We start from the raw sequence: 57,671 nt of genomic DNA, 5'->3' as shown, positions 1-57,671 counted from the left end.
TATGAAAGCTTACTTTGCTTTCGTAGAACCCCTTATACTTTGGAGTGCAAGCCTTAATATAGTTAAGCTTTAGTTGCACTTATGCAGTTAAGAAAGTATTTATACTTTCTTACTGCTAACAAAGTCAATAATAAGTTATTCTAAATGGGTAACGATTGAATGTAAACAATTTTAATTCGAGAGCTTGCGATATTACAATTCAAATTATACAAATTAGGTTTCACAGAAATGTAAGAACTCACTCATATAAAACATTGACAGTGGTTATCTACCTTGTTAGAATTATTTTGCTTTAAACTATTTTTCGAATTTTTCACCACAATATTTTTTTGATTATTACGTAATTTAATAGTTTTTTTGCATCCATTACCAACAAGATCATAGCAGAAAGGAACGAAAAATATGAATAAAGACACTTTTATCATAGGATTTATGTTATTTGCATTATTTTTTGGAGCTGGAAATCTAATATACCCACCAACACTAGGGATTGAATCTGGTACATCCTATTGGGCGGCCATTGCCGGATTTGTTATAACTGGAGTTGGCTTACCGATACTTGCTGTAACCGCTATTTCGTTTGTAAATAATGATGCAAGAGAACTAGCTGATCGCGTCCACCCTATGTTTGGACTTATTTTCATATCTGTTGTTTATTTAGCAATTGGACCATTCTTCGGAATTCCACGTGCTTCAACCGTAGCATATGAAATGAGTGTCGAACCCTTCACTAACGCTTCAACGCTGTCTTTATTTCTATTTACTACTATTTTCTTTGTATTAGTATATATTGTTAGCCGGAATCCATCCAAAATGGTTGACCGAATTGGACAGTATTTAACACCTATTTTATTAATTGCTATTATAGCTTTATGTGTCGGCGGGTTCTTATTATTAGACAGCACATTTGCTGGACCTACAGAAAAATATGCAGCATCACCCTTCTTTGCCGGCTTTGTTGAAGGTTATCTGACGATGGATGCAATTGGTGCCTTAGCATTTGGTATTATCGTTGTTAATGCATTCAAGGAGCGCGGTATTTCATCACAGAAAGAACTTGTGAAATCTACGTTAAAAGCAGGAATTGTCACTGGAATTGGACTTGTAACCGTATATGGTTCTATTGGCTGGATTGGTGCCAAGATGGCAGCTGATGGAAACTATACTAACGGCGGTGATATTTTATCAAGTGCAGCGAATGTTATGTTTGGCAGCTTTGGTGCTTTACTGCTTGGAATTATCGTATCCTTAGCATGTTTCACTACATCGGTGGGGCTTGTTGTCGCATGTGGTCAATTTTTCACAAAAATAACTCGCTTTTCCTACAATTGGATCATTCTGCTCGTAACGGTAGTCAGTTTCTTGACCGCAAACCAGGGATTGAACACTATCATCAGTATCTCTGTTCCAGTACTTGTGTTTATTTATCCAATTGCTATCGTTCTTATTTTACTCACCTATACACAAAAATTATTTAATCAATCTAAAGCGGTATATCGTGGATCGATCCTATTAACAGGGATTATCTCATTGTACGATGGCCTGGCTGCGTTTGGAGTACAAATGCCAGCTATTACAACTGCTATGGAATTTCTTCCATTTTTCGAACTTGGACTAGGATGGCTCGTTCCAGCAATAATCGGTGGGATAATCGGATACCTTTTCAAAGGCACCCTAGCACCCTCCTACTCAAGCTAAGAGCTAACAAAATGTTAGCTCTTTTTTGGTGCCTTTTTTTTGGTGCCTGTCACTTCCCGTTTTTTGTCAATCTTTGTCGGTTTGTTAGCTCTTTTTTACAACGAAAAATATGTTAATATAAATTAAGCAAAGGGGAATAAACATGATGATTGAAGAAGAAAAAGTCCTGCAAACATATTTTGGCTATGAAACATTCCGGCCTGGACAAAAACAAACAATTGATAAGATTACTTCAAAACAAAATACATTAGCTGTTATGCCAACTGGTGGTGGTAAGTCGTTATGCTACCAGATTCCTGGTCTAACACTGGATGGAACAGCTATTATTATTTCACCACTAATTTCACTCATGAAGGATCAGGTGGATGCACTTCAGTCACTGGGAATTGCTGCAACTTACATAAATAGTTCACTTTCTGCGAGTGAACAACAGACTCGTCTGAAAGATACCGAAGCAGGTCGTTATAAATTCGTTTATGTTGCACCAGAGCGCTTCGAATCTTCTTTTTTCGTATCTGTTATAAAACGAATTGAGTTAGCGTTAATTGCTTTTGATGAGGCACATTGTATTTCGCAATGGGGACATGACTTCAGACCAAGTTATCGCTCGATCGTTTCCAATTTAAAACGATTATCTAATATACCGGTAATGATTGGTTTAACCGCAACTGCGACTGAAGAGGTTATTTCAGATATTCAGTCGTTATTAAATATAGAAAGTGAACATGTTGTTAACACGGGGTTTGAACGGGAAAATTTGTCGTTCCATATCGTTAAAGGTAAGGATAAACCGACTTATATTCGATCTTTTTTGGACGAACATCAAAATGAATCTGGAATCATTTATGCAGCTACACGAAAACAGACAGATGCATTATATGATCAATTAACCAAAAGAGGTATTTCAGTGGCTAAATATCATGCTGGATTATCTGAAACCGAGCGCAAAGAGGCACAAGCCGCATTTATCCATGATGAAAAAACAATCATGATTGCCACAAATGCGTTTGGGATGGGTATCGACAAATCCAATGTGCGCTTTGTAATCCATTACGCGATGCCGATGACAATAGAATCGTACTACCAGGAAGCAGGAAGAGCTGGTCGTGACGGAGAGCATAGTGATTGTATTCTGCTATTCTCTCCGCAAGATATTCAGCTGCAAAAATTCCTCATCGAACAATCACTCATGGATGATGATGCAAAACAGAGTGAATACCGCAAGCTACAGGCAATGATTAACTATTGCCATACACATAGCTGTTTAACATCTTTTATTCTTGATTATTTTAATGACAATCCCTCGAACCAAACTTGTGGTCGCTGCAGTAATTGTCTTCACCGACAGGAACGGACTGATATAACGGAAGAAGCACAAATGATTCTGTCCTGTGTAAAGCGAATGGGTGAACGTTTTGGCGTCGGAATGACTGCCAAAGTTTTAAAAGGATCGAAGGATAAAAAAATAAATGACTTTCAGTTGAATAAGATTTCAACCTATGGAATATTATCTGCCTACACAGAAAAAGAATTAACCGAATGGATTCATTTTTTAATTGCTGAACAATTACTCGCAACCGAAGAAGGTAAATTCCCAACAATAAAATTAAATCAGAACTCGGTTGATGTCTTAAAAGGAAGTCGAACTGTATGGATGTACACAGCGCCGATTCCAGCTGGTGAAGAAGCAGATTATCAGGAAGAATTGTTTACTTTGCTGCGAGAATTACGTAAAAAAATGGCTGACGAGAGAGGCGTTCCACCGTACGTACTGTTTTCAGATGCAACATTAAAAGAACTAAGCCGTTATTTTCCGGAAACAAAGGAAGATATGCTTTCCATTAAAGGTGTCGGTGAAAAGAAATATGACCAATTTGGTGCTGACTTTCTTGCTGTTGTTCAGGAATGGCGCCGTGACAATCCAAACGTGACAAAAGCTGTGCCAATATCCGGGGGCGGGTCTACTGCTCCCAAAAAGACTAAACAGGCTGATGACCGTCCAAGTCACATTATTAGTTATACCATGTTTCAAGCTGGTAAACTGATAAAGGATATCGCTGTTATCCGGGAATTATCCAAGCAAACGATTGAAGGCCACGTTTTTAAAGCATTTAAAGATGGATATCCAATCGCATGGGAAATATTTTTTAACAGTGATGAAGAAGAAACAGTCATGCAGGCCCATAATGAAATGGATGAGCCCAAACTTAAGGCCCTAAAAGAATCGTTGCCAGAAGGATATGATTATACGAAAATTAAGGCAGTACTAGTGAAAAATAACCTTGCTTGAGTAGCGCTGTCTCCCGACTATGATTCACTACTACAATCGAACCTAAAGTACAAAAAGTAGCATATAAATTTTATATTTTACATGCCACTTTTAATGCTCGGGAAACGATTGTGTTGATAGAAACTGCTACGTAATGTAAAAAAATACTTGAGTGCGGGGACACCACTCCGGAAATACACTCCTCTTTCCGCGGGCAACGCTTCAGCTTCCTCGGAAGCAAAAAATCGCTTCCTGCGGGATCTTCAGCTGTTGCTATTCCCGGAAGGAGTCTCCGTGAATTTCCTGGTTGGATTGTGCTCACTTTGTCCTAAATATTAACAAATGTTGTATTGTGATAATTAAAAACAGGATTTTAAACTTTAAAACCAGCAGTTGGAATATGCGAGACTCCTGTGAGACAGCGAGCTTTTTTGCGAGCGAGGCAGACTAAACACGCCACTTCCTGTGGCAACGTCTGCAATAGCACGTCCTACGCGTCGGATGCTCGTGGTGAGCTCACGGCTAAGAAAAAACTGCGAAAGCTTAAGCTTGGGCAGATGTCTCCTTTGTATCCGGAGCGGTGAAAGCCAGTATAGTCCAGCTGCGAGGGTCAGGGAGCCAAACTAAATACTACGAATCGATTACTCTTAATCTGTATCGCATTTAAGATTTTTGTCAATAAAAAGAGGAGAAATTGGCACAACAGCCAACTCCTCCTAATCTACTTATCAACCTTTAATATTCAATGCCCATGTTCCGTTGCGGAACACAGGTTCTGTTGTGCCATCTTCCAACACGCCATCAATATCAAGCTCTTCTGAACCAATCATGAAATCAACGTGTGTTAAACTATCATTTACACCATGTTTATCAAGCTGCTCGTCGTTCATTTCAGCTCCACCCTTAAGATTTGTAGGGTATGCTTTTCCTAAAGCGATGTGACAAGATGCATTCTCATCAAACAGCGTGTTGTAAAAGATCAGGCCTGATTGTGAAACTGGTGACTCATGTGGCACAAGTGCAACTTCACCCAATCGACGCGCACCCTCATCTGTATCCAACAAATGTTTAAGTGTGTCTTCACCTTGTTCTGCTTTGTAATCAACAACTTTTCCGTCTTTAAACGTCAGACTGAAATTATCAATCAAGCTTCCACCATGATTCAATGGTTTAGTACTTGAAACTGTTCCATTTACACCATATTTATGTGGCAGGGAGAACACTTCTTCTGTTGGCATGTTTGGGTTAAAAGTAGTGCCCTGTTCAGACACTGCAGATCCGCCTTTCCAGATATGCCCTTCTGGAAGTTCCAGTTCCAAATCAGTCCCCGGAGCTTTATAAATAAGTTTTTTATATGATTTCTTATTTAATATTTCACGTGCTGTTTTCAGTGTTTCGTTATGTGCATCCCATGCAGCTATTGGATTATCCTGGTCAACGCGAACGATTTTAACTATCGCTTCCCAAAGACTCTCAATTGCTTTATCCTTTGATTTATCAGGGAAGATTTTTTGAGCCCAGTCACCTGTTGGTATCGATATAATTGACCATGTGATTCGATCATTCATCGTATATTTACGGAAGTTTGTCATTGCTTGTGCTGCTGCCTTGTTTGCCTTAGCGACACGTGATGAGTCAATATCCTTCAGTAAGTCAGGATTTGTTGAGCGAATTGACAATACCGCTGCCCCATCCTCAGCAAACGTATCATGTAATTTGACACGCCACTCAGGGAAATCGGCAATCACTTCATCTGGTGCATTTTCGTATTTTAATAGGGTTAATTCATCATCAACCCAATTAATATGTACATTCTTTGCGCCCATTTCATACGCTTTTCGAGCAACAATTTTTGTGAAATCGGCTCCTTCAATTGGCGCATTTATCATCAACGCCTGATTTTCCTGCAAATTAACCCCTGTACGTAAAGCTAATTCAGCATACTTTTCCTTTGTTTGTTGATCTACCATACTTTTACCTCCAAAAAAATAGTATTTCGTGTATCGTTATTATTTCACAAATCTAAATAATTACCAAATGATAAAGACAGGTATTTCGAATCATGTCCGATTTACGCAACCCCAGTTATATGTTACTATATAAATAGGTTACTATTTGTAATCAAATTATTTCGTCAGAGAGGTGATCTGCATGAGTGATTTATGTCCGCGTTTTGAAAATGCAATGGAAATTATCAGTAAACGCTGGGTTGGTCTAATATTGTTTGAATTGCTAGAAGGCACAAAACGTTTTTCCGAAATGGAAGCTGATTTGCCAATTAGTGGAAGATTACTCTCTGATCGCCTGAAGTTGCTGGAACAAAAAGACATAATTGAGCGCAATATATACTCGGAATTTCCAGTTCGAATAGAATATTCATTATCTGAAAAAGGCAAAGCCTTAGAACCGGTTATTCAAGAAATTCAGCACTGGGCTGATGACTGGGTGTCTATAGAAGATATCGGCGAAAGCAAAGTATAATATGATTGAGGAGCCTAATACACAGGCTCCTTTTTATATTATATCTGCTTCCCTTTCATAAAACTCAACATGACATATGCTGCAACTCGGCTTGTCATATTACGAAAGTCGATTGTTGGGTCAATTTCGACGATATCCATTGTGTTGACTTTTTTATTTTCAGACGCAAATAACACCCCCTCCAGTAGTGTTTTACTGTCCATGCCACCCGGGCCAATTGCCGGGCATCCCGGCGCAAATGCCTGATCCAAAACATCGATATCAACTGACATATAAATTTCATCCACTTTTCCGGCAAGCCTTTCTAATTCTTCTTCCAAAATAGCTTTTATTCCATTTTGATGCACATCGTTCATTGTATAAACTGTTACCCCGTTCGCATCAGCATATTCCTGGTATGCTTTGGCATTGGTAAAGTCGCGAATTCCAATTTGGACAAGATTTTCACCGTTTATAATGCTGTCATCAAGTAAGCGGCGAAATGGTGTTCCGTTTGTTGGGCCACCGTCTTTAGTATTGCGCAAGTCATGGTGTGCATCAAACTGAATAACGCCGACTGTCCTGTTTTTGGCATGTGCCTTGATTGATGAATAACTGATGGAATGATCCCCACCGAGTATCATCCAGTGATTTGCCGCATTAGTTGCATAGACATCTGACAATCCCTCATATATACGGTGCTGGTTGCCCTTGATATCCGTCGGGTCCATATAAATATCACCAAAATCAATTATCGGATCAGTTAATTCAACTCCAGACTCAGCGGAATAGGTTGTGTAGCTTTGTAATGCTGACCGGATCGCGCCTGGTGCCTGGGATGCTCCTGAATGACTTATCGATGGTTTGGATAATGGGACACCTACAACTGAAAAATCATAAATTAGCCCCTTTTGCCATGGCGTTAATAATTCTTTAGCTTTTGTTGTATATCGATCCTTAAAAATTGCTTCACCAGCTGGTTTCACATGACGTAAACTCATCGTATTTCCCCTCTTTTATATAAAATCTCACCGTTTTTAAGTACCGTATTTGCATGATTGACCCCGTAGTGATACGGAATGTACTTATAATTAGGGGCATCCCATATGACAATATCGCCCCTGCGACCGGTAGCGATTGTTCCGGCTTCATAACCCCGACCAATTGCATGTGCTGCATTTACGGTAACGGCATGCCATATTTCAGCCGGTGTTAGCTTTAATTTTAACGCTGCAATTGACATAATTAACTGCAGATTTTCTGTTACCGAGCTTCCCGGGTTAAAGTCCGTAGAAACAGTGATAGCCGCTCCCTCATCAATCATTTTTCTTGCACGCGGATACGTATCTTTTCCTAAATAAAAAACAGTTCCGGGAAGGATAACACCAATTGTATTCGATGATGCTAACTGTTTTATTCCATTGTCAGACGCAACTGCCAAATGCTCACCGCTAATTGCTCCAACTTCAACAGCAAGCTCAGTACCGCCTAATTGATCAATTTCATCAGCATGTATTTTTAAGCCAAAACCCTTTTCTTTAGCCTTTTTCAAATAGCGGAGCGACTGCTCAACAGAAAAGACGCCTGTCTCGGTAAAAATATCTATAAATTCTGCCAGGTTCTTTTCTTTTATTTCGTCAAAAAGTTCACTCATCAGACTTAAAAACGCTTCAGGATCTTCTTTGTGTTCGGGTGGGATTGCATGAGCTCCCAGGAATGTCGAAACAATGTCGAGCGGATGTTTTACATTTGCCTCCTTAGTTACTTGCAATTGCTTAAGTTCTGTCTGTTTATCAAGTCCATAGCCGCTTTTCGCCTCAACCGTAGTTATTCCATGCATAGCCATTCGATCCAAATGAAATAGCGCCTTTTCCAGCAGCTCATTATATGAGGCATCCCGCGTTGCATTTACCGTTGATAAAATGCCTCCTCCCTGCTTTAAAATTTCCAGATAAGGAACACCTTGCTGTTTTAATGCCATTTCTTCTTCACGGGACCCGCCGAAAACCAGATGGGTATGAGGCTCGACAAGTCCTGGGGTAACAAGTTTTCCGTCTGCATCAATAGTTTTATCTGCTTGAATGTTCACCGCTTTTTCTGCTGACCCAATCCATTTAATTCTCCCATCTTTAACCGCAACGGCAGCCCCTTCCATTACCGTTAAGTCATTCATGTCACTACCTTTAACAGGTCCTTTTTTATCCATCGTTAATAGCTGACCGATGTTAGTAATAAGTGTATCTACTTTCATAATAAATAGCGCCCCCTACTTTTTAATCGGAATTGTAATATCGTGATCTTCTGCAAATCTCTGCGCTTTTTCATAGCCTGCATCAGCGTGGCGGATAATGCCCATCCCTGGATCAGTTGTTAGCACCCGCTCCAGACGTTCTTTTGCCAAGTCAGTCCCGTCTGCTACCGCGACCATACCTGCGTGGAGCGAATAGCCCATACCTACACCACCACCGTGATGAAATGATATCCATGAACCGCCAGCAGCCGTATTAATTAAGGCGTTCAAAACAGCCCAATCGGCAACAGCGTCACTGCCATCCTTCATGCCTTCTGTTTCACGGTTTGGTGATGCAACCGACCCGCAGTCCAAATGATCACGACCAATCACTACTGGTGCTTTCAATTCACCGCTTCTGACCAATTCATTAATTGCGAGTCCCATTTTCGCCCTCTCTCCATAGCCTAACCAGCAAATACGTGAAGGAAGTCCCTGAAAGGCAACTTGCTCCTGTGCCATATCAATCCAGCGAATAAGTCCCTCGTTCTCCGGAAACAGTTCTTTAATTAATTCGTCGGTACGATAAATATCTTCCGGGTCCCCCGATAGAGCTGCCCACCTAAATGGACCCTTACCTTCACTAAATAGTGGGCGGATATATGCTGGTACAAAGCCTGGAAAATTAAATGCATTTGAAATCCCTTCATCTTTAGCTACCTGGCGAATGTTATTTCCGTAATCAAATACAGTCGACCCATTTTGCTGATAGGTAAGCATTGCTTCCACGTGTTTAGCCATACTCTGTTTTGCTAGTTTAGTATAGTTGGCAGGGTCATTTTTGCGTAACACAGCCGCTTCATCAACATTATATCCAATTGGTATATACCCGTTTAGAGGGTCATGTGCAGATGTCTGGTCAGTTACGACGTCAATCTGTATATCCTTTGTCAAAAGTTCATGATGAACCTCTGCAGCATTTCCCAATAGTCCGATTGATAATGGCTTTCCTTGCTGTTTAGCGTTATTTGCCAGTTTAATCGCTTCATCCAGACTATCAGCCATCACATCACAATATTTTGTCTTAATCCGTTTTTCAATATGGCTCTTATCCACTTCTACAGCGATAACAACCCCTTCATTCATCGTGACAGCAAGAGGCTGTGCACCGCCCATTCCTCCAAGTCCTGCCGTTAATGTGATCGTATGTTTCAATGAACCATTAAAATGTTTTTTAGCAAGTGCTGCAAATGTTTCATAGGTTCCTTGCAAAATCCCTTGTGTACCAATGTAGATCCAACTTCCTGCTGTCATTTGCCCATACATCATTAACCCTTGTTTATCGAGCTCATGAAAATGGTCCCATGTTGCCCATTTTGGAACTAATACTGAATTAGAAAGAAGCACACGTGGTGCATGTTTGTGTGTTTTAAAAACCCCAACAGGCTTACCGGACTGAACCAGCATTGTTTCATCATTTTCCAGATTGCGAAGTGTGTTAACTATTGCATCAAACGCTTCCCAATTACGTGCAGCCTTACCAATACCGCCATAGACCACAAGCTCAGCCGGGTTTTCTGCCACTTCCGGATCAAGATTGTTGTACAGCATCCGTAATGCAGCTTCTTGCTCCCAGCCTTTACATTCCAGTTCTAAGCCCTTTTTAGCCGTCACTTTACTCATGTAAAACCCCTCCTTTATAATTTACTTCACTTTCCTTATCAGTTTTTAGCCAGTTTGCTAGACTTTCAATATCCGTTGCGAATACTCGGTCTTTCGTAATACTAGGAACTAGATTACGTGCTTTTTTATAAAATTCACGCGTTTGCGATGCCATACTTTCAATACCTCGAAACTCAACTGCCTGCATGGCACAAATAAGTTCAATCGCAACAACATGACGGGTATTTTGCAGCATCTGAAGCGCATGACGTGCCGCAATCGTTCCCATACTCACATGGTCCTCCTGGTTAGCTGATGACGGAATTGAATCGACGCTTGCTGGATGTGCGAGCGTTTTATTTTCCGAAACAAGTGACGCAGCACTATACTGCATAATCATTGCTCCTGATTCCAAGCCTGGATTCGGGCTTAAAAATGGTGGCAAATCATTCAGCTGTGGATTCACCAGCCGTTCAATTCGGCGCTCTGCGATATTAGCAGTTTCAGCAATTCCAAGTTTTAGAAAGTCCATTGCAAAGGCTATAGGCTGGCCGTGAAAATTCCCGCCCGAAATCACTTTATTTTCATCTGAAAAAATCAACGGATTATCGGTTACGGCATTCACTTCAATTTCCAGCTTTTCCTTTACATAATTAACTGTTTGCCATGATGCTCCAAGTACTTGTGGAATGCACCTTAATGAATACGCGTCCTGAACCCGAATTTCACCTTGCTTTGTTGTAAGCTTGCTATCGCAGAGAATTGAGCGAATTCGTGCTGCTACATCAATCTGTTCCTGATGGCCACGTACCTGTTGTAAATCATGGTCAAATGCATCCATTATTCCGTTTAAACCTTCCATCGTCATTGCTGCGGTCTGTTCACTTTGATGGAGTAATTTTTCCATTTCCAAAAAAGCTACCACACCAACGGCCGTCATGGCTTGTGTTCCGTTAATAAGCGCAAGCCCTTCTTTTGCTTTAAGTGTTATCGATGGGATACCTGCATCTGCTAAAGCATTCACCGTGTTCATCTGTTTTCCGTTATAAAGAACTTCCCCCTCACCAAGTAAAGCCAATGCTAGGTGTGACAGTGGCGCCAAATCACCACTAGCTCCAAGTGAACCCTGCTGGGGAATAACCGGATGAATCCCAGCATTAATCAGCTCTATAAATTGATTTATCAGTTGCGTTCGTACCCCCGAGTATCCTTTAACAAGCGCATTGGCTCGCAACAGCAGCATTGTCCGGCTAATTGGTTCTGGGAATGGATCACCAATACCACATGCATGCGAATGAATCAGATTTAACTGCAGTTCATCCAAGTCCTCCTCGGCAATTAAGACATCACTGAACTTGCCAAAGCCAGTATTAATGCCATACATGGTCTTCTTTTCATTGAGCATATTTTCGACGGTTTTTCGGTTGGCATCAATTTTTACTTCAGTATCTTGTGATAGAGCTACCTGCTCATAGTCAAAAACAACCCGTTTCACCTCATCCAGTGACAACGTTTCATCTGTTAAAATAATCATTTTGCACCTCCGTATCATCGCTTTACTATAATAAAGCACGCAAAGTAAAAGGAGGCTATGGTCGTTAAACCATGCCTCCTGAATATTTATTATTACCGGTGAGTAAATGTTGTTGTTTCCAATGTGAAAACATAATCGCACCTCAATATTGAAATTTTCTTACTTTATATTGTAAACGTTTTCCTGCGAGGATGCAAATTTACTTTTGTCGTGGTGGTGGAATTGTGAACTTGAGCGGGAAATTTGTGAACTTGAGCCGAATTTGTGACAGCTTGAGCCGAATCATTGTGATCTTCAGCCGATTCTGTGACAACTTCAGCGAATTCACCTAATTCAGCTGCAAAACGATAAAAACTGCCTGCTCCCCATCAGGAAGCAGACAGCACCTTAAGCTTATTCTTCTTTTTCCGATGTTTGATCACGGCCCCAGAACTCAATACCTGTCTGGTCATCCAGTGTATCACGATAAAACACGGGATCTTTACCGGCCTTCCGCTGTTCGCGGTAATCCTGTAACACGCGATTGGCAATTTTAAACAGCTTGGTAATGGCATAGAGGTTAATCAGCGCCATAATCCCCATTGTCAGATCGGCCATTGCCCATACTAGATCGAATGTAGCGATTGCACCAAATACTACCATTGCCAATACGGCGATACGATAAATAAATAGACCTGTCTTGCTATCTTTAATAAAACCAATATTATTTTCCCCATAGTAATAGTTTCCAAGGATAGAGCTATAAGCAAAGAAGAAAATTGCGATGGCTATAAAGACCGCTGCCCAGTCGCCGATATGGAATTCGAATGCATTTTGTGTCAATTGAATTCCATCCGCTTCACTTCCGTAAATCCCCCCTGCAGAAATCAGGATAAACCCTGTCGCACTGCATATAAGGATCGTATCAAAAAATACACCTAATGCCTGAATCAACCCCTGTTTGGCTGGGTGGGAAACTTCCGCAGTAGCAGCAGCATTCGGCGCACTACCCATACCAGCTTCATTGGAAAATAATCCACGCTTAATTCCCATTAGAATGGCAGCACCAAATCCGCCGCCAGCAATTTCACGAATACCAAATGCATTTGCAAAAATTAATGAAATCATGTCAGGAACAGCAGCTATATTAATAATAAGGATATAAATAGCTATGATAATATATAGAATCGCCATCACCGGAACGATAATTTGTGTTACATTTGCGATGGTTTTTAGTCCGCCAAATATAACGATTGCCGTTAACAGAACCAAAATAACAGCCATTATGTTTCTATTTATATCAAATTCACCATTGAAGGCAAGACTTATTGTGTTGGATTGAACAGAATTAAATACAAGACCATATGTAAATGTAATGGTGATTGCAAACACTATCCCAAGCCAGCGCTTATTAAGCCCTTTCTCCATATAATATGCGGGTCCACCGCGATACTGATCAGCCTCTGGAACTTTATAAACTTGTGCAAGTGTACTTTCTACAAATGCTGTAGCTGAACCCAACAGCGCAATCAGCCACATCCAGAAAATAGCACCTGGGCCTCCAACTGCAACCGCTGACGCAACCCCGGCAAGATTTCCGGTACCAACGCGTGATGCAGCACTTATTGCAAATGCCTGAAACGATGATGTACCTTTTTTTCCTGAAGCATTAATTGTTCGTTTATCAAATAATACGCGGAACATTTCTGGCAAATAACGAAATTGAACAAATTTCGTTTTAATAGTGAACCAAAGTCCCACTCCGATTAAGGCCGCTATTAAAATATATGTCCACATCGTTTCGTTTGCTATTCCAAGTAGTTTCTCGAATAATTCCATGATGTTTGTTCCCCTTTCAAACCATATATTTATAGGGTTATTCCCCATTCTTTAGGTCTGTAATCTTTCATTAGAAAATTGATATTCGTTAAAGGGATTCTTATGAGATCTTATTTTTCCTAGAGCCCCTTATACTCTGGAGAGCATGCCTTAATATAGATGACCTTAGTTGCACTTATGCACTAAGAACGTATTTATAATAACTGAATAAAAATAATAGAAGCCAGTAAAAATGGCTCCTGTTAAATAATTATTATATCTTAAATTCAGATTTAAACTCAATGGGAAAAAATTCCTAAATCCCTTGATTCCAAGGGAAATCTGTACCAAAAGTAGATGCAACCTCTTTTGAATGCTTTCTCCGTTCTTTCCGCCTTTCTGCACGAACAGGTGCAGATTCGTGTAAATTCTCTTGCTGACTTGTTACAGGATAAACGGAAGGTATTGGTGTTGGTCTCCCATCATCATCAACTGCCACAAATGTCATAAAAGCTGTTGTGCAAACTTTTCTATCACCTGTCAGCAGATCTTCTGTAACAGCCTTCACAAACACCTCCATTGATGTATTGTGAGTCCATGTTACAAACGCTTCAACACAGATGGTATCACCCTCTTTCACTGGAGCTAAAAAGTCTACTGAATCGGTTGATGCAGTAACAACCGGTTTTCTGGCATGCCGCCCTGCAGCAATCGCACCCACATCATCTATATGGGCCATTAATTTCCCACCAAATAATGTACCATGTGAATTCGTATCTGGCGGCAAAACGTGTGATGTTTTTACTGCTAATGAATATGAGCATGCTTTACTTTCCATTTAAATCTCTCCTAAATAATATTATCTTAATATATCTTACCCGATATAACCCCATCTACTCCTTACAATATGGGTGAAAGTAATCTGGATACCGATTCTTTAAACCGGACTCCTAATGAGCGTTTGGCGTATAGTTTCCTCGTCATTATCGTTGAGTGTGCAACATCATCGTTAAATGCTTCTACTAACCTTTCCGCTAAACCTTTATCATATAAAAATGCATTGACTTCAAAATTTAATCGAAAACTCCTCACATCAATATTTGCGGTCCCGACAGAGGCTATCTTTCCATCAACAACGATCGTTTTTGCATGAAGAAATCCATGCTGATAAATATAAACATCTGCACCCGCATTAAGTAAATCACCAATGTAAGAGAGTGTTGCCCAGTAGACAAATGGATGATCCGGTTTATTCGGGATCATTATCTTTACATCAACACCTGATAATACGGCAATTCGTAATGCATCCCGAAGGCTCTCATCTGGAATAAAATATGGCGTTTGTATGTAAACATATTCTTTTGCTGTCATAATCATTTTGATATAACCGTTTTTAATTTGTTCCCAATCAGAATCCGGTCCACTTGAGACGATTTGCACCCCGACATCCCCGTCACTTTCTGCTGCAAAGTAACGGTCTTCATACATAATATCGTTACGTGACGCCTGATTCCAATCCAAAATAAAGCGTGTCTGCATGTTTGGCACAGCATCACCGCTGATACGTAAATGCGTGTCACGCCAGTAACCAAACTTTTTGTTGTGACCAAGATATTCATCACCAATGTTAAACCCGCCGATATAACCTACTGTACCATCAATAATAGCTAGTTTCCGGTGATTCCGATAATTGATTTTCAAATTAACTTTGGGTATCTTTGGCGGAAAAAATGATTCAACCTGAACCCCTGCTTTACGCATACGATTGAGAAACTTTTTACTGATTCCTCTTGAACCCATATCATCATACAATGCACGTACTTCAACACCTTCACTCGCCTTTCTAATCAGGACATCGGCAATTTTCATTCCTAATTTATCATGACGAATAATATAGTAAAGCAAATGTATATGATCCTCCGCCTTCTCCAGGTCCTCAAGCAATGCAGCAAATTTCTTTTCACCATCCGTATATATTTCCACACTATTATCTTGTGTGAAAAGGGCATCGTTATTACGTAGATGTAAATAATATAAATCCTTATATTCAATTAACTCTTTATGCTTAAAGTTAAAATTATTTTCTTCTATTGCACGCAACTGCTTCTGTACAGCCCTTTTCACACCCAATTTACTCTTTGTATCCCATGTGAATATCCGCTGGGAACTTAGTCTCCTGCCGAAAATTAAATACAAAATAAACCCGACAATTGGGATGAAAAGCAATACCATTAACCATGCCCATGTTGAGCTTGGATCTTTTCGTTCCAGAAAGATAATCGTTAATGCCAGCGCAATATTAAAGAAAAGTATAAAACCAAAGAAAACAGACAAAAAACTCACGTGTATATCTCTCCTTACCAAGCAGTTACGTTATCCTTTAATATAGCATAGTTTTCGTTAATACGTTAGCCTAGTATTATATATATAAAGGGTGTGGAAAAATGAAAAATCACTACGCACTAGTTGTTGGAGGTACTGGCATGCTGAAAAATGTATGTCATTGGCTGATTGAACAAGATTATCATGTATATGTTATTGGACGGAACCAATCTAAACTTAATAAGCTGAAACAAGAGACTATTCAGCCAGAAAACCTTCACGGAGTTGCTGTTGATTATCAAAACAGTACTTGTTTATCAAACGAATTATCCAACTTGTTTGAAACAAATGGTATACCTGACATTGTGGTCAGTTGGATTCATTCGTCAGCTCCGCAAGCCCTTCCTTTAATTAAGGATATGATAAGCAAGCAGGATTTAAGCACTGATTGGCGATTAATCCACATACAGGGTAGTGCCCGTTTTTTGGAAAAAGAAAACACGCCTGTACCAAAAAATTGCTTGTACAGACGTGTCTATTTAGGATTCATTTTAGAAAACAACGATTCCCGCTGGCTTACTCATAATGAAATTTCAAGCGGTGTGATTCATGCTATCACTACCGATAGTAATGAGACCATCGTTGGGACGTTAGAACCATGGGACATGCGACCACAATAATTAAAGGTTATTCAAAGCTTGTTCCAGATCCTCCCAGATATCTTCCCACGCTTCAAGACCTGCGGATAACCGGATAAGCTGATCTGTTATTCCCATTTCAAGACGAGATTCCTCTGGTACAACGGCATGTGTCATAGTTGACGGATGCTGAATTAATGTCTCCGCATCACCAAGACTGACAGCAATTTTTAGGAACTTCAGGTTATTCAGCATTCGTTGTGCATCCTGTTTTGTTCCGTCTATTTCAAATGAAATTAAACCACCACCGCGTTTCATTTGTTTTTGACGAATTGGAAAATCAGGATGACTTTCATCATTTGGATAAAAAACACGTGCAACTTTAGGATGGTTACGCAACTTCCCAAATATTTTTTCCGCGTTATCACAATGGCGGTCAATCCGAATTGGAAGTGTTTTAAGCCCTCTTAGTAATAACCATGCATCCAGTGGTGACATAATTCCGCCGATATCCTTTAGGGTTGTCATCGCAACCTTATCCAAAAAGTCTTTTTTTCCAACAGCAAGCCCTGCTACTACATCTCCATGGCCGCCAATATATTTTGTTGCACTATGGAGTACAACATCACACCCTAACTCAAGTGGTCGTTGTAAATATGGTGATGAAAATGTATTATCGACAACCACCGGAATCCCCTTTTCATGAGCCACTTCAGCAACCATTTCTAGATCAATTAACTTCATCGTCGGATTAATTGGCGTTTCGACATAAATACATGTCGTTTCAGGCTTAATTAGTGCGCGAATTTCCTCTTTTGTTTCCATTGCTGAAAAATCATGTGAAATATTATACTTCTCATCCATCATTTCCAATAAACCGAATGTACAACCATACAATCCTGATGAACACAATACATGGTCATTCGCTTTTGTCAGTGCAATCAAAATAGCAGATACAGCAGCCATCCCTGATCCAAAAGCTAGCCCGCGTTCGCCGCTCTCCAAAGCTGCAATCCGTTCTTCTAATACACTTACTGTGGGATTTCCTAACCTGGAATAGATATAACCCTCTTCCTCACCTGCAAATCGTCGTTCTCCTTGCTCTGCTGTTTCGAACGTGTATGTTGATGTCTGAAACAAAGGTGTTGCAAGACTACCAAGCATGTCTTTGGAATCGTACCCTTCATGAATAACCGATGTTTCAAAGTGTTTATGTTTTTTTGCCATTAGTAAGTCCCCCCAGATAAACAATCTTATAATCTCATATACTACTATCATATTGTATTTACCAACTTTTTGAAAGCGTTTTCTGAAGAAATGTTAAAAGCAGAGTTATTGCTTTTTTCAGAAAGAAAATCTAGAATTAGCTTACTTAGATTAGTAGTATGCATATCGCATGATTCGATAGTGTTCACTTGAATCTGGATATATCCTAGAAACGGGGTCTTCAAAATGAATCAAGAAAATAAGATTGGAATTATATATGCAGCAGGCGCCTATTTATTATGGGGATTTCTTCCCGCGTATTGGAAGCTGATAGACCAGGTTCCACCTGATGAAATATTAGCACATCGTATATTATGGTCATTTATTTTTATGATTATTGTGGTTCTAGTTGTCCAAAAATGGAAGCTTTTCCTAAAGGAATGCAGAATTATTTTAAACGATAGAAAAAAATTGACTGGAATTACATTCGCATCAGTTGCCATTAGCATCAATTGGCTTACCTTTATATGGGCGGTTAACAATGAACATGTAATTCAGGCAAGCCTCGGTTATTACATAAACCCGCTTGTAAGTATTTTATTAGGAATGATTGTGCTAAAAGAAACATTAACACGTGGCCAGATGCTATCATTTCTACTTGCTGCAGTTGGTGTTATTAATTTGACAATCAGTTATGGTGTCTTTCCGTGGGTATCACTATTGTTAGCATTCAGTTTTGCAATTTACGGATTGCTGAAAAAAACTGTAGATGTTAGTGCAATGTTCGGTCTAACTATCGAGACAATGATTGTAACTCCTATTGCTCTTATTTATTTACTATCTATCCCTGGCAGTTCATTGGCATCTGATCCAATGTTCTCCAGTTTTGGGTTATTACTGTTTGGCGCTGGTGTCGTTACAGCGATTCCACTATTATTGTTTGCAAGCGGCGCGAAACGAATCCCATTATCAATGGTAGGATTCCTTCAATATATCGCACCAACTATCATGCTAGTTCTAGGTGTGTTTGTTTATCAGGAGACTTTTTCACTGGCGCATTTTATATCGTTCGCATTAATCTGGATAGCACTATTTATATACATGTCATCTGCACATCGTAGTTCAGGTCGGCTTAGGGAGAAAAATTAGGCTCTTAATGACGCAGTGAAAATATACTCGCTTTCCGCGGGCAAGCAGCAAGCCTCCTCAGCTCGTTCCTTGCTTCCGGAGTCTTGCGTAGCTGTCAATTTTTTATTCGGCAACAAACTTAAATCAGCCAAAATTAAATCAATTTTCAGAATTCACTTGACGTACAATCATTCCTGCGTATATAATATTCAATAACTTTAGAAAACTTGGCTTATCGCCAAGCCTTAGTTGCAATTATGCAGCAAGAAAGGATTTATACTTTCTTAACTGCCAATAAAGTTACATCTCTTATCGAGAGTGGTGGAGGGAATAGGCCCTGTGAAACCCGGCAACCTTAAAAGCTTAACTAATGCTTAGTAAGGTGCTAAATCCTACAGGTCAAGTATGATCTGGAAGATAAGGGGAGGATCGTTACATATTACGCCCTCTTCTTAGGAAGAGGGCTTTTTATTATCTCCTCTCCCTCCAGAAAACAGTAAAATCTAAAGGAGGAATTTATCATGTCAAATTTTCATTTGCACAATCAGGAAACACAGTTACTTCACGGAGGTCAGGAACCAGATCCAACAACCGGATCACGTGCGGTACCCATCTATCAAACTACTTCCTACGTTTTTCGGGACACCGAACATGCACAAAATCTTTTCGGGCTACAAGAACCAGGTAATATTTATACACGAATCATGAATCCGACAGTTGATGCATTCGAACAGCGAATCGCATTACTGGAAGATGGCGTAGCCGCAGTTGCAACTTCATCCGGGATGTCAGCCATTACATTGGCCATTTTAAATCTTGCAAGCAGTGGTGATGAGATCATTGCTGACAGTAATCTATACGGTGGGACGTATAACCTGTTTGCTAACACTCTCCCTCGATACGGAATCGACGTTAAATTTGTTGATGGAACAGATCCAGAGAGTATTACTACTGCAATTACCGAAAAAACGAAAGCTATTTTCGGAGAGATTATCACAAATCCAAGTCTAAATGTGCTGGACGTTGAAAAAATTGCAGGAATTGCTCATGACAACGGGGTTCCATTAATCATTGACAATACATTTGCGACTCCATACAATACGAAGCCACTGACATGGGGAGCGGATATTGTTGTACATTCAGCTACTAAGTGGATCGGCGGTCATGGTACAACTATCGGCGGCGTTGTCGTTGATGGCGGTAGGTTCAATTGGGGGAACGGTAAATTCCCAGTCTTTACTGAACCCGACGAGAGTTACAACGGACTTCGCTACGTCGATATTGGGCCGGCAGCGTTCGCAACCAAACTGCGCGTGCAGCTGCTGCGCGATATAGGTGCCTGCCTAAGTCCACAGAATGCATTCCTGTTTTTACAAGGACTGGAAACATTGCACTTACGTGTTGAGCGCCATAACAAAAACGCCGAAGAAGTTGCAGCATATTTACAAAAACATCCTGCAGTTGAATGGGTTAATTTTCCTGGGTTACAGGATCATCCATCACACGAGTTAGCCAATAAATATTTACAGAATGGCTATGGATCGATTATAACGTTTGGAATAAAGGGTGGCCGTGACGCAGGCCGGAAATTGATTGATGGTGTTACACTCTGGTCACATGTTGCCAACGTCGGTGATGCGAAGTCGTTAATCATCCACCCAGCGTCAACTACACACCAACAATTAGGTGAAGAAGACCTGGTTAAAAGCGGTGTTACGGAAGAGTTAGTGAGACTTTCTATTGGACTCGAATCAACCAATGATATATTAGTTGATTTAGACCAGGCAATCGCTAATGCAACCGGTGAAGCAAAAACATTTCAAGCAACAGAAGAAGATGCAGTCAAGTGGCTCTTATCTTCACCATTTGACCGTAAAGACGGTGGTATTCGCCAAAAGGTAGTTGCGGTTAGCGGATTGGATGATCAAACTAATTCATTTTATAAAAGTACGAAACAATTACAGCAGTTAGGATTTCAAATTGTTCCATTAAGTACTTCTTCAAAAGAAATATTAAATGTGCAAACATATGAACAGTTAGATGATGTGCCACTTGAAATTGATGCCATTCTGTCCTATGACAGAATTCTTCCACCAGAAACTATCGAGCAATTTATTAATAAGGACGGTAAAATTATTTGGGTTGAAAATCCAAAAGATACAGATGAAACAGTAAACCATGCAAAAGCTGCTGGAATTTCTGTTATTACAGATAAAAACATTTACCATGAAGCGATTCGCATTCGAGAAAACGGCTCTGGAAGTGTGCTAGTAGAAGCTTAAGTGTAAAAAAACGAAGGATCTACGGTTATCATTTTTAGATGAGGGAGGGATTAACAAATGAAACCGATAAATATTGCGTTAATCGGACTTGGAACAGTTGGCTGCGGTGTCTACCAAACACTGCACATTCACCGTCAACGGCTCGAAAAACTAGTCGGAGCTCCCATCAACATTTCAACAATTATTATTGAGAATCCTGACAAACATCAAAAAATTTCAGCCAAGACAAACATTACAACAGATGTTAATACTGTTTTAAATAACCCTGAGATCGATGTTGTCTTTGAAGCAATTGTTGGAAAAGAACCAGCTTTTTCATTGCTGAGAAGATGTATCCAAGCAAAAAAACACGTCATCACTTCTAATAAGGAAATGTTCGCAATCCACGGTCAAGAGTTGAAAAGACTTGCCACCCAATATAATGTTCAAATTGGATATGACGCAACAACAGCTGGTGGCATACCGATTATCCAGACTATCCAACAACTTTTAAAAGCAAATCAGATCCAATATGTGCAAGCAATTTTAAATGGTACTACCAACTTTATCCTATCAGCAATGCGGGAAAAGAACATAACATTCTCCACTGCTTTGGATGAGGCACAAAACTGGGGGTATGCCGAAGCAGATCCAGAAAATGACATTGAAGGTTTTGATGCATATTATAAGCTAATGATTCTTAGTGACCTTATTTTTGAAAAACAACCTGATTTAAAATATGTTAAAAGAATAGGAATACGTGATATTACCGAGGACTCCCTTCAAGGGTTACAAACGGAAGGTAAACGAGTTAAGCATATTGCAAAGATAGGTTATGATGCTACAGGGAACCTTACTGCAAGCGTTGAACCAGAAGCAGTTTCCAAAGAACACCCATTATATGCTGTTGAAGGCGTAAACAATGCTATTCATATTAAAGGAGATATAGTTGGTGACTTAACGTTCACGGGGCCAGGAGCAGGATCATTTCCTACCGCGAGTGCAATGATTGAGGATTTTTGTATTTTGTTTAAAAAAGAGCAAGCTGCAATAGCTGGAGCGCCCGTTTAGCTGCTCCCCTCATTGTGGGTGAATCGACGTTGCCACAGGATGTGGTGGTTTTAGTCGAACATCCTTCATCTTTTATCGTAAGGAAGTGAAGGAAATCCACGAGCGCTGAAGCTAGATGTTTTTTTATAACATGGCTTATCGTTAAGCCACAGTTGAACACACGCAGTATGAAAGAATTTATACTTTCTTAACCGCTAGAAAAATTCGTCTTCTACTGAAGGCGATTTTTTTAGTTTAAGTATAGAAGGTAAAGGGAATTATCTCTTATTAGATTAAAATGTAATACAATCGAAATATGAAATATTGATACTTACCAATTATAATGGGTACATATATAGTAATAAAACGTGATATGTACTAAGATAAAATATCATTTCAATATATAGGTAGAATATTTCAGTATAGGTGTGAGATTCATGAAAAGAAGATACATTTTTATTATTTTGGGTATACTGATTATAGGTTTAGCTATTATTATCTTTTTAAATCAACCTGAACCAAAATTAAATGAATCAGCAGATAATAATTCACAGGAAGAGACACAGCAGGAAACTGAACCAGACAAAGAAATAGAAACGGAAGATGAACAGCCAGAAGAAGAAACAAAAGAACCAATCACTAAATTCAGAGAAATAATAAGTGGTGCACTTCAAGGTACAATTGACTTTTTCACAAATAAAGAAGCGCATGTTGCAGCCATTGGAGACTCATTAACACAAGGTGTCGGCGATAAAGTAGTTGATGGTGGTTATATTGGTATTCTGGATAATACCATTAATAAAGATAATCAATTGGTAACATTTGAAAACTATGGAAAACGTGGGAACCGCTCAAGCCAGCTATTAAAACGGCTTGAACAGCCCGAAATAGCACAATCGGTCAAAGAAGCAGATATCGTATTGATTACAATAGGCGCAAATGATATTATGCAAGTCGTCAAAGAAAACTTTTCCGACTTGACGATTAAGGATTTTTCCCAAGAACGGATCGCATACAAAGAACGGTTAAAAATTATTTTTGAAAGAATCAAAGACCTAAACTCAGACGCTGATATATATCTATTAGGTTTCTATAATCCCTTTGAAAAATATTTTAAAGATCTCGAAGAACTTGGTATGATTGTTGAAAATTGGAACAACACAGGTAAAAATGTCACAGAACAATATGAGAATACGACATTTATACCTACAGTTGATCTATTTGAGGATACAGATAAAAATTTAATCGCAGATGATAATTTTCATCCTAACCATCTGGGATATCAACGGATTGCCAAACGAGTATTAGAACATATAACAGACTAGGAGGTAAGTGGAATGGCGGAACATAAAAAGTCAAAAAATAGATGGAAACGATTTTTTTTGATTTTACTAGGTTTGAACATTGTCATTTTTATGTGTATTGCTGCTCTTATTTTTTGGCCAGTTTCCGACACAAAAACACCTTCTAATGAGGAGTATGAAACGCAGCAAAGTTCAGAGTTCATCGTTCGTACGACAAAAAAGAACTTAAATGAGTTAGTAAATGCATATACCGATAAGCTTTTGAAAGGTACTAACCACCATTATGAAGTGTCATTGGATGAGGATGTTCACTTGATCGGTGAACTTCCCGTATTCTCATCTACTGTCCCACTCTCTGTTCATTTCGAACCCTTTGTTCAGGAAAATGGCGACGTGATTTTGAAACAGAAATCCATCTCTATTGGATTACTGGAACTGCCTAATCAGAAAATAATGGAATACATGAAAAAGTACTTGCCAATGCCAAAGTGGGTTGCAGTTGATCCAAAAGAAGAGGAAATTTATCTTGCAGTAACAGATATGGAGATCAGAAGTAATTTCCAAGTTAGTGTAGAGCATATTGACTTAGAAGCAAACAATCTAGCATTTAAAATTAAAGTTCCTTACAGATCACTAGGGATTGAAATGGAAGAATAATAGAAAAATCGGGAGACTAGTCCCGATTTTTAATCTTTATAAACCTCACTCATTTGAATAATTTTGTCTTTCATTCTCTCAACAAGGTGGTCTGGAGATAGAACTTTTGCCTTGTTTCCCCATGTGAGAATCCAATTTATTAACCCATCCGATAGCTTGACTTTGGTTGTCAGCATAAAGTGACCTTCATCCATTTCCTTAATATCCGCCTCTTGCCCAAAGCGATCCAAAACTACATTAACCATGCTGTTATGGAATCTTATTTTCATCCACATTTCTTCTCCAGCAAACATATGAAAGCTTTGATTCACGTACTCCTGAAGATTGAATTCACACTTGGTAAAGTGCTTTTCGCTTACCTCAATATGGCGGATTCGATCCAATCGATAATGCCTTAATTCATTTGTATCCTGAAATCGCCCAATTAGGTAATAGTAGTCATTTTGCCAAATTAGTGCATATGGCTCTACATGATAGAAATCCCCATTACGATGATACTCGAATTCCTTCTTTACATTAAATTTTCCATATTGATATGTAAGAACTTTATCCTCCGAAATTGCCCGATGGACACAGTCAATATTAATCTTGACCAGTTCATAGTCAATATTGGCTGACTGATCAAACAAAATTGGCTCTGGCAAGGTTTTTGCAATATGTTTACTAGTCAGTTCCTTTACTTTCTGGATCAATTTCTCTTTCTCATTTGTTGTAATAAAACGTGCCGATAAAATAGCATCAATAATCAGTCGCAGCTGATACGTTTCAAATAATCTCGTTTGATGGCTAAATAATATTTTACCGAATTTGCCTTTATTTTGGACAATTTCAAAGTCCATATCATCCAAAGCTTCAAGATCACGCTTTATCGTCCGGTTATCAAATGTAACATCACCAGCAATTATTCGAATCTTTTCGCTTAGTTCGCCTATACCCATTTCATGATATTCATCAGTTTCATTAAATAAAATCTCTCTGATTTTTAATAATCGATAATTACTACTTCTTTCCAATTAAATACATCTCCTTCCATAAAAAGAACCTATACATATAATGTAAGGTTCTTCTCATTTGATGACTAATCGTTTTACTTTTTTAGATAGTAAGAAAATAAATGATTGCTTTGTTAATTGTGCCTCACCTTTTACCAGCCTTCGTTGTGTTATCAAGTCCCTTTGGCTTTCTTGATAGTTACCTAGTATTCCTTGATAAACTAATTCCAGCCCCTCATGATTGCGAATATCTGCTGGTGTTGTAAAACAGGTTGGTTTTTTAAATTCCAGTGATTCAACATCCTGAAGAACCGTAGCAACAAATTGAGAACAAAATAATGCGTCTTCCCGATTTATCTCAACCTGCAGCAATACCCCAATCAAGCCGAGGAAATTGTATTTGTAGTTACTTTTACGCAGTTCGATTTCTTCAATTTTCTCTTTAATTTTATTCGTATCGGTTTCAGATAGCCCGTATGAATACACAGCACATGCTGAATTTTTTAAAAAATCACTGCGAATATCTTCCTTCACAAATCCTCCGATAAAAGGATTTCGCGGTTTTTTTCGACCAAAACTGTAAACTTCCTGTAAGTCTGGCTCAAATGCAAGAGAGACATGATTTAAAGGCTGCTTTGTGCAATAGTTAATTAGCCGGGATAAGTATGTCCCAGTGTCTGTAAAGAGAAAATAAATCCTGTTTTCCCCCATTTAATTCCCCTCCGTTAAGTTACCAATCTATGATGGTAACTTGTTAACGTTTTATATATCGTTAATATATTGTTACATACATTCAGTAAAAAATATAGTCTTTTTTAAGTTACAGATAGTATAAAAGTAAATAATTTTAAAATAATCCAAAATCTCTCAAAATTTTTGGTGATTTCTTATGTCATTAGAAGTTTTTTAAACGTTTACGTTGACGAAATGGCTCAAATCCCGTAAGCTTACCTTGATTACTATTTAATGGAGGAAGCTACAAGCATGATTAATGTTACAAATGTAAGTTTACAATATGGCGATAAAAAATTATTCGAAGATGTAGATTTAAAATTCACTCCCGGGAACTGCTATGGCTTGATTGGAGCTAATGGCGCAGGAAAGTCTACTTTCCTTAAAGTATTGTCCGGTGAAGTTGAGCCGCAATCAGGTAATGTATCTTTATCCCCCGGTGAACGAATGACTGTCTTAAAACAGGACCATTTCGCTTATGAAGAATACGAAGTGCTCGATACAGTCCTAATGGGACATGAACAATTATACAGCGTAAAACAGGAAAAAGATGCTATTTATATGAAAGCAGACTTTTCCGAAGAAGATGGTATGCGTGCAGCTGAGCTAGAAGGCGAATTTGCTGAAATGAACGGCTGGGAAGCAGAATCGGATGCCGCAGTTTTATTAAAGGGACTTGGCCTTCATGAGTCGTTACACACAATGAAGATGGGTGATCTAGCTGCAGACCAGAAGATTAAAGTGCTGCTTGCTCAAGCTCTTTTTGGCAATCCTGATATTTTATTATTGGATGAGCCTACAAACGGCCTGGATATACAAGCAATACAATGGCTGGAAGAATTTCTGATTAACTTTGAAAACACTGTAATTGTGGTATCCCACGACCGTCACTTTTTAAATAAAGTATGCACACACATTGCTGATGTTGACTATGGAAAAATAGAAATTTATATCGGCAACTATGATTTCTGGTACGAATCCAGTCAGCTAGCGACAAAAATGGCACAGGAATCAAATAAGAAAAAAGAAGAAAAAATTAAGGAATTGCAGGCGTTTGTCGCCAGATTTAGTGCAAATGCATCGAAATCAAAACAAGCAACATCACGAAAGAAACTTCTGGATAGCATCACTTTAGATGATATCAAACCATCATCACGTAAATATCCTTATATTTCGTTCACGCCTGGACGTGAAATAGGTAATGATTTATTACGTGTAGAAGGATTAACAAAAACAATCGGTGATACAAAAGTATTGGACAATCTTAGCTTTACGATGAATAAAGATGACAAAATTGCCCTCGTCGGTAAAAATGACATCGCTAAGACAACACTTTTCAAGATTCTTATGGGTGAAATGGAACCAGATGCTGGAACATTTAAGTGGGGTGTAACGACATCACAATCCTACTTCCCTAAAGATAATAGCGCCTATTTTGAAAACAATGACTTGCCACTGGTTGACTGGTTGCGTCAATATTCACCAGAAGATGAGACGGAAACATTCTTGCGTGGATTCCTAGGTCGTATGTTATTCTCTGGTGAAGAAGCATTGAAAAAAGCAAGCGTCTTATCAGGTGGCGAGAAAGTTCGTTGCATGCTTAGCAAAATGATGTTGAGTAGTGCGAACGTATTGATATTAGACGAGCCGACGAACCACTTGGATCTGGAATCCATTACTGCATTAAATAATGGCTTGGTTAGGTTTAAAGGATCTATTTTGTTCACGTCACATGACCATCAATTTATCGAAAGTATTGCAAACCGTTTGATTGAAATTACACCTAATGGGGTTATCGATAAAGAAATGAGTTATGATGAGTACATTTCCGATCAAAAGCTGCAGCAAAAAATTGCCGAAATGTATGCTTAATTAAAGAAGAGACTTGATTTGAGTTTTATTCAAATCAAGTCTCTTTTTTTGCTGCTCGTTTCGGATTGGCTGTCGCTCGAGTTGGGCGACTTGTTGCTCGAGTTGCGCCGCTTGTGGCTCGAGTTGCGCTGCTTGTCGCTCGAGTTGCGCCGCTTGTCGCTCGAGTTGGGCTGCTTATCGCTTGAGTTGCGCTGCTTGTCGCTCGAGTTTCGAGTTAGTACATATTACTTTATACTAATCTTTTCAATCATGTCCTTAGTCATCCTGGCAATATCATAATCTGCTTTAAATCCCCATTCTTCCGCTGCGTTTGAGGAATCAATACTGTCTGGCCAGCTCTCAGCTATTTTCTGACGGACAGGATCAACATCATAATTCAATTCAAACTCAGGAATGTGCTTTTGGATTTCTCTTGCAAAATCCTCTGGTGCTGCCGATATTGAGGAAATATTAAATGCATTACGGTGTATAAGTTTTTCAGAATCTGCCTCCATAAGCTGTATTATCGCATTTAATGCATCTGGCATGTACATCATGTCCATATATGTATTTTCAGCTATATACGATGTGTATTTCTTATTCTTGATTGCTTCATAGTATATTTCTACTGCGTAATCAGTTGTTCCACCACCGGGAGGGGTCATATATGAAATGAGACCAGGATAGCGAACTCCACGTGTATCAACGCCAAAGCGGTGATAATAATAGTCACAAAGTAACTCCCCGGCAACTTTATTAACTCCATACATTGTAGTAGGCCGCATTATTGTATCCTGTGGTGTCCTCAATTTTGGAGTCATTGGTCCAAATGCACCAATAGAACTCGGAGTGAAGAATTGTAAATCGAGTTCTCGAGCAACTTCAAGAGCGTTCATCAGTCCACCCATATTTAGATTCCAAGCAGTTTGTGGAATTGACTCCGCTTTAGCTGATAATAAGGCTGCCAAATGCATAATCGTGTCTACATTATGCTTTTTTGCTGTTTCAAATAAACTTTCTGCATTGGTAACATCTATTATTTCAAATGGACCTTCTTCATCTTCTCTCTTTCGAATATCAGATCCAATTACATTTGATGCACCGTAGTTTTCTCGTAATTTTGTTACAAGCTCTGAGCCAATTTGACCAGATGCACCTGTAACTAGTATCTTTTTCATATTAATTACCCCCAACAAATCCTTCAGATAAAGATCTCATCCTAAATTAGATGAGACCCATTTCTTTTCCTACCTTTTTATAAATTTCTATTGCTTTATCTAGCATTTCTTTTGTATGTGCTGCAGTTGGCATGTTACGGACTCGCCCTGCCCCTCTTGGAACTGTAGGGAAAACAATCGATTTAGCATAGACACCTTCTTCATTCAATCGCTTACTGAACTTCTGGGTGTCATTCTCATCACCGATGACACAAGGCGTAATTGGTGTCTCGCTATTACCAATATCAAATCCTAAATTCTTTAAGCCTTCTTTTAAGTAATCACTATTCTGCCAAAGCTTCTCATTTAGTTCCGTAGATTCAATTAATAGGTCCACTGCCTTTGTGCTTGCTGCCGCATCTGCTGGTGAAACGGCTGTCGAAAATAAAAACGGTCGTGAACGTACTTTTAACCAGTCGATTAATTCAGCTTTTCCTGCTACATAACCGCCTATTACACCAATTGCTTTGGATAACGTTCCCATCTGAAAATCAACTTTGTCCTGTAAGCCAAAATGCTTAACTGTTCCAGCACCTTTGCCTAACACACCTGAACCATGTGCATCGTCAACATACGTAATTAAATCAAACTCTTCGGCTATTTCAACAATCTCTGGTATTTTGGCAACATCTCCATCCATTGAGAATACACCATCTGTTATAACCATTACTTTGTTATATTGACCAGACTCAACTGCTTCTTTTGCCTTATTTCTTAAATCTTCCATATCGGAGTGATTCACACGAATTATTTTTGCCTTAGATAAACGACATCCGTCGATAATTGATGCATGGTTTAATTCATCTGAAAGGATTGCATCATTCTTATCCATTACTGCTGAAATAGCAGCCATGTTACAGTTAAAACCTGATTGATAAGAAATAACAGCTTCTGTCCCTTTAAATTCTGCTAGCTTCTCCTCAAGTTTGATGTGCAGATCCAATGTGCCATTAATCGTACGAACAGCCCCTGCACCTACACCATGCGAGTCAACTGCATTTTTTGCCACTTCCTTTAAACGTTCATCGGTTGCAAGACCGAGGTAATTATTTGACGAAAGATTTATAAGCTCTTTTCCATTAATATTAATCGTTGGTCCATTCGCCCCTTGTACAGGATCAATTTCGTTATAAAGACCACGCTCTTTTAAGTCCATTATATTTTCTTCCAAGAATGAATGTAATACTTTACTTGTCATACGTTACTTCCTCCTTAAAGTATGTAAACAATAATCAATAAATATATTTTAACACATCGCACGTATTATTTAACAATTCCACTTGATTCATACGGCTTCTGCTTCTCATCTTTTAATTTCAGAATAACACCTGTGACTAAAACCAACGATGATAACAATGCTATATAAAGACCTGTTCCAGCTTCACTGACCGATGCCCCCATATAATGCTGTGAAACTTTTATGATGTAATAAAGCAGGAATACTGCTGCAGCTAATGATCCTGAAATTCCTAATAAACCTGGTGACTTTTTAGCAAACACAGTAAAAACTGGATAAAAAAACAATATAAGAACGATATAACCACGATGAGCGAATCCACTTGCGCTATCAGTAAATGCAAGATTCACCCATGGTAAAAACAAGGAAATTATATATAGTATCGTTGAAATTAAAATTAATACATCACCGGTACTTCTTTCTTTTAACATATGCCTCCCTACTTTCTTATTATATTTCAAATTTGTAACATTTACCTATTCTATTGTCACATATTTCTATGGTACTTATATCATTATTTTACTATAATATTAAATAGATTAACAAAGTGAGGTATGAAGTATGAGGAAACTATTAATTGTACTATTTATGGTTTTAATATTAAGTTTCGGTATAGTTGGTTATACCCAATCTACTGATGATACAAACAATGTCGTGGATGAACAGAATGAAAATAAGCTTATTGTTAATTAATGTTTAATTGCAAAATAAAAAAGGAAAACATCTACTAAAAGATGCTTTCCTTTATAAGCTAGTTACTATTCAACTATTGTTACATCAACTGAACGAACGCCCCAGTTATATGCTTTGTCTTTTGTTTTTACATAAACGTCAATTTTATGACCTTTAATTGCACCACCGATATCAGCAGCAGTTGCATAACCGTAACCTTCAACATACACCTCTGATCCAAGTGGAATCACATTAGGATCAACTGCAATTACTTTAGCATTTGGGTTTGCATTTAAGTCAACTCCAGTTGAAGTAACCCCAGAACATCCGTCGCAATTAGCAGTGTATGCAGTTGCACTTACTGAAATTGTTTTACCTTCTGGTTTATCTTGTGATGACTTTTCTTGTTTACTAGATTGTGAAGCATTAGATGAACTTTCATTATTCGAAGATCCATTTGATGAACTTTCTGTTGAAGCTGTTGCTGGAGCCGAATCTTCCTGCGCCACGTTAACACCTTTAATTTCAAGTTCTTGTCCAATTACAATTAGATCTGATTCTAGTTTATTCCATTTTTTCAGATCTTGCACAGATACATCATACTCTTTACCAATTCCAATTAATGTATCACCTTGCTCTACCATATATGTCTCATTTATAAATAGTTTCTGCTTTGGCTGTATAACTGTTGTTTTTAATTCGTTAGTTTCAACCAATTCGTCTACAGTAGTATTATATTCCTCTGCGATATCCCAAAGGTTATCTCCTTTTTCAACTTTGTATTCTGCTGCAGAAGCAGTGGTTAATGTTGCGCCAGCAATAATGAAACCTGTAGCGATTGATGCTACTATTTTCTTCATAGGTAGTCCCTCCTTTAATTTCTGACATTGCCCATAGTATCACAGGTTAGTAGGACAATGCAGTTACAAGACTTTTAAGAGTCTATTACAAGGATTACCAAACTAAAGAAGATTTATTACAATTATAATAGATTTATTTCAAATTGCTATTTATATTACATATTTATATGAAAACAGCTTGTTTTGATAGTATGATAGACTCTATTGTAATCAGTTCATTAGAAAACTCGGCATTCGCGAAACCTTAATGGCGAGTCCCTTAGCTGCACTTATGCAGTAAGAAATTTATACTTTCTTAACTTCTAATAAAACCCTGCTGTTTTAAGCAGCGGTTCGTTTATATGTGGATCCTGATTCCCCTAAAAGGAAGAAAATAGCTTGAATCTAGTTCTCCTAAACTATTGAGCAGATAAAATTCAATTAATACTAAACTTCTTTCTTATTTAACTAAGAGGGGCTGTTGGGGTTTTTTGAATAAGATTATATTATTACGTTTAAAATGCTGTTGAACTATTACCTAGATTTTATGTATATTGAAAGCAGCATTCTACTCAAGACTAAACCCCTGCTGTTTATCCAGCAGGGGTTTTAACTTACTTATTTATTATTCAATTGCTCCTGATACTGCTCAAATTCTTTTTCAGTACAGCGTACCCAGTGGTCAGGTTTAACTTCCCGAAATTCTGGTTCTTCATCAGTTTCATAATCAGCAGGATCATATGCGAATCTTTTCCGGCCTCGTTCATATTCTGGATCTGGTAATGGAATCGCTGATAAGAGTGATCTTGTATATGGATGAAGTGGATTCCTGTACAACTCATCACTGTCAGCCAGTTCCACCATATTGCCATAATACATAACACCTGTTCGATCACTGATATATTTAACCATTGAAAGGTCGTGTGCGATAAATAGAAAAGTAAGGTTATGTTCACGCTGTAATTTTTTAAGCAGATTCACAACCTGTGCCTGAATAGACACGTCAAGTGCTGAAATAGGTTCATCAGCTATAATGAATTCCGGCTCAACTGCTAAGGCTCGCGCAATACCAATACGCTGCCTTTGACCGCCACTGAATTCATGTGGAAAACGAGTTGCATGCTCTTTATTCAGTCCGACTGTCTCCAGCAATGATTCGACACGGTTTTTACGCTCTGTTTCATTTTTTGCCAAATTATGAATGTCGATACCTTCTGCAATGATATCCATAACAGTCATTCTTGGGTTTAAAGAAGATGATGGATCCTGGAAAATCATCTGCATTTTCCGGTTAAATTTCAGCATATCCTCTTTGGATTTCTTCCCGTGAACACTTTCATTTTTATATTTAACTTCACCACCAGTGGCCTCATATAAACGGATGATTGTCCGGCCAGTTGTTGATTTGCCACAACCAGATTCGCCAACCAGACCGAATGTTTCACCTTTATAAATATCAAATGAAATTCCATTCACCGCTTTGATGGTGTTCTTACGCCCTGCTTTAAAGAATTTCTGTAAGTTTTTTACTTCTAGGAGTTTTTCGTTTTCCATTACTTTTCACCATCCTTATCGTCTGTCGAAGCAAATCCTTGCATTCTACGTTTGACGGAAGCAGGTGGTTCCATTTTTGGTGCATCCTTATGCAATAGCCATGACGCGGCATAATGTGTGTCAGATACCTTGAACATAGGCGGTTCCATCTTCGTATCTATCTCCAATGCGAATTCATTTCTTGGGGCAAATGCATCCCCTTTAGGTGGATTCAACATATCTGGAGGGCTTCCTGGAATAGTAAATAATTCTTCCTCTTCACTATCAAGGGTTGGCATTGAGCCCAGAAGACCCCAAGTATACGGATGTTTTGGATTATAGAATATCTCATCCACTTTCCCAATTTCAACAATTTTCCCGGCATACATAACCGCAACCCGATCCGCAACATTTGCAACAACACCCAGATCATGCGTGATAAATACAATCGCACTGTCTGTTTCTCGTTGAATGTCCTTCATGAGATCGAGAATTTGCGCTTGGATTGTAACGTCAAGTGCTGTAGTTGGTTCATCTGCAATAAGTACTTTTGGATTACAGGCAAGTGCAATCGCTACCACTGCACGTTGACGCATTCCGCCTGAGAATTGGTGCGGGTATTGATTTAACCTTAAAACAGGGTGTGGAATTCCAACTTGCTCCAATAGGTCAATCGCTTTTTTCTTTGCTTCTCCGCGAGCCATATTCCGGTGTTTGATCAGACCCTCCATAATTTGGTTCCCTACTTTCATTGTTGGGTTCAGGGAGGTCATAGGGTCCTGGAATACCATGGACATATCTTTTCCGCGAATTTTTTGCATTTGCTTATTTGAATAGTTAGCAATATCATTTCCTTCAAATAAAATCTCTCCTGATTTTATTTGCCCTTGTGGCTTTGGAAGTAGTTGCATAAGAGCTTTTGTTGTTACAGATTTCCCAGAACCCGATTCACCAACAATAGCCAGGGTTTCTCCTTTTTCTACATCAAAGCTCACACCTCGAACAGCTTGAACTTCACCGCTGTAGGTGTTAAATGATACGCTCAGATCTTTCACTTCCAATAATTTACTCATTCAAAGACACCTACCTTTTTATTTATGCATTTTCGGATCAAACGCATCGCGAAGTCCGTCACCAATCAAGTTGAAAGCAATCATGATTACTGAAATCAAGACTGCGGGATAAAATACCATGTAAGGATAAAGTCTAAAGACATCGAAACCTGAATTAATTAATGCACCAAGCGATGCTTCAGGTGGTACAATGCCAAGCCCGATGAAGCTTAGAAATGCTTCGAAGAATATCGCATTCGGGATAGTGAACATTGTATTAATAATAATTATCCCTGCAACATTTGGTAACAAATGTTTCGTAATTGTTTTTCCGCTTGATTGGCCCAGTGTCCTTGCGGCAAGCACAAATTCTTCGTTTTTCAACTTCAGAATTTCACCCCTTACAATACGTGCCATACCTATCCATCCGGTTATCGTTAGGGCTATGATAATAGAAACTATGCCTGGCTGCAGTACAATTATCATCAGCAGTATAACAACAAGGTTAGGAATACCGACGAGAATTTCAATTATACGTTGCATGAAACTATCAATTCTTCCGCCGTAGAATCCGGAGATACCGCCATAGGCTACACCAATCACCAGATCAATCAATGCAGCAACTGAAGCAATAATAAGAGAAACTCTTGTCCCCAGCCACATTCTTGTCCATTGGTCACGTCCGAGTGTATCGGTTCCTAACCAATAGTATTGATCCATCATTTCCTGCGCTTCATAAATATGATAAGTAGCCTCTACTTCGGCTGAGTCCTTTGAGCCATCTCCTTCAGCCAGTACTCTTATATCAATAAAATCTTCTTTGTTATCATAACGCATAACCGCGTTTTTAGTTGCTTCTTCAACCGTATCACCATCGAATTCACTTGTTAAAGTACCATTTAAACCTAGCCAGGATATGTTTTCAAGAACCGGTACACGTGGCGGCATTTTTGCCCTTGATAGATCCTGACCATCCATCTTATGTTCGTTGAAATATGGTCCTATAATACTCAAGAGAACGACAATAACAAGCAGAATCATACTAATAACTGCAAATTTATTTTTGATAAAGGTTCTTCTTGCATCCTGCATAAATGATCTCGGGGGACCAGAAATCTTTTCACTTGTATCTTCTTTCCGTTCGAGGGGAACTAAAAGTTCTTTAGGTACGTCTTTATGCTCGTTTTCTTGTGTCATTTAACTTTCCCCTCCCGTCAGTCGGATTCTTGGATCGATTAGTACATATAGAAGGTCGATCACCAGAATTATTGCCACAAATAAGAACGCAAAGAATAGTGTTAGACCCATAATGGTTGGATAATCAACTACCATAACAGATGTAACGAACTGTTCACCTATTCCTGGAACCGCAAAAATCTGTTCAATAACCAAGGTTCCAGTCATTAAACCGACGGCCATTGGACCTACTACTGTTACCAGTGGAATTAGAGCATTTCTTAAACCATGTTTAAAAATAATTCCAAACTCAGTTACACCTTTAGCTCTTGCTGTAGTAATAAAATCAGAGCCAAGTACTTCAAGCATTTCTGTCCTTGTAAAACGAGCTGATATTGCCATCGGAAAGATTAATAATGCAATTGTAGGCAATATGGTATGTTCATATGTCCCCCATAATGCAACAGGGAACATCTCAAACTTCACGGCGAGATACCATTGTAGTAACCCTGCAAATATAAAGGAAGGAATAGAAGTACCCAATACAGCAATAATGGTTGAGGTATAATCAAGTACACCATTATGTGAAATGGCTGCCACCAGCCCGAACAATATACCTAGGACTGTCCCAAATACGAGGGCTTGTGCACCGAGTACCATGGAGGGACCGATACGAGCCATAATGATATCCGTTACCGGGGTATTGTCAAACTGGAAGGAAATACCTAAGTCACCTTGTACAAGACCAGCTATGTATTTCACGTATTGAACAGGAATGGGATCGTTCAATCCGTATTTTTCTAATACAATTGTCTGTTGTGCTTCACTTAGTTTGTTTTCAACTGATAGTGGACTTCCTGGAAGCATTTTCATAAGAAAAAACGAGACGGTGGCAATAATGAACAATGTAATTGCCATATAAAAAACACGCTTTAATATATAACGAAGCATTTCTGCACCTCCTGAATTTCTGTTTAATCGTGCTGATATTAAAATATTCAATATTATATGACTTTTTAGCGAAAAGGGCAAAAGAGAGCATATGCCATAAGGTCATATACTCTCTTCCCTTTCAAATTATAGCATATTTTATTAAAATAATTTTTATTCTTCTGCTCCTACGCTTGCCCATTTATATTCGTAAGTAGGGCCAAACGCATTAACGTAAACATCTTGAACACTTGGACGTACTAGCTGAGCAGATGCACTCTGATAGATAGGTGCTACAGCTGCTTGTTCAGCTAGAATTTTTTCTGCTTCAAGGAAGTTTGCGTAACGAGCTTCAGGATCTTGTGCTAACGTTGTCGCAGTTTCTTCTAGCAATGAATCATATTTTTCGTTTGAGAATCCCATTTTGTTGTTTCCACCATCAGTAAGCCATAAGTTTAAGAAGGTATATGGGTCAAGATAGTCTGGTCCCCAACCAGCGAACTGAATTTGGTAATCCATGTTTGTATCCAAATCAAGACGCTGTTCAAATGGAACTTGCTTCAATTCTACAGTTAATCCTGGAAGATTTGTTTGAAGCTGATTAGCAAGATATTCGTTCATTGTTTTCGCTGTCTCACTATCACCTGCTAAGAATTCTAATGTTACAGAATCTTTACCAATTTCTTCAAGGCCTTTTTCCCAAAGTGATTTTGCTTCCTCGACATCATGTGTTACAAGATCACCATTTGCCTCACGGAAGTCTTCGCCACTTGGAGTCTGTACGAAGTCTTTAGGAACAAATCCTGTTGATACAAGTGAACCATTGTTAAGAATTTCGTTAACTAATGCTTCTTTGTCAAATGCTTTACTAATTGCTTTACGGATGTTAACATTTGCAAGCGCATCGCTTCCAGTTTGGTTAAGTTTCAAATAGAATAATGCTGTTTCAGGTACTACACGATAGTCGTCATGTGTAGAATATTGATCTACAAGGTCAGAAGATAAACCAGCACGGTCGATTTCACCGGATTCATAAAGGTCTACCGCTGTTTGTGGATCTTTTACAACTTCATAAGTCATTTTTTCAAGTTTTACTGTTTCAGCATCCCAGTAGTCCGCATTTTTGTTAAGCTCCCAAGAACTGCTTGTGCTTTCCCAGTTATCTAATGTATATGGTCCGTTGAAAACAAGTGTGTCTGTGCTTGTAGCATACTTGTCACCTTGCTCTTCAACAAATTTCTTATTTAACGGATAATATGTTGCAAATGTAGTTAATGACTCAAAGTAAGGTACTGGGTTTTCCAGTGTAACTTCAAATGTGTAATTATCTACTGCTTTTACACCTAATTCTTTAACAGGTACATCACCTGAGTTAACAGCTGTTGCGTTTTTAATAACGCCACCCATCATGTATGGACCATACTCTGATCCGGTATCAGGGTTTACTGCACGCTGCCAAGAATAAACGAAGTCATGTGCCGTTACAGGGTCACCATTTGACCATTTAGCGTCTTCGCGAAGCGTGAATGTCCAAGTAGTACCATCTTCACTAACTTCATGATCTGTGGCAATACCAGGTACAACTTCTCCATCTTTCAAGCGATAAAGCCCATCCATTGTAGCACCTAGGAACTGAATACCATATTCATCAGTAACCATAGAAGCGTCCATTGATGGAATAGTGTCACCATTAATGAAGTTCATTACCTGTTCAGGCTCTGAAGTTTCCTCTTCACCTGTTTCTTCTCCGCTGCCTTCTTCTGTGCTAGTGTCATCTCCGCCTTCTGACGACGTATCGCCACCGTCATCTCCACCGGAACAAGCTGCGAGGAAGAGACCTAGCATTAAAGCTAGTGCTAAAAACCATACTTTTTTCAACTTCATGTTGAAAATTACCCCCTTGATAATATTAATTTTTCTGACTTTTTAGCAGATTCTATCTACTAAATAGAATTATACAATTTTTCTTACAAGTTTGTAAAGACTTTTTTAAGAAAATTAAAATTCAATACGCTCTATCGGTTGTCTGTCGGTCATTGCCAGCATTTTATTATTTTACAACTTTATTACAATTCAACTTAAATGAACTATGATATACTCAATATTATTGTAATTTTGAAGGTGGAATAGATAAATGTACAGGAAAAATTGGTTCATTCTGATTCTCAATATAAGTATTATTTTTATTATGGTATATTTGCGGGCACCAGTCTTTTCATTGGTTCACTTTATAAACATGACATTTTATTTTTCACTGATTTATATTGTCATATTTTTAGCAATGTACACAATGAAGGGCGGGTTCTATGATGGGGTTACATTCGGCTTCAGAAGGTTTCGCAGTGTAATGTCAAAGCAAAGTGATTATCTTGAAGAATGGAAAGAAAAGCCACTTCCTTCATCAAAAGTTAGTCAGCGTTTCTATAAGTTTGCACGTTTTCAAAGTATCGCATTACTTACCCTGCTGGTCGCTTTAGTGCTTTTCTATTATGGTTATCAATAATCTATTATGAATTTAAAAAGATAAGGATTGCCTCATAGTGGACAATCCTTATCTTAAAATTACTTTTAAACCCAAATTTCTAGTTAAATAAACCTTCAAAAAAGTTTCCAATTAAGTTAGCGAACTTTTTAAAAAAATTCTCTACTTTGTTCCAAAACCCTTCATCATTTACAAGTTCTTGAACTTTAGAAGCAATATTATCAAGCTGATTCTTTACTTCATCGAAGTTAATATTTAAATCCTTCATTTTATTAAACAGATCGATTAGCATTTGACGATCTTCTTCACTTAATGAAATTCCCAATTTATCAAGCTGCTCCTGAACGATTTTCTCAACATCTTCTTTTGTAGCTGGGTTTTGATCAGCTATTGCTTTTTTAATTTCAGTGAGCAATTCACTTACTTTTTCCTGACTTAACCCATCCTTGGCAAGATCTGTTGCAACACCAAGTTCTTCGTCAGCTAATTGCATTCTTTCCTTATCAAGGGGTTGTCCTTCAGCATCATAGGCCTTATAAATTCCTGTTAATGCAGAGTGTCCGCTAACTTTTACAGGTGAAGCTACGTCAACTGTTGCATCCTCTACTCCAGCCGTCAAGAGTGCGTTTGCATACATTTCATTTGTTACTTGTGTAATGTTTTCTGGTGTTACAATATTAATTGATAGACCCTCACCTTTTTCTTGCCGGGTGATTTTCGCTGATGAAAACATTCTTGAATTTGGATCTCCATCAATGTAATTGGCGATATCCTCACCTGTTACTGTATATTCTTTCACCGCTTCAGGATCATTAACATCCAGTAGTTCACTTACTTTGTTTTTTTGATCATCTGACAAGGTATCTCCGTAGACAACTATTGGAACACCTAACTTTTCATTTATACCTCCATTATTAGCAGCCTGAACCGGAGCTGCGAGACTAGTAATCAATCCAACTATCAACACAAAAACAGCAGCCAACTTCAAATAATTATTCATCATTACAGTTACTCCTTTATTAGTCAGTTTTTTTATTCTATGCTTGTCTAATACTATTAGTAATTACGATACATTATAACGTTTTATGATGACCATGAATACATTTTTCCCTATTTGTTTAACAATCTAACATTTTGTTAATTAAATATGAGCATTTAATTTTCAAATTAGTTCATGTTACTATATATTTAGTGTACCGAAATAAATTTGAAAGAAGGGATTTGTTATTTCAGAGCAAAATCCTAATATAAAACGAAATTTAATTATTATGTGGTTCGCCAACTTTTTCATTGCAGGAAGTATTACCATGGTACTTCCATTTATTTCATTATATATAGAAGAATTCGGTAATTTCACTGATTCTTATGTGCAGACTTGGTCAGGATGGATATTCGGAATCACCTTTGTCACTGCCTTTATTTTCTCACCAGTCTGGGGACGTATCGGTGATAAGTACGGCAGGAAAAAGATTCTAATAATTTCTGCTTCAGGCCTTGGTTTATCAGTACTTCTAATGGGTTTTGCCTCCTCAGTATGGGAGCTTTTTTTATTGCGCTTATTTATGGGGATATTTACTGGATTTATTCCAATGTCCCAGGCTATGATTTCAACACAGACACCGAGGAGAATTGCTGGTCAGGTGCTAGGGACTTTGCAAACCGGAAGTATAACTGGAGCGTTAATGGGGCCATTACTCGGTGGTGTTCTTGCTGATGCTTTTGGATATGCGTCCACATTTAAGTGGATTTCGATTACAATATTTCTCTCTGGTATTATTGTATTATTTGGTGTAAGAGAGATTTTAATACAGTTTTCAGATGAAAATCAGGAGCAAGTTTCCTATTCTACTAAAGAAGTGCTCATGCATATCATACGTAACCCGGTATTACTCGTCGTCATGCTCATTTCCACATTGGTTCAAATTGCACATTTTAGCATTCAACCAATTCTGTCCTTATATGTAGCTGAGATACACGGTCCGGCCAGCATAGCGTTCTATTCTGGAATGGCATTCTCAGCGGCTGGACTTGGAAATTTGTTAATGGCTAAGCGCTGGGGCAGATTAGGTGACCGTATAGGCTATACAAAAATAATGATTTTCTTATTATTCATGGCCGGTATTGTCTATTTGCCCGGGGCATTCGTTACCAATATTTGGCAATTAGTCGTACTAAGATTTTTATTAGGAATTTCTATCGGTGGATTGGTTCCGGTTCGAGTCGCATATATACGTCAGGAAGCACCATTATCTATGCAAGGTGAAGTGCTCGGGTATAATACCAGCTTACGGTTTTTAGGAAATATCATCGGGCCTGCACTGGGAGGTATGCTAGCAGGGTTCTTCGGCTTCTCCGCAGTTTTTTTCGTAACTAGTGGATTGCTCTTAATAGGCGGGGTTATAATGCTCGGGGCATGGTATAAGCACGAATACGAGGGAAAGCGAACGCACTCACTTTCCTCTTCGTAGCAGATTTCCGCGGAGCTTTGAAGACTAAGTAATAAATGCTGAAATCCAACAAACAAAATTCCCCACAATAATATATTGATTTGTTATACTGGATATGCTACAACTAGTAGAGTCAATAAATTATTCAGACATTAGAAAGAAAGTGATAGCAATGGGAATTGTCGTTGTTGAGGTTTGTGACGGAAATGCGATCACTACTTTAGATATAGAAGATATCATCGAAAAGGAATTTCCAGAGGTAGCCGTGCTTATGAATGAATGTTTGTCATTTTGCGGGCTATGTCGGGTTAAGCCATATGCACTAGTAAACAACAAACGCGTTTTCGGTAACACACCTGAAGAATGTTTAGATAAAATAAGATCAGCCATAAAAGAAGAACTAGCTGTTTATCAATAACAGCTAGTTCTTTTCTTTTTGTCTCTAATTAGTAAGAATTGTTGGTGTTTAACGCCGCAGTGGAAATGTACTCGCTTTCCGCGGGCAAGCCGCAAGCCTCCTCAGCCCGTTACCTTGCTCCGGGGTCTTTCGTAGCTTATTAAGACGAACAGGACGTTCTAGTGTCTGCGTTGGTCACATTTAGCCGACGCCCGCAGGAGTATCATATAGTTCCACAGCTGATGTGTATTCACATTCCCTACAACAACTGCCTTCTCTTTATTAAGGGAAATTATATATTCTTGTTATTAATTAACATTTTTACTACAGCGTCGAAACGTCCTATTTGAAGAGTACACTTTTTGTTATTTCCCGGGAAATTTTTTGTCGGAAATTGCCATTTACAGGCTAGCTTTGAAAATTTCTACTGAATCCTGCCGAGATAATTTCTTAAAGTTACCAAACTCGGGACGTGCAATAACAGTCTTATCGGCCATCTCTTCAACTGTGTTTTGATCGATGTCGTAATCCGCTAATGTAGCCGGTGCTCCAATATCATTCCAGAATTCGCGTAGTTTATTAATTCCCTCAAGCGCAACATCACGATCACTTAGTCCTTCTGCTTCAACATTAAACACACGAACTGCAAGTTGCTTAAAGCGATCTGTGTTCGTATCATCTAATACATGCTTCATCCAGTTTGGAAAAATAATTGCGAGTCCACCACCATGAGGAATATCATGTACGGCTGATACAGCATGCTCTAGATTATGTGTTGCCCAATCACCACGATAACCCATATTCAACATTCCATTTAATGCTAAGGTTCCACTTAACATCATAGTTTCTCGATACTCATAGTTTTCCAGGTCATCCAATAATTTTGGTGCTGTTTCAATAACTGTACGCAGTATCGACTCACAAAAACGATCCTGTACCAGAGTATTTCCTGCTTGGTGAAAATAATGTTCTAACACATGTGACATTATATCAACAATGCCATATACTGTTTGGTCACGCGGAACGGAAAATGTATTGCTTGGATCAAGAATGGAAAACTTAGGGAAAGTTGATGGTGTTCCCCAGCCATGTTTTTCATGTGTTTCCCAATTGGTAATAACCGAACCTGCATTCATTTCAGATCCTGTTGCAGCAATAGTCAGGACTGTACCAAATGGAAGTGCATCGTTTACCTGCTCTTTTTTCGTAACAATATCCCAAATATCAATATCCGTTTTAGCGCCTGTTACAATTGCTTTTGTCGCATCAATCGTACTGCCTCCACCAACTGCAAGCACAAATTCAACATCTTCATTTTTGCAAATTTCAATGCCTTTCCGAACTGTTGAAACACGCGGATTAGGTTCTACCCCTGAAAGTTCAACTACCTCGGCATTTATTTTACTTAATTGATTCACGACTTCTTCATATACGCCATTTCTCTTTATACTCCCACCACCATATACAAGCAGCACTTTTTTACCGTAAGCTGCAACTTCATTAGGCAATGCTTCCAGTTGACCTTTCCCAAAAATTAATTTAACCGGGTTATAGAATGTAAAATTATCCAATTGATATTCCTCCTGCTGTTATTTTGTATATACGATTACGTCCATTTCTACAAGAACGTCTTTCGGTAACCTGCTAACTTCAACTGTTGCCCGAGCTGGATACGGTTCGGTTAAAAAGCCACCATAAATCTCATTTACAGTTGCAAAATCATCCATCGAATTAAGATAGATTGTAAATTTAACCACCTGGGAAAAGTTCGCTCCAGCTTCAGTCAGTATCGCCTGCAGATTTGCCAGCACTTGTTCTGTTTGCTTTTCTATTCCATCAACTACCTCACTATTTGCAGGATCAATTCCGATCTGCCCTGAGACATAAATAAAATCCCCAGCCTGAATCGCCTGTGAATATGGTCCAATTGCAGCCGGTGCATACACAGTATGTATTGCTTTTACCATGTTAATTCCTCCTTATAATTTAATTTTATCATTTCCATATTCAGTCTTACTACTCTTTTGCAAGTTCGTCCCTATATTCCATTACATCACGAACATAATATATATCACCATAGCAGGCATTATATTGCTTTGCTTCTTCTCGTAAACATGTATATATCGACTTATTTGATGAGGTATTATACATTTTTTGAGAGAAATTTATAGCCGCTTCTTGGGTATACGTTCCCGAATTATCGTTGATGTAATCGATAAAACCTTTACCAAAATTATACGACTGAATTGCTAGTTTCAAGTCACCATTTGCTTGTTTGATAGTTTGGGAAAAGTAATAGACTCCTTGTTTAATAGATAGTTCTGGTTCATCTATGCATCCTCTCTCTCCGCAGTAACTTTCAGATGACTGCATCGGGTCATTCCCCCGACCACCGGATTCCTGCATCATCATTGCAAGCATCACATCCACATATTTTGTTACACCGTACTGTTTTGCATACTTTTCAACAGTCGGCTTATATTCCCATACCTGTTCACTTATCAACGGGCGTGAAACTTCAAACTGATGACTATCTGGCCGTTCAAGCGCTAGAAAGGACACTATGATAAATACACCAGTCAAGACAACTGCTATTACCACTGTTTGTTTAATTGCTGTTTTTGTTTTTCTTTTCATAAAATCCCTCTGTCATTCTTTTGTTAGTTTCATAGAATAAGCTTCTAGTGCTTTTTGGCGAACAATTCTTTCTCTCGCCATTTTCCGAATCGATAATACATATAAGCAAATAGGCTGCTCACCAAAAAGCTTGATCCCATACCAATCGCTATGCCAGTTTCGCCAAGCCAGTTGGAGAAAAGAGCGGTTAACGGAAAACGAAGCACCCACAATGAAATAATATTGAGCACTAGCACCTGATACATTGCTCCCGACGCCCTAACAATTCCATTTAAAATAAAATTAATCCCGAGGAACGGATAGCATAATGCGATAATCTGCAGATACCTTGTTCCGAATGATATCGCTGCTTCATCTTGCAGAAATAGCCGTATACCGTATTCCGCAAAAAATACGACTAGAATTCCTACGATAAGCATAACAGAAAAATTGTAGAGGACACCAAACCTTGCTATGCTTTTCACACGTGACCAATTCTGAACACCTATATTTTGACCAGCCATACTGCTAACAGCTGTTCCAAGCGCATGTGCCGGTAGCATCAAAATACTATCCAAACGCTGCGCAGCACCAAAGCCAGCGACTACATCTTCCCCGTATATCGTTACAACACTCATTATTGCAGCTACTCCTGCAGAAATAACAGCCATTTGCAACCCTGATGGAATGCCGAGATTTAAAATTAGGCCAACTTCCTTTTTTGACGGAATTGATGGCATGGAGAATGGGGCCAGTTTACGGTACAAAACATGGATAACTCCATAAAGAAATGCACTTCCCTGTGCCACAATTGTTGCATATGCCGCCCCATCAATGCCCAAATTGAAGCCAGCGATGAACAGTGGATCTAGTACAATATTTAGTGCTACTGCCAGCATTACGAACCGAAGCGGTGTTTTACTATCACCGAGTGCACGAAGAACGGTGCTAATAAAGTTATATCCAAACAAGAACAATATCCCAAGGAAATTCACTTGCAAATATGTCTTCGACTCATTCATCATGCCTTCTGGTGTACCCAATGACTGCAGAAGCTGTTCAGCCATAAGATAACCAACAGTTCCTAATAAAACTGAAAGCAATACCAAAATTACGACGAATGCATTGAGATAGCGTTCTAACCCCGTATCATCTTTTTTACCTTTTTGCTGTGACAGAATTGTCAACGCAGCATTATTTAACCCAATAACAAATGATAACACCGTAAAAATAATTGTACTCGAAACAGCAACAGATCCGAGCGCATTTGAACCAAGCAAATTACCTACCCATAAACTGTCAGCAAACTGGTCAGCATAATCGGCCCTGAAAATATGATCAACTGCTTTAATATATTGCCTTGTGTGTAATCATGCTGTTTCTTCATAACCGTCAGCCTTTCTTACTTCAACCTATTATTGAGATTTTTAACTTAATTCCGGGATCTTCAACCTAATACCGAGAACTTCAACTTGATTCCGAATTCTTCAAACCTAAACCCAATAATCTTAACCTGCCATTTTCATATTCCATTCATTTTACCACGGATCAATAAACTCCTCCTTTGCGAAACTTATTTATAAAGTTTTTCTAATAATTAAAATAATGTGATATTATTAAAGTATGCTTGTATAATTTATAAAAAGGAGATGTTTCGTATGATGCAAGTCCCATTAACAGTAGGACCCATGCTTGAACATGCAGAAAAGTTTTTCTCAAAAAAACAAGTCATCTCGCAAACGCATGATAAGCTTCACCGGCTTACATATGCCGATATCGGAGAAAGAACAAGGCGCTTAATGAGTGTTCTCGATGGTCTAGGAATACAAAAAGGTGATCGGGTCGGCACATTAGCCTGGAATCATCACCGGCACTTGGAGATTTATTTTGCCGCACCAGGTATGGGGGCAGTGTTGCACACCATTAATATCCGATTATCCCCCGAGCACATTATTTACATTATAAATCATGCTGAAGATAAGATTTTATTTATTGACGAAGACGTTTTACCCCTCATCGAAGCCGTACAGGATAAGCTTCAAACGGTTGAAGCATTTGTCGTTATGACTGACAAGTCCGAACTCCCAGAATCTACTTTAAAACCACTTTATTCGTATGAAGAATTACTGCATACAGGAGATCCTACACATGAATTTTCAAAAACAATCGATGAAAATGATCCAGCCGGAATGTGCTATACATCCGCTACAACAGGTAAACCTAAAGGTGTTGTCTACTCGCATCGCGGGATAGTCCTGCACAGTTATGCTCTTGGATTAGCTGATTCAGCTGCAGTCTCAGAATCTGATGTGTCAATGGCTGTTGTACCACAATTTCACGTTAATGCCTGGGGGACACCATTTGCATGTACCTGGTTTGGATCAACACAAGTCATGCCAGGCCCACGTTTTACACCAAAACGACTTGCCGAATTCATAGAAAAATTCAATGTTACCATTACTGCCGGGGTTCCAACGATATGGTTGGGATTACTGCGAGAACTGGAACAAGGCAATTATGACACATCAAGCTTGCGTGCTGTACTTTGCGGTGGATCCGCTGCACCAAAGGGACTTATCCAAGCATTCGAGCAAAAGTACAAAATTCCTTTTATTCATGCCTATGGTGCAACTGAAACAACACCACTCGTAACTCTTTCTAGGCTAAAGAGCTACCAGGAGAAAGAGTTAGGTGAAGAGGATAAATTAGATCAACGCGCCAAACAGGGTGCACTTATACCTGGTCTTGATATGAAAATCATGGGTAATAATGGCGAAGTAGCCTGGGATGGTGAACAGATGGGTGAGTTACTCCTTCGCGGACCATGGATAGCCGGCGAATACTATAAGGACGAAAGAAGTGAAAATGCGTTTGTTGATGGCTGGTTCCATACTGGTGATGTTGTAACAGTAGACGAAGAAGGTACACTTAAAATTGTCGACCGCACGAAGGACCTTATTAAGAGTGGTGGAGAATGGATTTCTTCCGTTGATCTGGAGAACGCCCTTATGGCGCACGATGCTGTTTTCGAGGCTAGTGTTATAGCAATTCCAGACGCTGAATGGCAGGAGCGACCAATCGCATGTGTTGTTTTACACGAAGGTTTTGCTGACAAAGTCGGCAAGGATGATATGCTTGAATTCATTCGGCCACAATTCGCAAAGTTCTGGCTACCAGATGATGTACTATTCTTCGATGAAATCCCTAAAACATCAGTGGGTAAATTCCTGAAGCGCCAGCTACGTGAACAGGTAAAAGAACATTATAATATGCAAAAATAATAAGGTATTGAGGAAATCGGCTATTACGCCGATTTCTTTTATTATTGTCGAGAAATGTTCTCCTATCAGGAGTTATCAACCCGAATTTCTGGTTATCAACCTGAATCGTGATTTATCACTTGAATTGCCGGTTATCAACCCAAATCGTGACTTATCAACTTGAATTTCTGGTTATCAACCTGAATCGTGATTTATCAACTTGAATTGCCGGATATCAACCTGAATTATGATTTATCAACTTGAATTGCCGGATATCAGCCTGAATTATGATTTATCAACCCGAATTGCTGGATATCAGCCTGAATTATGATTTATCAACCCGAATTGCTGGATATCAACCTGAATCATGAGATATCAACCTGATCCAGAAATTATCATCTCATACTAAGAAGGTTATACTAACGACTGAATAATTTCGGCAACTGTTTCCTCTTTTTCAATATTCCCAACACCTTGCCCAGCCCAAAGTGATTGAACATCAGCAACAGCGAATTCTTTACCTGCATTCCTAATATCCTTTGTAAGCTGGTTTTGTATTGGAAACGGCAATGGCGAGATTCCACTTGCCTCCACTTCGACTATGAATCTATTATTGACAGCGCGTGCTGGTCGGCCAGAGAATACTTTGGTAATTTTGGTATCATTTGTTTGTGCCTTAATGAGTGCTCTTCGATATGCTTCATTTGTTCCAGCTTCTTTTGCCATCAGAAACCTGGTACCTAACTGAACACTTGCAGCACCCATTGCCAATAATGCTTCAAATTGTTTCTTTTTATGTATTCCTCCCGCTGCAATAACCGGCAATGAGACATTGTCCAATATTTCCTGCAGCAGCACATGCAAACCAATATTGCTTCCATTTGGGTATTTTTTTACATCAAATGTACCACGGTGCCCGCCTGCTTCACTCCCCTGGGCGACAATTGCGTCGTATCCTGCGTCTTCCATTTGCTTAGCCTCATCAAGATTTGTAGCCATCCCAATTAAGGTGACGTTATGATTCTTTAATCGTTTAATCAAAACAGAGGACAAAACACCAAATGCTGTGCTGACTATGGGAATATTTTCCTCCAGGATGACATAAATCTTCTCTTCTAAATTATCTTTTACTTTAACTGAATCTTCTCCTGGGTCAATGTCCAATTCATTTCTATAGTTGTTTAATATATGTTGCATTCTCTGAATATCAGTGGAGAACGTCTCCAAGTTGGTAGCAAATAAATTAACCGCGAATGGATTATTGGTCAGGCTCCTCACTTGCTGAATGTTTTCTTTTAATGTTGCTGCACTCATATATCCGGCTCCAATCGTGCCAAGCGCTCCGTTATTAGTGACAGCTGCTACCATTTCTGGAGTTGTAATTCCCCCAGCCATTCCTGCTTGAATTATAGGTACTTCAATATTCAGCTTTTCAAATAAATCATTCACACCTGAACCCTCCCACTCTTTTTTATTCACTCTATAAGAATACCATATTAAGTAATAATTACTAAAACTTTCCTAACTTTCCTTCTTGACAATATTTAGAAAATTTCGTAATATGTTAATGTTAACGAATGGTGTCGTTAAATATTTCGTTAAGTGTGAAATTGAGTATAAGGATGTGAAAATAACCGTGAACCAACTGCAATTGGAAACTGGTATTCGTACTATTATCAACAAAACGATAGATAGATTCTCTATTTTTATACATACCGATGACGGACAAATCGCTATTAATGCATATGAACCCAGAAAGGCAGCTAGCCTAATTAAAATACCTATCCTAATCGAAGCCTTCCGCCAACTTGAATCTGATCAGTTTCGGTCTGACACTTTAGTATATATTGAGCAAGATATGAAAGTTGGAGGGGCAGGCGTTATAAATTATCTTACTAGCTCGAATGTATATAGTTATAAAAATCTGATGGAATTAATGATTATCATTTCCGATAACACTGCTGCAAACATTGTTCTTGATAAGGTAGAAATGTATCAGGTTAATGCGCTAGCGAGGCATTTAAAATGTGAGCATACCGAAATTCAACGCAAGTTTATGGATATAGCATCACAAAGTGCTGGGCTTGAAAATTATACGAGTGCATACGATATGTATCACTTCCTGTCTACTATTGCTAATCGCAGCAATACGATAAGTGACAATAGCAGATCACAAATTGTTGAAATATTATCGAATCAACAATTCGGAGACAAACTTGCTAGCTATTTACCATTTAATTCAGATGTAAAGCTATATCATAAATCAGGTGAGTTAGACGGCGTAGAACATGATGCTGCTATTCTGGAATATCAGAACAAACGCATTGAGGCTGTTGTTATGAGCGAAGGCTGGGAGAATAACGGAATAGGAAAAAGACATATTGCAGAAATAGGAAACCTATTAATTGATTACATAAAATCAAACTAATTATGAGGAGGAATAATGGTGAAAGTAAAAATTGCTGTTTTTGGGCGCGAGAAGTTAATTGATCGAATTACTAAATATGTTGAAGACCAAGAGGACATTGAAATTTTCCCGTTTGTTTATACTGAAACAAAAGAGGTCACCGAATTGGTCGAAAAAGCGTTTATGTGTGATATCTATTTATTTGCAGGATCATTACCGTACTTATACGCAAAAGAAAAAGTGGAAAAGAAGAGACTTCCAGCTGTACAGGTGGATTTTGATGAGTACATGATCTTAACATCTTTTTACCGAGTCAGAAATCATCACAAGCAGGAACTGAACAGACTTTCAATTGATGTGATGAGTCGAAGGCATGTCGATAAGGTGCTGAATGAAATGGAGTTAACCAACGAGGAAATATATACTTACAGCTATGAAAATGATGAACCAGTAGATATTAACCGGATTGCCAGATATCATGAAAATTTATGGAATGAGGGTAAAATTGATTACGCCCTTACGTCGATTGAAGAGGTTGAGTCAATTTTAAAAGAAAAGAGAATCCCAACTAGCTGCATGAAAATTCCCTTACTTAACATTGAACGCGCAGTTGATCAAGCCAAATCTATTACAACTCTAAATCAATCTAAAAGCGCTCAAATCGTTGCTGGATACGTTCAAATCAAAGAATTCGATTTGATTAAGGCCGAAAAAGGCGATTTTCAAGCACAGCAATTACAGCTGAAGCTACACCAAATTCTATTAAATTACTCCCAAAAAACATATGCCTCTGTTCTATCAAATGGCAATGATAAGTTTGTAATATTTGGAACAAGAGGGATCTTAGATCACATCACCAACCATTATCGTGACTTTCCATTACTTAAGGAAATGGAGCGTGCCTTAAATACCTCGGTAGATATAGGATTCGGCCTTGGTCTAACTGCTAAGCAAGCCGAGGACAACGCAAAGTTAGCATTGGAAGCTTGTACTCAGTCAAACGATGGTACATGTTATATTGTCAATGAACGTCAAGATACCATTGGTCCGCTTGGAGTTGAAAAGGAATTTAATACATCGGAATTGTACCGTTCCTTAATCCATCAAGCTAAACTTAACAATGAGTTATCCTATAACTTTATCGACTTTATCGAAATCAGAAACAATGAACCCTTCTCATCCAATGACATCGCCAGTTACTACCGTGTCACGAAGCGAAGTGCAGAGCGTACTGTTAAAAAACTATTGGCTGGTGAAGTAATTAAAGTAGTTGGCGAGGAAAAACCATATATGAAGGGACGTCCTCGGAAATTGTTTCAGCTGAATCAGTAATCATTAGCATTCGACAGCCTTTAGCCTTATGGTGGATATCATAGCACTTATGCTATAAGAAATGATTATAGACTTTTGTATGAAAACACCTCTCTAACTCTATTACAAGTTCATTTTCCATTTTCCATAACAAATGGTGGCTGCACATTGCGGAGCCACGGAGGTTTAACGAAATAAATTTTTTCTAATCTATTTACTTTTAAGCGGACACAGAAGATGCTATTTCTATAAAAAAGTCTCCTTTTCGAACATATCCGGACACAGAAGCCCTTATTTCACATATATCATGGTTAATAGCGGGGATTTGTAACAATTAAGGTCCTTGGTGTCCGCAAACATCGCCATTTTCCTGTATTTCAGTCAAATAAGGTCCCTGTGTCCGCAAAACCTCTCAACATCAGTTATATGAAAATTCATGATAGATTGTGGCTGCGCACTTGGCAGCCATATTGCCTTCTTAACTGTCAAAAAAACCAGATTCAGCTATCTGGTTTTTTGCTTAAGATTTTCTGTTGTTAAATAAATAATTCATTATCTCATCGAAGAATGTTACTGAATCGGTTATTAGAAATATAGGCAGGAGCATTATGGCTAGTACAACTGCTATGTTGGATACAAAAAATTTCACAAATCCTTTAAGTACACCAACCAAACTCACCATCCCCTTTATAGATATTATGAATCTACAATAATAACCTATTTATGATTTACCCAAACGTGCATACATCATACGGATCCGGAGACTTATATGTTGAGAAGTTCCCGGACATCATCCTCGCTTAGACTAGACAGCATTGTTTCACCTGGCTGGATTACCTGATCAATCAGCTCACGTTTTTTCTGCTGCAGATCGTATATCTTTTCTTCGATTGTTCCCTCTGTAATAAGGCGGATTACTTGGACAACATTTTTCTGACCAAAACGATGTGCACGGCCTGTAGCCTGATCCTCAACAGCTGGATTCCACCATAAATCATATAGGATAACGGTGTCTGCACCAGTTAAGTTTAACCCTGTTCCACCCGCTTTAAGCGAGATGAGAAATACATTATTTTCGCCATTATTAAAACGCTCACTCATCTTCACGCGGTCCTCTGAAGCCGTTTGCCCATGCAAATAGAAATAATCAATTTCCTCTTGTTTCAGTTTTTCAATAATAATCTCGTGCATACTTGTAAATTGTGAGAATATCAGCATCCGCTTTCCGTTTGCAATTGCATTTCGTACAGTATCCATTAACTGGTTCAGCTTCCCTGATTCTCCCTGGTAATTTTCTACGAATACGGATGGGTGGCAGCATATTTGTCGCAACCGCGTTAATCCGGCCAGAATCTTCATCCGATTTTGGTTAAAGCCGCTTTCTTTCATGGACTGAGCTGCTTCTTGCTGCAACTCGCGCCAATAACCAACATACAGATCCTTTTGGTCTTTTGTCAGTTCTGAGACGTGTACTGTTTCAATTTTATCTGGCAATTCTTTCAATACATCTTTTTTCAGCCGGCGTAAAATAAATGGCTTTGTCAGCTGAGCAATTTTTTCATGTGATAACTGTTTAAAGCTACGTTGATTTGGCATTAGTCCGGGTAATATAACCTGAAAAATTGCCCACAGCTCGTCGATTGAATTTTCTATTGGTGTTCCACTTAAAGCAAATCTTCTACTCGCTTTAATTTCACGAATTGCTCGCGATGTCTTTGTTGCATAGTTTTTAATGTACTGTGACTCATCTAAAATCAATGTTTGGAATGATTGCTCGCGATAAAGCTCTATATCCTGCCGTAGTGTTGCATAAGATGTAATCCAGACATCCATATCAGTATATTCCTCAATCTTTTTCACTCGTTCTAATGGGGCTCCTGTTAAAATTGCCACATTCAAATCGGGCGCAAATTTATCACATTCATTTTTCCAATTATATACAACCGATGATGGTGCAACAATCAAATGTGGCATATCACTGGGCTCTGACAGGATATAAGCAATACTCTGTAATGTTTTTCCAAGCCCCATATCATCAGCCAAAATACCTCCAAGATAATATGCACTTAACGACTTAAACCATTGATACCCGGTCATTTGGTAATCTCGTAATGTTGCATTAAGGCTTTCCGGCAATGGATAAACCTGTTCCTCTGGGGATTTCAGCTGATGCAAGAGCTTACGAAAAGACGGGTCGTAATTCTTTTTTGTGTCAATTAACTCATCAACCTGTGCACCACGGTAGACAGGCATTTGAACATTTCCATCCTGTAAGTCATCTTTTTGAATATCCAAATCATCAAAAAGCTGCTTCATGGAAGAGAATTCATCCCCTTCGAGAGAAAGCAGTGCACCGCTTTGCATTCGGTAGTAGCGCTTCTTCTCCATAACAGCATTAAGAATATGGCTGATTTCTGAATCATCCACTCCATCGATATTAAAGCCAATTTCAAGCAGATTTGAAGATGATTCATGCCGTACACTCGTGCTAGGCGATGGCTCATTTTCAACGATAAAGTTACGTATCTCTGAAGTAAGGAATAGCTCGACATATTTATCAAGCAATGGCAGTACATCGTAAAGAAATTCATAAAGACTTTCTTCATCTGCTTCGATATATAATTCTTTACCATTGTAATGAAAATTCGCATGCTCAATAAGATGCATAATCTGCTGTTCTTTTTCAACATCTCGAATAATGATGACATCATCCTGTTCACGCCCGCTAAACGGGTCAATCTGGTAGTCACCATAATGATACTCAAGTTTGCCGACAATCCAATTTGCCTGAACTTCCAGGAATAATTTTGCGCGTAAAGGCACTTGAATAATTTCTGCTGCGACATTTTCATCTATTTGTACATCACCGACCTTCTTAAGTGATGGAAGGACTTCGGAAATAAAAGCATCAGCCTGCTTTTTAGGAATAGGAAGGTGTTCGTTCTCTCTTCCCACCTGGGTGATTTGTTCGATAATCGGAATCTGTTCTTTCGCTGGAAAATAAAATGCACCATGTGAAAACAGCATTTGATATAGCTTGAAATAAGTCATGGAAGCCATTTCGTCCATGGACAAAACCAGTTCCCCCTGTTCGTTTTTCGCAAGGTCAAAATGGAATGGCAGTTCATCCTCTACAATATCGATATGCTGAAAGCTCTGATCCCTTGTTTCAACAGTGAAGTCTCGTTTAATGAGCATGTGCAATAACTGTTTGGCAAGTAGTGGCGGGATAACAACTGACCGCTCTGGTGAGTCCTGATAATGATAGATGCCGCGATCAAGATATATCTTTTCATTACGTAATACGGAAAACAACAGCTCAAAAATTTCCATATCCTGCTGCATGAAATAATGTGTTTCCGGACTGTATGTGAAGGTTTTTGTAAAGTAATGCTCGTTTCCTTTCATTACATCGTTTAGAAAATCATGTGCATTTTTTACAACAAGGCATCTTTTCTCACCGACTTTTAATTCCAATAACAGATTACGTTCAAACGACCACTTGAAATAATACTCTACATGCAGCGGTATTTTTTCGGATAATACTTCTGATGTTGGTTGATAATTGGTTAATGAGGATATGGAATCAATTAGCCAATTAGTAGTTTGATAGTTATCACTCATTTTCCGAGGTGGATTATTTGTTTCTCTAGCAGAGATTGAAATTAGAGTGGCGACAATATGCTTACACGATCCATATGTGTCAAATGCTGGACAATCACAATACGCATCAACAGATCCCTTCGCAAAATCGGACGTATTAATTTCAACAAAATAATCTTCAGTCCCCTGTACAATTGCAGTCCAGACTTGATAATTTATATCATACAGTAAATCACTAACTAGGTTTTTATTGTAATACTCCAAACCGCGTCTATAGACAACGGATGGAAACATCTTTTGTATATTGATATCACGAAAGCTTTTCAAAACACAAGTACCCTACCTTCTACCATCTCTTTATCTATCATTGTATATGACACGTTCTGTTTTTTAAACTAAATACTTTTACAAGGATGGGATATTTTGGAGGAAATTATACTTTTAAAGTACAAGTTTAAAAAGAGGGGCATTCATTAAAGGGATTCCTACGAAAGCATATTTTGTTTTCTTAGAACTCTTATACTTTTGAGTACAAGCCTTAATATATATAAACCTTAGTTGCACTTATGCAGTAAGAAAGTATTTATACTTTCTTACTGCTAAGAAGAAATCTCATGTGCGAGCTCTACTTCAATTTACTTGGCAGTGCCTGGATGGATACGATTAGATCGTTGAGTTTACCTTCGATGCGGTGCAACAAATAGAATGTTACCACAATCGGAAAGCCTACTTCTGTCACAAAGGATACCCATGTTTCCAATAAAATCACTCCTGTCTGATTTGAATTTTTGCATATTTATGCTTTCTTAACTGTTAAAAAAAAAGACCAAGGCTCGAGTGCCACTGGTCTTAAGAACAGATAATATCGATTACCGCTACCTTATTAAGCTAGTTCAATTTCAGCTACGTTACGTTCAACGATACGTGCGCTCTTTTTTGAAACTAGACTGCCGCCTGATGATGTGAATGCGTCTTGTGTGATGATTTCGTCCATTGCGCTGGTGACAGCGGCTGGATCAACTGGTTCAACCGGGTTTTCCAATGAATATGTTACAGTTTTACCTTCGTTATTTAAAAATTTAAGTTCAAGTTTCTTCATTATGATTCCCCCTCCCATTTATTTTTTAAGAACTATGCCTGATTAATTTCTGAGCTGTCATTACGTTCAATATTGTAAAGCGGGCGTTCCTGAAGTCCTGCAAATGCTGTAGCGATTGCGTACAACTGATCAGCAGTTGCAGCAGGTTTAACGTTATTAAAACTTTTGGTTTTGTAGATGATATCGCCTGTTAGAATATCGTTGCCATCATCCAGTGTTAACGTTAATTGCGTTGTAACTATTTGTGATACAGCCATGTCGATCACCTCCTTTCACTACTACAATCGAACTCCAGCAGCAAAAAGTGGCATTAACTAAAAATTTATTTTTAAAACTTTAGAAAACTTGGCTTATCCCCAAAATCTTAGTTGCACTTATGCAGTAAGAAAGGATTTATACTTTCTTAACTGCTAAAAAAAGCCACCTTTTCGGATTGGGCGGCGATAGTAATATACATAATGAAACCAAGCAACAATTATGCAGCTGCTTGGTTTTTACGCTTTGTTCTTATGAATAAATATAGGTATAGAATAATTGAAAACAATACCGAGGCAGCGGAGGTTAGATAAATAACACTATAATTAAACATAAAAGCCAACTGGCCAAAAGTGATTGCGCCAAGACCGACACCTAAATCAAAAAACGAGAAAAATGTAGCGTTTGCCATTCCCTTTCGATTATCAGGAGCTTTATCTACGGACCAAGCCTGCAATGCCGGCTGCACTGAACCAAATCCAAGCCCATACATTCCAGCTGCAATCAGCATGATAAATGTACTTGGCAGCCATGCTAATAAAAGCATCGCACCAAAGATAAGAACTGTCCCTGGCAGAAATACATATACATGTCCCTTTTTATCATAAATTTTCCCTGTGAAAGTTCTGGAAACCATAAGGAAAAGAGCAAATACAAGGAAATAAGATTCAATTCCAAGTATATGATTTTCCTCAGCATATAACGGAAGAAAGGAGGTTATCCCACCAAATGTTACGGTTATAAAAAACAATAGCACTGCCGGCTGTAATGCTGTTTTTTCAAAAATATCAAATTTGACAGTGGTTGATTTTCCCGCTATTTGATCGACCTTTTTGTAATGGATTCTTGATGATAGCAAAAATGCCACAAACCCTAAAGAGGCACAGATCAGAAATAATTGTGTAAAAGAAATGTAGCCAACCAATGTAAGTCCTAACGTTGGACCAAACGCGAGTGCCAGATTACCAGATAAGCCAAAGTACCCCATCCCCTCACCACGTCGCTTTGGTGGAATCAGGTCTGTTGCAATTGTTCCAGTTGCGGTGGTAGACAAACCCCAGCCGACACCTTGCATAATTCGCATGATAAGCAAAAACACGATACTTGCAGCAAATGCATAGGAACCAACAGATAATACAAAAATAGCTAGACCTGTCATGTAAACAAAGCCTCTGCCCTTCGACTCCAATGCATGACCGGCATACGGACGGAGAAGGAGGGCTGAAAAAGTGAATACACCAACAATAATCCCAATTAATTGGTCACTGCCTCCCAATTCCTTGACGAAAAGCGGCAATGTCGGAAGTGTCATTTGGAATCCCAGAAATATAAAAAAATTAGCTAGGC

Annotated in this window: 47 protein-coding genes, 1 pseudogene and 1 riboswitch (1 of these 49 cut by a window edge); of the genes and pseudogenes, 17 read left to right on the top strand and 31 right to left on the bottom strand. The window is 38.7% G+C overall.

Annotated features, from left to right (window positions below):
* The first annotated feature begins 402 nt into the window (after positions 1–402).
* Together brnQ and recQ are read left to right on the top strand one after the other, a co-directional pair.
* Positions 403–1,698, top strand: coding sequence for a branched-chain amino acid transport system II carrier protein (gene brnQ / locus BMY13_RS02240; protein WP_092502201.1), 1,296 nt, complete (start codon positions 403–405; stop codon positions 1,696–1,698).
* 142 nt (positions 1,699–1,840) lie between these two features.
* Positions 1,841–3,988 carry a DNA helicase RecQ gene (gene recQ, locus BMY13_RS02235; protein WP_092502198.1) on the top strand — a complete coding sequence of 716 codons (2,148 nt, stop codon included), beginning with the start codon at positions 1,841–1,843 and terminating at the stop codon, positions 3,986–3,988.
* A gap of 707 nt (positions 3,989–4,695) precedes the next feature.
* Here the strand turns inward: recQ and BMY13_RS02230 are convergent.
* Positions 4,696–5,937, bottom strand: coding sequence for an aminopeptidase (locus BMY13_RS02230; RefSeq protein WP_092502196.1), 1,242 nt, complete (start codon positions 5,935–5,937; stop codon positions 4,696–4,698).
* A gap of 181 nt (positions 5,938–6,118) precedes the next feature.
* On the opposite strand from BMY13_RS02230, the gene BMY13_RS02225 reads away from it, so the two are divergent.
* The gene (locus BMY13_RS02225) at positions 6,119–6,448 is read left to right on the top strand and encodes a winged helix-turn-helix transcriptional regulator (protein WP_092491390.1); all 330 of its coding nucleotides are present in this window, start codon (positions 6,119–6,121) and stop codon (positions 6,446–6,448) included.
* A gap of 38 nt (positions 6,449–6,486) precedes the next feature.
* Here the strand turns inward: BMY13_RS02225 and hutG are convergent, their stop codons facing one another.
* The 7 genes from hutG to cls all read right to left on the bottom strand — a co-directional run bounded on the left by hutG (position 6,487) and on the right by cls (position 15,993).
* Entirely contained in the window at positions 6,487–7,428 is a 942-nt protein-coding gene (gene hutG / locus BMY13_RS02220) for a formimidoylglutamase (protein WP_092502194.1), read from the bottom strand.
* Complete coding sequence (gene hutI / locus BMY13_RS02215) at positions 7,425–8,678, bottom strand: imidazolonepropionase (protein ID WP_092502192.1); 1,254 nt, start codon at positions 8,676–8,678, stop codon at positions 7,425–7,427. Before hutI ends, hutG begins: the two co-directional genes overlap by 4 nt.
* Before the next feature lie 15 nt (positions 8,679–8,693).
* Positions 8,694–10,340, bottom strand: coding sequence for a urocanate hydratase (gene hutU / locus BMY13_RS02210; RefSeq protein WP_092502189.1), 1,647 nt, complete (start codon positions 10,338–10,340; stop codon positions 8,694–8,696).
* On the bottom strand, positions 10,333–11,853 hold the full coding sequence (gene hutH / locus BMY13_RS02205; RefSeq protein WP_092502187.1) for a histidine ammonia-lyase: 1,521 nt from the start codon (positions 11,851–11,853) through the stop codon (positions 10,333–10,335). Before hutH ends, hutU begins: the two co-directional genes overlap by 8 nt.
* 393 nt (positions 11,854–12,246) lie before the next feature.
* On the bottom strand, positions 12,247–13,671 hold the full coding sequence (locus BMY13_RS02200; protein WP_092491384.1) for an alanine/glycine:cation symporter family protein: 1,425 nt from the start codon (positions 13,669–13,671) through the stop codon (positions 12,247–12,249).
* A 295-nt stretch (positions 13,672–13,966) separates the two neighbouring features.
* Entirely contained in the window at positions 13,967–14,488 is a 522-nt protein-coding gene (locus BMY13_RS02195; RefSeq protein ID WP_092502184.1) for an acyl-CoA thioesterase, read from the bottom strand.
* A gap of 62 nt (positions 14,489–14,550) precedes the next feature.
* Entirely contained in the window at positions 14,551–15,993 is a 1,443-nt protein-coding gene (gene cls / locus BMY13_RS02190) for a cardiolipin synthase (protein WP_092502182.1), read from the bottom strand.
* A 101-nt stretch (positions 15,994–16,094) separates the two neighbouring features.
* Between cls and BMY13_RS02185 the strand changes: the two genes are divergently transcribed.
* A complete protein-coding gene (locus BMY13_RS02185; protein ID WP_092502180.1) occupies positions 16,095–16,652 on the top strand; it encodes a short-chain dehydrogenase in 558 nt (185 codons plus the stop codon).
* Here BMY13_RS02185 and megL read toward each other — a convergent pair whose 3' ends face one another.
* Positions 16,653–17,837 carry a methionine gamma-lyase gene (megL, locus tag BMY13_RS02180; RefSeq protein ID WP_092502177.1) on the bottom strand — a complete coding sequence of 395 codons (1,185 nt, stop codon included), beginning with the start codon at positions 17,835–17,837 and terminating at the stop codon, positions 16,653–16,655.
* A gap of 225 nt (positions 17,838–18,062) precedes the next feature.
* On the opposite strand from megL, the gene rarD reads away from it, so the two are divergent.
* The 5 genes from rarD to BMY13_RS02155 all read left to right on the top strand — a co-directional run bounded on the left by rarD (position 18,063) and on the right by BMY13_RS02155 (position 24,216).
* Positions 18,063–18,965, top strand: coding sequence for an EamA family transporter RarD (gene rarD / locus BMY13_RS02175; protein ID WP_092491379.1), 903 nt, complete (start codon positions 18,063–18,065; stop codon positions 18,963–18,965).
* Positions 18,966–19,250: 285 nt separating this feature from the next.
* Positions 19,251–19,368: riboswitch (SAM riboswitch) on the top strand.
* A gap of 97 nt (positions 19,369–19,465) precedes the next feature.
* A complete protein-coding gene (locus BMY13_RS02170; protein WP_092502175.1) occupies positions 19,466–21,226 on the top strand; it encodes a PLP-dependent aspartate aminotransferase family protein in 1,761 nt (586 codons plus the stop codon).
* A gap of 57 nt (positions 21,227–21,283) precedes the next feature.
* Positions 21,284–22,276: a homoserine dehydrogenase gene (locus tag BMY13_RS02165; RefSeq protein ID WP_092502173.1), complete on the top strand. Its 993-nt coding sequence runs from the start codon at positions 21,284–21,286 to the stop codon at positions 22,274–22,276.
* A gap of 416 nt (positions 22,277–22,692) precedes the next feature.
* The gene (locus BMY13_RS02160; protein WP_092502171.1) at positions 22,693–23,580 is read left to right on the top strand and encodes an SGNH/GDSL hydrolase family protein; all 888 of its coding nucleotides are present in this window, start codon (positions 22,693–22,695) and stop codon (positions 23,578–23,580) included.
* Between the two features lie 12 nt (positions 23,581–23,592).
* Positions 23,593–24,216, top strand: coding sequence for a YpmS family protein (locus BMY13_RS02155; protein WP_092502169.1), 624 nt, complete (start codon positions 23,593–23,595; stop codon positions 24,214–24,216).
* A gap of 29 nt (positions 24,217–24,245) precedes the next feature.
* Here BMY13_RS02155 and BMY13_RS02150 read toward each other — a convergent pair whose 3' ends face one another.
* Both BMY13_RS02150 and BMY13_RS02145 read right to left on the bottom strand, forming a co-directional pair.
* On the bottom strand, positions 24,246–25,229 hold the full coding sequence (locus BMY13_RS02150) for a helix-turn-helix transcriptional regulator (protein WP_092502166.1): 984 nt from the start codon (positions 25,227–25,229) through the stop codon (positions 24,246–24,248).
* Positions 25,230–25,283: 54 nt separating this feature from the next.
* Positions 25,284–25,919, bottom strand: coding sequence for a hypothetical protein (locus tag BMY13_RS02145; RefSeq protein WP_092502164.1), 636 nt, complete (start codon positions 25,917–25,919; stop codon positions 25,284–25,286).
* 273 nt (positions 25,920–26,192) lie between these two features.
* On the opposite strand from BMY13_RS02145, the gene BMY13_RS02140 reads away from it, so the two are divergent.
* Positions 26,193–27,812, top strand: a complete 1,620-nt coding sequence (locus BMY13_RS02140) for an ABC-F family ATP-binding cassette domain-containing protein (RefSeq protein ID WP_092491372.1) — start codon at positions 26,193–26,195, stop codon at positions 27,810–27,812.
* A gap of 224 nt (positions 27,813–28,036) precedes the next feature.
* Here BMY13_RS02140 and BMY13_RS02135 read toward each other — a convergent pair whose 3' ends face one another.
* The 3 genes from BMY13_RS02135 to BMY13_RS02125 form a co-directional block, all read right to left on the bottom strand.
* Complete coding sequence (locus BMY13_RS02135) at positions 28,037–28,969, bottom strand: L-threonine 3-dehydrogenase (protein WP_092502162.1); 933 nt, start codon at positions 28,967–28,969, stop codon at positions 28,037–28,039.
* A gap of 46 nt (positions 28,970–29,015) precedes the next feature.
* Entirely contained in the window at positions 29,016–30,206 is a 1,191-nt protein-coding gene (locus tag BMY13_RS02130) for a glycine C-acetyltransferase (RefSeq protein WP_092502160.1), read from the bottom strand.
* 65 nt (positions 30,207–30,271) lie between these two features.
* The gene (locus BMY13_RS02125; protein ID WP_092491368.1) at positions 30,272–30,676 is read right to left on the bottom strand and encodes a hypothetical protein; all 405 of its coding nucleotides are present in this window, start codon (positions 30,674–30,676) and stop codon (positions 30,272–30,274) included.
* 130 nt (positions 30,677–30,806) lie between these two features.
* Between BMY13_RS02125 and BMY13_RS19850 the strand changes: the two genes are divergently transcribed.
* Positions 30,807–30,938, top strand: a complete 132-nt coding sequence (locus BMY13_RS19850) for a hypothetical protein (protein ID WP_281243636.1) — start codon at positions 30,807–30,809, stop codon at positions 30,936–30,938.
* A gap of 65 nt (positions 30,939–31,003) precedes the next feature.
* On the opposite strand, the gene BMY13_RS02120 is transcribed toward BMY13_RS19850, so the two are convergent.
* From BMY13_RS02120 to BMY13_RS02095, 6 genes are all read right to left on the bottom strand, one after another.
* Positions 31,004–31,777, bottom strand: coding sequence for a 3D domain-containing protein (locus BMY13_RS02120; protein WP_092502158.1), 774 nt, complete (start codon positions 31,775–31,777; stop codon positions 31,004–31,006).
* A gap of 597 nt (positions 31,778–32,374) precedes the next feature.
* Positions 32,375–33,310 (bottom strand): ABC transporter ATP-binding protein, encoded by a 936-nt coding sequence (locus tag BMY13_RS02115; protein ID WP_092502156.1) that lies wholly within the window; start codon positions 33,308–33,310, stop codon positions 32,375–32,377.
* Positions 33,310–34,362 (bottom strand): ABC transporter ATP-binding protein, encoded by a 1,053-nt coding sequence (locus BMY13_RS02110; RefSeq protein WP_092491365.1) that lies wholly within the window; start codon positions 34,360–34,362, stop codon positions 33,310–33,312. The genes BMY13_RS02115 and BMY13_RS02110 overlap by 1 nt, the downstream gene beginning before the upstream one ends.
* An 18-nt stretch (positions 34,363–34,380) precedes the next feature.
* Complete coding sequence (gene opp3C, locus BMY13_RS02105; RefSeq protein ID WP_092502154.1) at positions 34,381–35,538, bottom strand: oligopeptide ABC transporter permease; 1,158 nt, start codon at positions 35,536–35,538, stop codon at positions 34,381–34,383.
* Positions 35,539–36,468, bottom strand: coding sequence for an oligopeptide ABC transporter permease (opp3b, locus tag BMY13_RS02100; protein ID WP_092502152.1), 930 nt, complete (start codon positions 36,466–36,468; stop codon positions 35,539–35,541). It abuts the gene before it with no gap.
* Positions 36,469–36,621: 153 nt separating this feature from the next.
* The gene (locus tag BMY13_RS02095) at positions 36,622–38,331 is read right to left on the bottom strand and encodes a peptide ABC transporter substrate-binding protein (RefSeq protein WP_092502150.1); all 1,710 of its coding nucleotides are present in this window, start codon (positions 38,329–38,331) and stop codon (positions 36,622–36,624) included.
* Between the two features lie 250 nt (positions 38,332–38,581).
* On the opposite strand from BMY13_RS02095, the gene BMY13_RS02090 reads away from it, so the two are divergent.
* Positions 38,582–38,950: a DUF3899 domain-containing protein gene (locus BMY13_RS02090; RefSeq protein WP_092502148.1), complete on the top strand. Its 369-nt coding sequence runs from the start codon at positions 38,582–38,584 to the stop codon at positions 38,948–38,950.
* A 79-nt stretch (positions 38,951–39,029) separates the two neighbouring features.
* On the opposite strand, the gene BMY13_RS02085 is transcribed toward BMY13_RS02090, so the two are convergent.
* Positions 39,030–39,929 carry a DUF1002 domain-containing protein gene (locus BMY13_RS02085; protein ID WP_092503395.1) on the bottom strand — a complete coding sequence of 300 codons (900 nt, stop codon included), beginning with the start codon at positions 39,927–39,929 and terminating at the stop codon, positions 39,030–39,032.
* Between the two features lie 268 nt (positions 39,930–40,197).
* On the opposite strand from BMY13_RS02085, the gene BMY13_RS02080 reads away from it, so the two are divergent.
* Both BMY13_RS02080 and BMY13_RS02075 read left to right on the top strand, forming a co-directional pair.
* The gene (locus BMY13_RS02080; protein WP_092502146.1) at positions 40,198–41,397 is read left to right on the top strand and encodes an MFS transporter; all 1,200 of its coding nucleotides are present in this window, start codon (positions 40,198–40,200) and stop codon (positions 41,395–41,397) included.
* Positions 41,398–41,548: 151 nt separating this feature from the next.
* Positions 41,549–41,794: a YuzB family protein gene (locus BMY13_RS02075; protein WP_092491359.1), complete on the top strand. Its 246-nt coding sequence runs from the start codon at positions 41,549–41,551 to the stop codon at positions 41,792–41,794.
* Between the two features lie 380 nt (positions 41,795–42,174).
* Here BMY13_RS02075 and BMY13_RS02070 read toward each other — a convergent pair whose 3' ends face one another.
* The 4 genes and pseudogenes from BMY13_RS02070 to BMY13_RS02055 all read right to left on the bottom strand — a co-directional run bounded on the left by BMY13_RS02070 (position 42,175) and on the right by BMY13_RS02055 (position 45,776).
* Positions 42,175–43,344 carry an iron-containing alcohol dehydrogenase gene (locus BMY13_RS02070; RefSeq protein WP_092491358.1) on the bottom strand — a complete coding sequence of 390 codons (1,170 nt, stop codon included), beginning with the start codon at positions 43,342–43,344 and terminating at the stop codon, positions 42,175–42,177.
* 18 nt (positions 43,345–43,362) lie between these two features.
* Positions 43,363–43,740 (bottom strand): RidA family protein, encoded by a 378-nt coding sequence (locus BMY13_RS02065; protein ID WP_092491357.1) that lies wholly within the window; start codon positions 43,738–43,740, stop codon positions 43,363–43,365.
* A gap of 49 nt (positions 43,741–43,789) precedes the next feature.
* Positions 43,790–44,410, bottom strand: a complete 621-nt coding sequence (locus tag BMY13_RS02060) for a lysozyme family protein (RefSeq protein WP_092502144.1) — start codon at positions 44,408–44,410, stop codon at positions 43,790–43,792.
* A 44-nt stretch (positions 44,411–44,454) separates the two neighbouring features.
* Positions 44,455–45,776 (bottom strand): annotated as a pseudogene (locus BMY13_RS02055) (MATE family efflux transporter).
* 271 nt (positions 45,777–46,047) lie between these two features.
* On the opposite strand from BMY13_RS02055, the gene BMY13_RS02050 reads away from it, so the two are divergent.
* Positions 46,048–47,670: a long-chain fatty acid--CoA ligase gene (locus BMY13_RS02050; protein WP_092502142.1), complete on the top strand. Its 1,623-nt coding sequence runs from the start codon at positions 46,048–46,050 to the stop codon at positions 47,668–47,670.
* A 393-nt stretch (positions 47,671–48,063) separates the two neighbouring features.
* Here the strand turns inward: BMY13_RS02050 and BMY13_RS02045 are convergent, their stop codons facing one another.
* Positions 48,064–49,098: an NAD(P)H-dependent flavin oxidoreductase gene (locus BMY13_RS02045; protein ID WP_092502139.1), complete on the bottom strand. Its 1,035-nt coding sequence runs from the start codon at positions 49,096–49,098 to the stop codon at positions 48,064–48,066.
* A 187-nt stretch (positions 49,099–49,285) separates the two neighbouring features.
* Here BMY13_RS02045 and BMY13_RS02040 point away from each other — a divergent pair, with 187 nt between their 5' ends.
* Together BMY13_RS02040 and BMY13_RS02035 are read left to right on the top strand one after the other, a co-directional pair.
* On the top strand, positions 49,286–50,077 hold the full coding sequence (locus tag BMY13_RS02040) for a serine hydrolase (RefSeq protein ID WP_175476689.1): 792 nt from the start codon (positions 49,286–49,288) through the stop codon (positions 50,075–50,077).
* A gap of 18 nt (positions 50,078–50,095) precedes the next feature.
* Positions 50,096–51,388, top strand: coding sequence for a hypothetical protein (locus tag BMY13_RS02035; protein WP_175476688.1), 1,293 nt, complete (start codon positions 50,096–50,098; stop codon positions 51,386–51,388).
* A 744-nt stretch (positions 51,389–52,132) separates the two neighbouring features.
* On the opposite strand, the gene BMY13_RS02030 is transcribed toward BMY13_RS02035, so the two are convergent.
* The 5 genes from BMY13_RS02030 to BMY13_RS02010 form a co-directional block, all read right to left on the bottom strand.
* The gene (locus BMY13_RS02030) at positions 52,133–55,297 is read right to left on the bottom strand and encodes a DEAD/DEAH box helicase (protein WP_092502135.1); all 3,165 of its coding nucleotides are present in this window, start codon (positions 55,295–55,297) and stop codon (positions 52,133–52,135) included.
* A 298-nt stretch (positions 55,298–55,595) separates the two neighbouring features.
* Positions 55,596–55,730 (bottom strand): YvrJ family protein, encoded by a 135-nt coding sequence (locus BMY13_RS02025; RefSeq protein WP_092491349.1) that lies wholly within the window; start codon positions 55,728–55,730, stop codon positions 55,596–55,598.
* Between the two features lie 123 nt (positions 55,731–55,853).
* Complete coding sequence (locus BMY13_RS02020; RefSeq protein WP_092502133.1) at positions 55,854–56,069, bottom strand: DUF2922 domain-containing protein; 216 nt, start codon at positions 56,067–56,069, stop codon at positions 55,854–55,856.
* A gap of 32 nt (positions 56,070–56,101) precedes the next feature.
* A complete protein-coding gene (locus BMY13_RS02015; RefSeq protein WP_092491347.1) occupies positions 56,102–56,326 on the bottom strand; it encodes a DUF1659 domain-containing protein in 225 nt (74 codons plus the stop codon).
* Positions 56,327–56,544: 218 nt separating this feature from the next.
* Positions 56,545–57,671 carry the 3' portion of an MFS transporter gene (locus BMY13_RS02010; RefSeq protein ID WP_092502131.1) on the bottom strand. Its footprint extends 73 nt past the window's final position, so only the last 1,127 of its 1,200 coding nucleotides appear in the window; the start codon falls outside the window, past its right edge; the stop codon is at positions 56,545–56,547.

Origin of the sequence: Virgibacillus subterraneus, from assembly GCF_900110695.1 — a bacterium.
Classification (GTDB): Bacteria; Bacillota; Bacilli; order Bacillales; family Amphibacillaceae; genus Lentibacillus; species Lentibacillus subterraneus.
Note: the sequence above shows the minus strand (reverse complement) of the source record. Positions and strands in the feature narration are given on the sequence as shown.

Bases quoted from the DNA above. Each gene is read 5' to 3' on its own strand.
- brnQ (WP_092502201.1), top strand. From the start codon at position 403: ATGAATAAAGACACTTTTATCATAGGATTTATGTTATTTGCATTATTT.
- recQ (WP_092502198.1), top strand. From the start codon at position 1,841: ATGATGATTGAAGAAGAAAAAGTCCTGCAAACATATTTTGGCTATGAA.
- BMY13_RS02230 (WP_092502196.1), bottom strand. From the start codon at position 5,937: ATGGTAGATCAACAAACAAAGGAAAAGTATGCTGAATTAGCTTTACGT.
- BMY13_RS02225 (WP_092491390.1), top strand. From the start codon at position 6,119: ATGAGTGATTTATGTCCGCGTTTTGAAAATGCAATGGAAATTATCAGT.
- hutG (WP_092502194.1), bottom strand. From the start codon at position 7,428: ATGAGTTTACGTCATGTGAAACCAGCTGGTGAAGCAATTTTTAAGGAT.
- hutI (WP_092502192.1), bottom strand. From the start codon at position 8,678: ATGAAAGTAGATACACTTATTACTAACATCGGTCAGCTATTAACGATG.
- hutU (WP_092502189.1), bottom strand. From the start codon at position 10,340: ATGAGTAAAGTGACGGCTAAAAAGGGCTTAGAACTGGAATGTAAAGGC.
- hutH (WP_092502187.1), bottom strand. From the start codon at position 11,853: ATGATTATTTTAACAGATGAAACGTTGTCACTGGATGAGGTGAAACGG.
- BMY13_RS02200 (WP_092491384.1), bottom strand. From the start codon at position 13,671: ATGGAATTATTCGAGAAACTACTTGGAATAGCAAACGAAACGATGTGG.
- BMY13_RS02195 (WP_092502184.1), bottom strand. From the start codon at position 14,488: ATGGAAAGTAAAGCATGCTCATATTCATTAGCAGTAAAAACATCACAC.
- BMY13_RS02185 (WP_092502180.1), top strand. From the start codon at position 16,095: ATGAAAAATCACTACGCACTAGTTGTTGGAGGTACTGGCATGCTGAAA.
- megL (WP_092502177.1), bottom strand. From the start codon at position 17,837: ATGGCAAAAAAACATAAACACTTTGAAACATCGGTTATTCATGAAGGG.
- rarD (WP_092491379.1), top strand. From the start codon at position 18,063: ATGAATCAAGAAAATAAGATTGGAATTATATATGCAGCAGGCGCCTAT.
- BMY13_RS02170 (WP_092502175.1), top strand. From the start codon at position 19,466: ATGTCAAATTTTCATTTGCACAATCAGGAAACACAGTTACTTCACGGA.
- BMY13_RS02165 (WP_092502173.1), top strand. From the start codon at position 21,284: ATGAAACCGATAAATATTGCGTTAATCGGACTTGGAACAGTTGGCTGC.
- BMY13_RS02160 (WP_092502171.1), top strand. From the start codon at position 22,693: ATGAAAAGAAGATACATTTTTATTATTTTGGGTATACTGATTATAGGT.
- BMY13_RS02155 (WP_092502169.1), top strand. From the start codon at position 23,593: ATGGCGGAACATAAAAAGTCAAAAAATAGATGGAAACGATTTTTTTTG.
- BMY13_RS02145 (WP_092502164.1), bottom strand. From the start codon at position 25,919: ATGGGGGAAAACAGGATTTATTTTCTCTTTACAGACACTGGGACATAC.
- BMY13_RS02140 (WP_092491372.1), top strand. From the start codon at position 26,193: ATGATTAATGTTACAAATGTAAGTTTACAATATGGCGATAAAAAATTA.
- BMY13_RS02135 (WP_092502162.1), bottom strand. From the start codon at position 28,969: ATGAAAAAGATACTAGTTACAGGTGCATCTGGTCAAATTGGCTCAGAG.
- BMY13_RS02130 (WP_092502160.1), bottom strand. From the start codon at position 30,206: ATGACAAGTAAAGTATTACATTCATTCTTGGAAGAAAATATAATGGAC.
- BMY13_RS02125 (WP_092491368.1), bottom strand. From the start codon at position 30,676: ATGTTAAAAGAAAGAAGTACCGGTGATGTATTAATTTTAATTTCAACG.
- BMY13_RS19850 (WP_281243636.1), top strand. From the start codon at position 30,807: ATGAGGAAACTATTAATTGTACTATTTATGGTTTTAATATTAAGTTTC.
- BMY13_RS02120 (WP_092502158.1), bottom strand. From the start codon at position 31,777: ATGAAGAAAATAGTAGCATCAATCGCTACAGGTTTCATTATTGCTGGC.
- BMY13_RS02115 (WP_092502156.1), bottom strand. From the start codon at position 33,310: ATGGAAAACGAAAAACTCCTAGAAGTAAAAAACTTACAGAAATTCTTT.
- BMY13_RS02110 (WP_092491365.1), bottom strand. From the start codon at position 34,362: ATGAGTAAATTATTGGAAGTGAAAGATCTGAGCGTATCATTTAACACC.
- opp3C (WP_092502154.1), bottom strand. From the start codon at position 35,538: ATGACACAAGAAAACGAGCATAAAGACGTACCTAAAGAACTTTTAGTT.
- opp3b (WP_092502152.1), bottom strand. From the start codon at position 36,468: ATGCTTCGTTATATATTAAAGCGTGTTTTTTATATGGCAATTACATTG.
- BMY13_RS02095 (WP_092502150.1), bottom strand. From the start codon at position 38,331: ATGAAGTTGAAAAAAGTATGGTTTTTAGCACTAGCTTTAATGCTAGGT.
- BMY13_RS02090 (WP_092502148.1), top strand. From the start codon at position 38,582: ATGTACAGGAAAAATTGGTTCATTCTGATTCTCAATATAAGTATTATT.
- BMY13_RS02085 (WP_092503395.1), bottom strand. From the start codon at position 39,929: ATGAATAATTATTTGAAGTTGGCTGCTGTTTTTGTGTTGATAGTTGGA.
- BMY13_RS02080 (WP_092502146.1), top strand. From the start codon at position 40,198: ATGTGGTTCGCCAACTTTTTCATTGCAGGAAGTATTACCATGGTACTT.
- BMY13_RS02075 (WP_092491359.1), top strand. From the start codon at position 41,549: ATGGGAATTGTCGTTGTTGAGGTTTGTGACGGAAATGCGATCACTACT.
- BMY13_RS02065 (WP_092491357.1), bottom strand. From the start codon at position 43,740: ATGGTAAAAGCAATACATACTGTGTATGCACCGGCTGCAATTGGACCA.
- BMY13_RS02060 (WP_092502144.1), bottom strand. From the start codon at position 44,410: ATGAAAAGAAAAACAAAAACAGCAATTAAACAAACAGTGGTAATAGCA.
- BMY13_RS02050 (WP_092502142.1), top strand. From the start codon at position 46,048: ATGATGCAAGTCCCATTAACAGTAGGACCCATGCTTGAACATGCAGAA.
- BMY13_RS02020 (WP_092502133.1), bottom strand. From the start codon at position 56,069: ATGAAGAAACTTGAACTTAAATTTTTAAATAACGAAGGTAAAACTGTA.
- BMY13_RS02015 (WP_092491347.1), bottom strand. From the start codon at position 56,326: ATGGCTGTATCACAAATAGTTACAACGCAATTAACGTTAACACTGGAT.